The sequence below is a fragment of the Massilia sp. DD77 genome (genome assembly GCF_036961685.1).
Lineage (GTDB): Bacteria > Pseudomonadota > Gammaproteobacteria > Burkholderiales > Burkholderiaceae_D > Telluria.
In genome coordinates this window covers 1-55602 of the sequence record NZ_JBAMDH010000009.1, presented here as the reverse complement: position 1 = coordinate 55602, position 55602 = coordinate 1, and the positions used below count along the sequence as shown (strand labels likewise).

Sequence of the window (55602 nt, the reverse complement as noted above, 5' to 3'; positions counted from 1 at the left end):
CCGTCATCGACCGCCAGCCCGGTCCCGCCCTCGAGACCAGCTTCGCCAATGCCGGCCAGATCTCGCCCGGCTACGCCTCGCCCTGGGCCGCGCCCGGCATTCCGCTGAAGGCCGCCAAGTGGCTGTTCCAGCGCCATGCGCCGCTGGCGATCCGCCCGGACGGCAGCCTGTTCCAGCTCGCCTGGATGTGGCAGATGGTCAAGAACTGCTCGGCCGACCGGTATGCGGTCAACAAGGAGCGCATGGTGCGCCTCGCCGAGTACAGCCGCGATTGCATGCGCGCCCTGCGCCAGGAAACCGGCATCGCCTACGAAGGCCGCCAGCAGGGCACCCTGCAGCTGTTCCGCACCCAGGCCCAGTTCGACGCCGCCGGCAAGGACATCGAGGTGCTCAAGAACGCCGGCGTCGCCTACGAACTGCTGACCCGCGAGCAGCTGGCCCAGGCCGAGCCGGCCCTGGCCAATGTGCGCGAAAAGCTGGTCGGCGGCCTGCGCCTGCCGAACGACGAAACCGGCGACTGCCAGCTGTTCACCACCCGCCTGGCCGAGATGGCGCGCGCCCTGGGCGTGCGCTTCGAGTACGGCGTCGAGATCCGCAGCCTGGTCGAGACCGGCGGCCAGGTGAGCGGCGTCGTCACCGACAAGGGCAGCTTGAGCGCCGACCGCTACGTGCTGGCCCTGGGCAGTTACTCGCGCCTGCTGCTGCAGCGCTGGTTCCCGCTGCCGGTCTATCCGCTCAAGGGCTATTCGATCACCGTGCCGATCACGGACGCGTCCCGCGCGCCGGTGTCGACCATCCTCGACGAGACCTACAAGATCGCCGTCACCCGCTTCGACGACCGCATCCGCGTGGGCGGCATGGCGGAGATCGCCGGCTACAGCAAGGCCTTGAACCCGCGCCGCCGCGCCACCCTGGAACTGGTCGTGAACGATTTGTTCCCGGGCGCCGGCGACACCCGCCAGGCCAGCTTCTGGACCGGCCTGCGCCCGATGACCCCGGACAGCACCCCGGTGGTGGGTGCCACCCCGCTCGGCAACCTGTTCGTCAATACCGGCCACGGCACCCTGGGCTGGACCATGGCTTGCGGCTCGGCCAGCGTAATCGCCGACCTGGTGGACGGCAAGACGCCCGCCATCCGTGCCGACGACCTGGCCGTGTTCCGCTACGCCGGCACGCCGGGCGGCGCCCCGCAAGGCGGCCTGGTACAGGCGTGAGCCCCGTGCACGCCAGCGAGCTGGCGCGCGCCGGCGCCATCCTGACCGTCGACCTGGGGGCGATCCGCGCCAACTACCGGCTGCTCGCCGCCCAGGCGCCCTTCTCCACCTGCGCGGCCGTCATGAAGGCGGACGCCTATGGCCTGGGCATGGAGCAGGTGGCGCCCGCCCTGGCCGAGGAAGGCTGCCGGGTCTTCTTCACCGCCCACGTGGCCGAAGGCATGCGCCTGCGCCAGCTGGTGCCGGAAGACTGCGCCATCTACGTGCTGCACGGCCCGCCCGCCGGCACGGCGCCCGACTTCTACCAGTACGACCTGATCCCGGTGCTGAACGACCCGGGCCAGCTGCGGGAATGGCGCGCCAGCGCGCAGCGCCTGGGCCGCGTCTTGCCGGCCGCGATCCAGCTGGATACCGGCATGTCGCGCATGGGCTTCGCGCCCGCCGACCTGGCGGCGCTGTCCGGCGATGCCGGCTGGCTGTCGGGGCTGGACGTGAAGCTCGTGATGAGCCACCTGGCCTGCGCCGACGAGGCCGCGCATCCGCTCAACGAGCGCCAGCGCCGGCGTTTCGCGCAGCTGCGCGAAGCCTTCCCGGGCGTGCCGGCCAGCCTGGCCAACTCCTCGGGCGTGTTCCTGGGCCCGGCCTACCACTACGACCTGCTGCGTCCGGGCGCGGCGCTGTACGGCATCAACCCGCACCCGGGCCAGCCGAATCCGCTGCGCCAGGCGGTGAGCCTGGCGGCGCGCATCGTCCAGGTGCGCACGGTCGCGGACGGCGACATCGTCGGCTACGGCGCGCGCTATGTCGCCAGCGGCCCGCGCCGCATCGCGACCATCGGCATCGGCTACGCCGACGGCTGGCTGCGCGCCCTGAGCGGCCATTCCCAGGCCTATGTCGACGGCGTGGCGGTTCCCTTCGCCGGCACGGTATCGATGGATTCGATCACGCTCGACGTCACCGGCCTGCTCGACGCGCGCGTGGCGCCGGGCCGGACGGTCGACCTGCTCTGCCCGCGGCAGGACGTGGACGCGGTCGCGGCCCAGGCCGGCACCATCGGCTACGAGCTGCTGACCCGCCTGGGCCGGCGCTTCCACCGCCACTACGTTTCCTAGGCCGCGCGTACTCCCGCGGCGCTGGCGCGTGACGCTCAAGGAATTATTGATTAATCGATAATTTTGAGTGAGGTATGCCATCGGCGCTTGAATCGACACGTGTTGTTGCGCGAACTCGGCATGGGTCCTGGCGAGGCGCGGGCGATCTATATGGGTGTCCGAACGTCGAAGGCCGACGAGTCCTGGGACAAGAACACGCAGGCCCGGCTCGGCGGCGAAACCGGTTCTTCACTCGGCAGTATGTGGACTTTCTTCTCGACCAGGACGTCAAGCCGGGGCGCAGCCTGCAAGCGATACAGCGCGAAGCGGCAAACCGCGGCGGAGTCCTGATGCCCTTGCCGGCGAACGCCGACGTGAAGGCCGCCTGCCAGGCAAGCGTGCGCGAGTTCGAACGCCTGGGCGGCGCGTGATGTTCTTTACCAGGGCAGCGGAATCGCCGCGCCCGCGGCGTCGACCACCGGCACCGGCGACACCGACAGGATGCCGTAGAGGGTGAGCGCTTCCTCGCCGGTATTCACGATCTGGTGCAGCTCGTTCGGCTGGCACAGCAGCACCGTGCCGGCCGCGCATGGCGTTTCGGTTCCGGCGTGGCGCATCACCCCCCGGCCTCCGGTAAACACCACCACTTCCTCGCAATCGTGGCGGTGCAGCGGGGTCGCGCTGCCCGGCGCCAGCGCCTGCCGCCAGACCTCGAAGGACGCGATCCCGCCTGCGCGCGAGGCAAGGGTCTGGTGCCGGATGCCGGGCAACTCGAGCATCGGGATCGAATCGACGTGGCGGACTTGCATGGCTGGCTCCTTTCGCTGTTAGAGTGGAATGGAGCACATTATCCGCCCACGGCGGCCTACCGGGAACGGCACAACATGGCGAAACCAACTGGACACAAAGTCAAACTCGGCGCCCAGGACCTGATCAAGCAGCGCTGTTTCGTGCACACCGTGCGCACCGGCGGCATCACCAGCGCCGCGCGCCTGCTGGGCCTGACGCCCTCGGGGGTGAGCAAGAACATCGCGCGGCTGGAAGCGGAACTCGGGATGCAGCTGCTGGCACGCGACAAGCGCCATATGGTGGCGACCGGGCGCGGCCAGGCGGCCTTCGAGGCGTATTCGGCGCTATTGGCCCAGCTCGACCAGCTGCAGGAGGAGCTGGCCGCCCCCGCCGCGCTAGGCGGGGAGCTGGGCCTGTCGCTCCCGGGCGGCTGCCTGCCCTGGCTGGCGCCGCTGCTGGCGCGCTACCGCGCCGCCCATCCGATGGTGCGGCTGCGCCTCAACGTCAGCGACAGCCACAGCGACCTGGTGCGCGACCGCAACGACCTGGCGCTGCGCTTCGGCCGCCTCAAGGACAGCAGCGTGCGCGCCCTCGGCCTGGGGGCGACGCCGCTGGTGATCTGCGCCAGCCCGGCCTACCTGGCGCGCGCGGGCGTGCCGCGCCAGCCGGCCGAGCTCGTGGAGCATGAAGGGATGTTGTTCCGCCTGCCCGAGACCGGGCGCGCGCGGCCGGTGGAGCTGGCGCCGGAGCTGGAGCAAACGTCGAGCGCCTGGCGCGCCGTGGCCGTCATCGACGAGGGCCAGACGCTGGTGCATGCGGCGCTGGCCGGTTTCGGCCTGGTCCAGGCGCCGCTGCTGCTGGTACAGGCCGAACTCGCGGCCGGGCGGCTGGTGGAAGTGCTGGCGGCGCACCGGCCGCCGCCGCTGGAAGTCAACCTGCTGTTTTCACACCACGCCTGGCTGCCGGCGCAGACGCGCGCCTTCATCGACCTGGCGCGGGAACATGCCGGCATCGGCCGAACGGCTTGACGCGAAGACGGCGATTCCAGCCCCGCCCGGTGCGGGGCTTGTCATTTACGCAGCCGCTCAGCGCGCGGCGCGCTCGGCCAGGCGGCGCATCACTGCCGGCGATACCGAATCGGCGCCGCGGTTCATGCGGTACAGGGTCCAGACTTCATTCGATGCGCTGAACATTCCGCGCACCGCATCCAGGGCGGCGCGGGCGAAACCGGTGGAACGGGAGGCGGCTTGGTGGGTCAGGGTCGACATGATGGATTTCCGTTTGCGGTGGAGATGACTCCAGTATGCGCCCTGCAAGATAGAAATCAAATTGCGATCCATGATGATCGCCATTCACAATTCAACTATCTGACCTGTCCAGGTCCGTCCCTGGCCTAGTCAGGTTGCGCGGTAGCGATGTATTTGGGCAACAAGTCTGGTTATTCAGAAACATACGCACGAAATTCGATATACTCACCAATTATCACGGTGATGCGCCCCACCCCGCCGCACACCCACCCACCTGGCCTGGACTCCGCCGGACCCCGTTTGCATCCGCCCCCCGCGCCCAGGAGCCGTCGTCCCATCATGATCAAGTATTTTTCCTCTTTCAAGTCCAAGCTGTCCGTGCTCGTCACCGGCATGGTCTTGATCGCGGCCGTCGGGGTCGGCGGGATCTCGCTGCTGTTCGCCGACTTCCAGATCGAGCGCATGATCGCCAAGCAGGAACTGCTGGCCCTGGGCGGCGCGGCCGCCTATATCGACAACGACATCCGCCACAAGCAGCAGCTGCTGCGCGCCATCGCCGAGGAAGCGCAGACGCGCGCGCTCGGGCCGCAGGACATCCAGGACTTGCTCGAATCGCACGACAGCCTGCGTGATGAATTCGTCAACGTGACGTCCTACGATGCGCGCGGCGACCGCATCGCCAGCCTCAGGAACCGCAATGACAAGATCATCAACGTCAGCGAGCGGCCCTACTTCCAGCAAACCATGGCCACGCGCGACAGCGTGGTCTCGGCGCCCTTCAGCAGCGGCCTGTCGGGCCGCCCTGTGGTGTCGATCAGCCAGCCGGTGCTTGACCGGCGCGGCAACATCATCGCCATCCTGCTGGGCGGCATCGACCTGCTGCGTCCCTCCTTCGCGGACCAGATCGATGCCCTGCGCGCAGGCGAGGCGGGCTATTTGTTCATCGTCACCACCGACGGCACCGTCGTGCACCACCCGAACAAGACACTGCTGCTGACCCGGCCCAGCGCGGAGAACCAGCCGGTGCTGCACGCGGTGCGCGCCACGCCCGAGGGCTGGCGCACCGACATGGTGGACGGGGGTTCGCGCGCGCTCGTGGCCCACAAGCGCCTGTCCGGGGTCGACTGGACCATCGCGGTGTCCTATCCGCTGCGCAGCGCCTTCGCGCCCATGGTGTCGGTGCGCCTGAATTCCTTTGCCGCGGCCGGCCTGTTCACCGTGCTCGCGGGCCTGTTCGGCTGGGCGCTGGTGAAGATCCTGCTCGAGCCGCTCGACAAGCTGCAGCAGAATATCGAGGCGCACGACGCCGGCGCCGCCGGCATCGAGGTATTCGATACCCGCGAGCGCGACGAGTTCGGGACGCTGAGCCGCGCCGTGTACCGGCTGTCGCGCCACCGCCAGCAGCTGGCCCAGGACCTGGAGCGCAAGGCCAGTACCGATGTGCTGACCGGCGCCCACAACCGCCGCATGTTCGAGGAATTCCTGCCGGCCGCCCTGGCGCGCAGCAGCCGCTCGGGCGAAACCGTGGCCGTCGCCTTCCTCGACATCGACCATTTCAAGGACATCAACGACACCTGGGGCCACGCCGCCGGCGACGCCGTGCTGGTGGAATTCGCACGCCGTCTGCAAGGCGCGGTACGCCTCACCGACACCGTGGCGCGCCTGGCGGGCGACGAGTTCGTCATCGTGTTCGAGCAGCTGCAGGCGGCCGACGAAGCGCACCAGATCGGCCCCAAGATCCTGGCCGCGATGGCCCAGCCTTTCGACATCGGCGGCCGGCTGCTGCGCGTCACCGCCAGTGTCGGCCTCGCCGTCGCCACCCAGCATACCGGCATGGAGGCGCTCATGCACGCCGCCGACCAGGCCTTGTACGGCGTCAAGGCGGCCGGGCGCAACGGCTATGCGGTCAACCTGGTCGGCGCCGGCAAGCTGAACACGGTGCGCGCCAGGCCGCTCAGGCAGGCTTCCTAGGCGCCGGATCGGCCTGGCAAGGCGGCGCCGCCCGGCGCCGGTAGCGGCAGAACAGGCAGGGGGGACAAGGGATTGGGCGCGGCGGGCTTGCTGGCGCTGGCATGGCGGCCTCCTGAAAGCGAAAGCAACCATGCTGGACCTTCCGACAATGGCAAGGTCAAGCCGCTGTTTCCCAGTGTTGCGCGCGTCGGCGAAGGCTGCCGCCCCCCGAAAACACCGTGTTATACTCGCGGCACTTATGACCCGCGCATTCAAGACCTTCCTGGTGTGGCTCCTGATGGCCGTGCTCCCGCTGCATGCGGTGGCCGCGGGCATCGGCATGTCCTGCATGCCGCAGCACCAGTCCATGCGCCACACGGCCGCCGCTGCGGCCGCGCCGATCCTTGCTCCGGCGCCGGCTCCGCAGCAGGATGCCGGCGAGGCGCATGCGCACCACGGTCATCATGATGCCGGCGCGAGCGCGCCGGCTGCGGCCAGCATGGCCGACAGCGGCGATCCGGACCAGGACGGCGGGAAGACCCATTCGTCCTGCAGCGCCTGCTCGGCGTTCTGCATCGGCGCGGTGGCCCCGCCCTCCGATTACGCTCCGCTCCTTCCCTTCGGCGGCTCCGAAGCCGTCGTCATCGCGCCCGCCGCCTTCGCCGCCGGCTTCATTCCGGACGGCCCTCAGCGGCCTCCCCGGCGCCACTCCGCCTGATCGAAGCGGGACGGGCTTCGCCCTCCCGCGTGCACCCGCGTGCCCCGGCACGCGGCCGTTACCGATTTTGAGGATGCATCATGAAACTCACGCTTTGGGCCGCCATCGGCGCCCTGCTGGCTGCGCCGCTTGCCGCGCACGCCCAGCCGACCCAGCGCGCCCCCGACCCGGCCGATCCCAAGGCCGCCGTCGCGCCGCTGGTGTTCGAATCCGTCATCGCGATGCCGCCGGCGCAAGACGAGGCCGCACAGACACCCGACAAGCGCTGGCGCGCGGCCAACGATGCGCTCGGCAGCCGGCCTGGCCACGTCCATGACCACGGCGCGCCGGCGGCCCCGGCTCCGGCTCCGGCCCCGGCGCCCGTCGACCACGGCAAGCATCACCACACCGAGGGAAAACGATGAGCCTCAGTTTCCCGATCCCTGCGCCGCGCGCCGTCTGCGCGGCCGTGCTGGCGCTCGCCCTGGGCGGTTGCGCCGGTTTTTCGCAGGACGGCGGCATGGATGCCGTCTCGGCCATGACGGCCGAGCGCACCGGCCAGGACCTGCGCCTGCCGGCGGCTGGCGGCGGCGACAAGGCCGGCGAGGCGGTCCAGGCCGAGCTTGCGCGCCTCCTGAAGGAGCCGCTGGGCCCGGACCAGGCCGTGCGTGTGGCCCTGCTCAACAACCGCTCGCTGCGCGCCTCGCTGGCCGGACTGGGCGTGGCCGAGGCCGACCTGGTGCAGGCCGGCCGGCTCGCCAATCCGGGTTTCGGCTTCAGCCGCATGTCGGGCGGCGGCGAAACCGACATCGAGCGCAGCGTGATGTTCGACCTGGCCGGCCTGCTCACCATGCCGATCCGGCGCGATATCGAGGCGCGCCGCTTCGAGGGCGCCAAGCTGGTCGCCGCCACCGCCGCAGTGCAGCTGGCCGCCGACACGCGCAAGGCGTATTTCGACGCGGTCGCGGCCAGGCAGTCGGCCAGCTATGCGCAGCAAGTGCATGAAGCGGCCGAGGCCAGCGGCGAACTGGCCCGGCGCATGGCCCGGGTGGGCCACCTCAGCGCCCTCGACCAGGCGCGCGAACAGGCCTTCTCGCTGGAAGCGGCGGCCGGGCTGGCGCGCGCCCGCCACACTGCCCTGGCCGCGCGCGAACGGCTGGCCCGCCTGCTGGGCGTGTGGGGAGAACACACGGGCTTCATCCTGCCCGAGCGCCTGCCCGAGCTGCCGGCGGCGCCGCGCGAAGCCGGCAACATCGAGGCGCTCGCCATGCAGCAGCGCCTCGACCTGCGCCTGGCGCAGCTGGAAACCAGCGCCACCGCGCGCGCGCTGGGGCTGACCAGGGCCACCGGCTTCGTCAACGTGCTGGAAGCGGGCTACGCCAACACCAGCAAGACCGGTGCGCCGCGCGAGAACGGCTACGAGATCGAGCTGGCCCTGCCGCTGTTCGACTGGGGCGGCGCGCGCGTGGCCAAGGCCGAGGCGATCTACATGCAGGCGGTGCACCGCACGGCCGGCATCGCGGTCAACGCCCGTTCGCAGGTGCGCGAAACCTATTCCGCCTACCGCACCAGCTTCGACATCGCCAGGCAGCACCGCGACCAGCTGGTCCCGCTGCGCAAGAAGATCTCGGAAGAAGTCCTGCTGCGCTACAACGGCATGCTGGTGAGCGTGTTCGAGCTGCTGGCCGACGCGCGTGCGCAGATCGCAGGCGTGAATGCCGCGATCGAGGCCCAGCGCGACTTCTGGATCGCGGAAACCGACCTGCAGGCCGCCATCAGCGGCGCCGGCGGCGCGCCGGTGGCCCTCGGCAGCGCCGCGCCCGAGCAAACCGTCCCCCCAGCCGGACCCCAACATTGAACGAGGACACAGCATGACTTCCCGTCGCAATTTCTTTACCGGCGCGGCAGCGCTGGTGGGCGCGGGCCTGGTAAGCCGCGCCGGCGCGGCCACCCTGCCGGAGGCGCCGGTCATGAGCAGCGCCGCCACCCAGCCGCCCCCGCCGCCGCCCAACGGCCGCCCCTATCATCCAGTCGTCACCTTGAACGGCTGGTCCCTGCCCTGGCGCATGAACCATGGCATCAAGGAGTTCCACCTGATCGCCGAACCCGTGGTGCGCGAGATCGCGCCCGGCATGAAGGCCAACCTGTGGGGCTACAACGGCCAGAGCCCGGGCCCGACCATCGAGGTGGTCGAGGGCGACCGGGTGCGCATCTTCGTCACCAACCGGCTGCCGGAGAACACCAGCATCCACTGGCACGGCCAGCGCCTGCCGAACGGCATGGACGGCGTCACGGGACTGACCCAGCCGCCGATCGCGCCCGGCAAGACCTTCGTCTACGAATTCGTGGCGCGCCGCGCCGGCACCTTCATGTACCACCCGCATGCCGATGAAATGGTGCAGATGGCGATGGGCATGATGGGCTTCTGGGTCACGCATCCGAAGAACCCGGCCCTGCACGCGGTGGACCGCGACTTCGTGTTCCTGCTGGGCGCCTACGACATCGAGCCGGGGAGCTACACGCCGCGGGTCAACGAGATGCTGGACTTTAACCTCTGGACCTTCAACAGCCGCGTCTTCCCCGGCATCGACACGATGAACGTGCGCCAGGGCGACCGCGTGCGCATCCGCGCCGGCAACCTGACCATGACCAACCACCCGATCCACCTGCATGGCCACGAGTTCGAGGTCACGGGCACGGACGGCGGCTGGACCCGGCCGGAATCGCGCTGGCCCGAAGTCACGACCGACATCGCGGTGGGCCAGATGCGCGCCATCGAATTCATCGCCGACGCGCCGGGCGACTGGGCCTTCCACTGCCACAAGTCGCACCACACCATGAACGCCATGGGCCACGACGTGCCGAACCTGATCGGGGTCGACCACCGCGGCGTGGCGGAGAAGATCGCGAAACTGGTGCCGGACTACATGGTCATGGGCGACAAGGGCGGCTCGATGGGCGACATGGAAATGCCGCTGCCGGAGAACACCTTGCCGATGATGACCGGCCAGGGTCCCTTCGGCGGCATCGAGATGGGCGGCATGTTCACCATGCTCAAGGTTCGCAAGGACCAGAAGCGCGGCGACTACCGCGATCCGGGCTGGTACAAGCACCCGGCCGGGACCGTCGCCTACGAGTGGAAGGGCGAGCCGCCCGCCGCCATCCGCGCACGCGGCCAGGCCGTGCCGGCGGAGGACGACGGCGGGGCCGCGCTCAAGGTCCGCAAGCCATCCGGCCACCATACCGGACACTGAACACATTCCAACAACAAGCGAGACAAACGAAAGGATTCACCATGAACGCATTCACCCGCTTCGCCGCCGCCATCGCCCTTGGCGCCGCGTCCCTTGGCGCCGGCGCCCAGCACACCGGCCATGAGGGCCACGAGCACGCGCATGCACCCACTCCTGCTGCCGCCGCCGCGCTGGCGGAGGCCGAAGTCAAGAAAGTCGACAAGGAGGCCGGCAAGATCACCTTGCGCCACGGCGAGCTGAAGAACCTCGGCATGGCGCCGATGACGATGGTGTTCCGCGTCAAGGACGCGGCCATGCTCGACACGGTGAAGGCCGGCGACAAGGTCCGCTTCGCCGCCGAGCGCGCGAACGGGGCGCTGACCGTGGTCCAGCTGGAAGCGCAGCAGTAGGCTCCCGCCTGCAAGGCTTTCATCCGGGTATCGAACGTAGCGCAAGCCGGGCTTGCGCTACCATTTGCCGTCATCAACCGATCAAGGAGAAACCCATGGGCGGAACTGAAACGGCGAATATCCAGTCCTGCATCGAGGCCTGCGAGGACGCCCTGCGCGCCTGCCAGGCCTGCGTGGCCGGCGACCTGCGCGACGGCTCCATCGACTGCATTCCGATCAACCTCGATTGCGCCGACATCTGCACCGCCACACTGAACGTGCTGGCGCGCGGCTCCGGCCACCATGGGGACTTCTGCGCCCTGTGCGCCCACATCTGCCGTTCCTGCGCCGCCAAGTGCGCCCAGCACGCGGCCATGCACAAGCACTGCGCCGACTGCCAGGCCGCCTGCGAGCGCTGCGCGGCCGAATGCGACAAGCACGCGCGCGAACGTCATATCTGATCCGCCGAGCCGGCGGAACGAGCAGCGAGCCGGGCGTTCCCGTGGCGCCTTTGCTGTCGGAAAATCTTGCATATTGAAGTGAGTGCAGCACAAGTCAGCGCACAAGCCCTTGATTTCTCGCAAAGTTTAAAGCCGGGCATATCCCTTGCATCATTGAAGCAGGTCCAGGATGCAAGGGAGAAGCGCAATGCCGCCGTGCCAGCTCGCGACACTGACCGCAAGGGCGTGCGCCTTTGGCGCCCTCCTGCTCCTGTCCGCCTGCGCAACCGACATGCGGCGCGACACCCAACTGGCGCGGAACCAGAGCGTCGAATTCGGCGCGGACCGCCTGGCCAGCGATACCGCCGAGCAAACCCGCATCATCGAACAGCTCGCCACACGCGCCGGCATGCCCAAGGCGCCGCCGCCCAGTAGCACCGACTGGGACAAGATCGTCCTGGCCGGGATGGAATATGCCGATCTCAAGTGCGAAGCCTACATGGCCTCCCTGGTGCGCCTGAATCGCGACAAGCAGACGCTCACCGCCCAGATCACGACGCTCGGCACGGCCACGGCGGGCATCATGGCGGCCGCCAAGTCCGCTGCCAAGGAAGTGGCCCTGGCCGCGATCGCCTTCGGTTTCGCCGGCTCGACCATCGACATCCTGGGCAACAATGTCCTGTACGAACTCGAGCCGTCTTCGGTGCGCGCGCTGGTCACGGCCCTGCAGGCCAAGTATCGGGCGTCGGTGCCGACCGGCTATGCCTCGCGTCCGGCAGCCATGAACGCCATCCGTGGCTACGCCGTGCTGTGTACGCCTGCGTCGATCGAAGCCGAAGTCAACCATGCAGTGAAGAATGCGGAGCCCAAAGGCGAGGCTGGCAGCGCCGATGGCCGAAGAACGCCTGCCGCCACCAATGCCCAGGTGGTGCTGGATACGACCTACGGGCCCGATGACAATTCCGAGCTGATACGCAAATACGTCTGGACAGATGGCGTCGTCAACGAAGCGCATCGCAGAAATGTCGAAGAACTCATGCGCCTGAGCAAGGTCACTATCAGCATACGGGGATTCCTCAGCCGCCCCGAGTTCAAGGAAGAGCGTCGCCAGATCGTCGATTTACTTCAACTACGTTAGGGCAACATATGGCTACCCAGGAAATCACCAGGAATATTCCGGCCGACGAAGTACAGGAGATCATGGCGGAGTACCGCTCGCTCGGCGCCCAGGTATCGAGTTTCAAGCAATCCAACGGCCAATACACCGTCGTGGCGGTGTTCGAGGAGTCTCCCCACCTGGCGCCGCTGGCGATGGAATCGGCGGTGGAAGCCGAGCCGGATGCACGCCGCGAACAGGAAGAGCTCGCGCCGCCTTATCGTTCCAGCAGTTTCGCCGAACTCGCTCCCGAGTACCGGCGCAACTTCGACATCTGCACCGTGCGGCCGGCTCACCACAAGGAAATAGCGGCCCGCGTCGCGCGCCTGCGGGACAACGCGCTGCGCTACAAGCCGCTGACGGAGGATACCGGTATTCCCTGGCACTTCATCGCCATCATCCACATGATGGAATCGAACACGGATTTCGGTACCCACCTGCACAATGGCGACCCGCTGTCGGCCCGCACCGTGCGCGTGCCCGCAGGCCGGCCGGTCGCCGGGAATCCGCCCTTCAGCTGGGAAGAAAGCGCGCGCGACGCGCTGGAGTACGAAGGCTTTGTCGGGTTGGACGACTGGAACGTGGCGACAATGCTGTACCGCTGGGAAAGATTCAACGGCATGGGCTACCGCAAGCAGGGCATCCATTCGCCCTACCTGTGGAGCTATTCGAACCTCTACGAGAAAGGCCGCTTCGTCGAGGACCACAAGTTCAATCCCGACAGCGTCTCGAAACAATGCGGCGCCGCGGTGCTGCTGAAGGAGCTGGGCAGGCTGGCCTAGCATGCCCCGGGTAGCAGTTCCTTACAAATTGGCTTTTGATTTTCGCATCGGCACGGCGCTAGAATGGGCCATCGTCCCTATGGGGGGCTGCCATGAAAACGCAGATCCGAGGCGCCGCGAAACGCCTGGTCATTTCGCTCCTGCTGGCTGGCGGACTGGGCGGCTGCGCCGTCTACGGCCCGCCGTATGCCGCCTACGATGCCTCTTACCCGTATGGCAGCCCGGCCTATGTCTATCCTCCGGTCTCCGTGGACCTGGGTTTCAGCTACTATGATCGCGGTCCGCGCTACCACGGCGGACACGGCTGGCGCCACGGCGGCTGGCGCGGGCACCACGGCCGTGGCCATCACCGGGGCTGGGGGCGCGGCCGGCACTGAGCCGCCTCACCCCGCGGCGAAAGGCTGGTCCAGCATGGCGCCAAAGCGCGGCGCCGGCACCGCCTGGCTGTAGTAGAAGCCCTGGGCGTAGTGGCAGCCGTGCGCCAGCAGGAAGGCGACCTGTTCGCCGGTCTCCACCCCCTCGGCCATGACCCCCAGCTGCAATCCATCGGCCATCGCGATGATGGCCGTGATCAGCGCCCGGTGGTTGCCGTCGGTGCCGATGTCGCGCACGAAGGACTGGTCGATCTTGAGCGCATGCACCGGGAAGCGCTGCAGGTAGGACAGGCTCGAGTAGCCGGTGCCGAAATCGTCCACCGACAGCTGGATGCCCATGTCGCGCAAGCTGTTCAGGGTCGACAGGGTGGTGTCGCTGCGCTGCAGGAAGATGTTCTCGGTGATTTCCAGCTCCAGGGCGTCGCCCGGCAACCCGTCTTCCTCGAGGATCTGGCCCACCATGCTGCAGAAGCTGGCCGGTTCAAGCTGGCGCGGCGACAGGTTGACGGCCATCTTCAGTGCCGGATGCCCGGCGTCGCGCCACAGCCGCAGCTGGCGGCAGGCCTGGCGCAGGGTCCATTCGCCGATCGGCACGATCAGGCCCGACTCCTCCGCGCTGGCGATGAAGCTGCCGCAGGAGATCGGTTCCTGTCCGGCGCGCCGCCAGCGCAGCAGCGCTTCGGCAGCGACGATCCGCCCGCTATGCATGTCGACCTGCGGCTGGTAATGCAGGATGAACTCTTCCTGAACCAGGGCCTGGCGCAGGCGCTTGCCGGTTTCCATGCGCTGCTGGGCGGCGCGGTTCAGCGCCTCGGTGAAGAACTGGAAGTTGCCGCGGCCCTTTTCCTTCGCATGGTACATAGCCGTGTCGGCGGTGCGCATCAGGGCTTCGACATCGCGTGCGTCGTCCGGATAGAGACTGATGCCGATACTGCAGCTGGTGTGCAGTTCGTGGCCCTCGACCACGTAGGTTTGCGTCAGCGCGTCCAGCACCTTCCTGGCCACCGGAGCGGCGTCCCGCCCGTCGCCCAGCGCCGGCAGGCAGATCACGAATTCGTCGCCGCCCAGGCGCGCCACGCTGTCGCCTTCGCGCACGCAGCGCTGCAGGCGCTCGGCCGCCATGCGCAGCACCGCGTCGCCGAACTGGTGGCCGAGCGAGTCGTTGATGTACTTGAAGTAGTCCAGGTCGATGAACAGCAGCGCCACCCGGCAGCCCTGGCGGTGGGCATGCGAGATCGCCTGCTCGAGGCGGTCCTGCAGCAGCGTGCGGTTGGGCAGCCCGGTCAGGGCGTCGTGGTTCGCCATGTGATGCATCCGTTGTTCCGCGCGCTTGCGCTCGGTCAGGTCGAGCAGGACGCCGACGCCCTCCCACCCGCCCTTGATGCTTGCGCCGGCGGTCAGGACCGGCACCCGGCTGCCGTCCTTGCGGATGCATTCCTTCTCGAAGGGGAGGCAGCTGCCGCTGCGCTTGAGCTCCGCAATGGCGCGCTCGTCCACCACGCGCCATTCCGGCGGCGTCAGCTCGGGCCAGCGGATCCGGCCCGCTTCCAGGTCGTCGCGCTGGTAGCCGAGGATCGCCAGGGCGGCGTCGTTGGCGTCGGTGATGCGGCCGTCCAGGTCGTAGAACAGGATGCCGACGATGTTCGCGTCGAACAAGCTGCGCACCTTGTCTTCGCGCTCCTGGAGGCCGGCGACCAGGCGCGCATTCTCGATCGAGATGGCGGCCTGGGAGGCCAGCAGCTGCAGCAGCGGCATGCGTTCGGGCGCGAAGGCCCGGGCCACCAATTCGCTTTCGAGGTAGAGCAGGCCAACCAGCGCCTCCTGGCGCAGGATGGGCAGGCACAGGACCGACCTGGCGCGGGTACCGGCGAAATACGGGTCGCGCGAGAAAGCATGGGGGCGCGCCGCGTCCTGCAGCAGGACCTGGGTCCGGGTGTGCCGTGCATAGTTCAGCACCGACACCGGAAGCTGCGCGGGCGGCACCAAGCGGTCCAGGTGGACGCTCACCCGGATGACGCCGCGCTCGGCCCTGGCCTCGGCCGCCACCAGCAGCGCCTCGCCTTCCGCCAGTAGCAGGGAAGCACTCTGGGCGCCGGCACTCTCGAGCACGATGTGCATCAGGCTGTCGACCAGCTCGGCCAGCACCAGCTGGGCCGACAGCGCCTGCGCCGCCTTGGCGATCGACAGCAGGTCGAGCCGCTCCGTTCCCACCGCTGGCGCCGCGGCCTGCCCGTGCGGCGCGAGCTCGGGATGCGCGGCGTCGAGCCGGGCCAGTTTGCCATCGGCGCCCCAGGCGGCATAGGCGGCGCGCGCCTCGCGCAGGTAGGCGTCGGCGGCCAGCCCCAGGCCGCGGCCGTGGCAGAACGCGGCCGCCGCTTCGCATGCGATGGCAAGGTTCTGGATGAATCCCTGCTCGCGTGCTCCGGCGATCGCCTGCTCGTACAGGCGGGCGGCCTCGTGGTCGCGGCCCTCGATGCGGGCGATCTCGGCGTCGAGCAGGTCCAGCCGGTCCTGGAAGTTGCGTGGACAGGTTCCGGCCCACAGCCGGTGACGCTCGCGTTCCTCCGCCAGCAGCTCCGCGAACAGCCGCCGGCGCTCGGGCGGCGCCTGTGGATAGAGGGCGGCCACCGTCAGCGCCAGGTAGAAGTGATGCACCGCGTCGAACAGGATCAGGCTGCCCGCCTCGTGCAAGTGGCGCGCGACCTGTCCGGCCGCCCCGAGGGCCGCCTCGTACTCGCCTTCGACGTAGCGCGTTACCTGGTTGACCAGGTGGGAACTCTGCAGGCCGAAGCCGAAGCGGGCCCGCTCGAGCACCGCCAGGCAGGCGGCTTCGTCGAAGCCGCCGCCGTCCATGCCCGCCGGCCCCTTCAGCCTGGCCGCCAGCTGCCGCTCGAAGCACAGCGTGTGGTAGACCGTGTCGTTGTGGCTTGCGCGCGCGGCCGCGATCTCGCGGTCGATACGCTGCGCCAGCTGGTCCAGGGACGAGCCGTCGTGCAGCATGGCCCAGCAATAGGTCATGGTGACGTAGCTCCCGTACATCAGGTCGCCGACATCGAGGCTCGCGGCGTGGGCGCGTTCCAGCATGGGCCTGAGCTCGGGCGCGGGATGCTTGAAGGCCCCGAGGGCAATGGCGTAGGTCGCGATCACCTGTCCCTTGCGCCTGCGCCCGCCAAGCTTCTCGAGCAGGCGCCGGGCCATGGCGGAGAAAGCGAGCGCGGAGGGGATCTCGCCGCGCTGCGCCAGCAGGATGCCATAGGCGCCGTAGGCGTAGCAGGCGTCCTCGCTGTTGCCGTGCTGTAGGGACAGCCTGACCATGCGTGCGATGATGAGCGAAAAATAGTCGGGCTTGACCATGTAGGCGGCCGCGACGCCTTCCGCCAGCAGGGCGATCAGGGCGGCGATATCGGTGTCGGCGATCGGCGGCGCGTCCGCGACTTCCTCGATGGAGCGGCCCTGCAGGCTGGCGTCGATCGCGCGGATCTCGGCCTCGATCGCCGCGCCCACCTCGGCGTCATCGGCCGGGAATGACATGTCGAACAGCCGCGCGCCCCTGACCACGCTGGCCACCGCCTCGTCCAGCTGGCCCGACATCTGCCGGAGGGCGATCCGCAGCATGTAGACCCGCGCCGCCTCGCGGTAGCTCCGGGCATGGGCCAGGACCTGGTCCGCCAGCGCGTCGGCGCGGTCGGGATGGCCGGCCAGGCTCTCGCATTCGGACAGGGCGAGGTGCAGCTCGAGGGTGTCGCGGTAGCGCCGCTCCCAGGCGCCGGCCGGCAGCAGCGCCATCGCGCGCTCCAGGAAGCCGCGCGCGGCGTCCAAGGCGACCGCCGCCCTCGCCTTCAGCCCCGCCCACAGGTTCAGCTGCAGCAGATCGGCTTTTTCGTCGGGGTCCGTCAGGGCTGCGGCGCCCCGGTTGAAATGGTCGACGATGGCGAACAGGCATTCCGTGGGCGGTTCCCCAGCCTGGGCGGCGAGCAGCCGGCGGCCGATCCTGGCGTGCAAGGCGGCCCTGGCCGGGGCCGGCTGCGACAGGTAGGCGGCCTCCTGCACCCGGTCGTGCAGGAACCTGACCTTCCCGCCGCCGAGGAAGACCAGCCCGGCGCGCATGGCGGCGCCGAGCGCCGCCCGGCTCTCGACCTCGGGCAGCTCGGACAGCGCGAACAGGGTCTGTTCGTGAACCTCCGCGCCAAGACTGGCCAGCAGTCGCAGCAATTCGGCGGCGGCGGGAGGCAGCTGGGCCAGCTTGCCCACCAGTGCGGCGGCGGCGGTGTCGGTGGCATCCATGGCGCGGATACCATCCAGGTCCCAGCGCCAGGCGCGGGCGCCGGGGTCGAAGGCAAGCAGGCCGCGCTCGGCCACGGCCAGGATGAACTGGGCGGCAAAAAATGGGTTGCCGCCCGTCTTCTGGTGGACCAGCTCGGCAAGCGCGTGCGCGGCGTCGTACCCGCAGTGCAGCATGTCGTTCACCAGCTCGTTGAGAGACGCCGGGGGCAAGGGACCGAGCGTGAGCGGCATGACGGTCACGCCCTCGTCCCTGATCTGCCGCAGGACCAGGGCCAGGGGATGGGCGGGGCCGACATCCCCTTCGCGGACGGTGCCGATCACCTGCAGGTGCAGGGGAGCCGGCGCGCACAGGAGTTCCTTCAGCAGGCGCAGGCAGGCGTCGTCCGCCCATTGCAGGTCGTCGAGGAAGAGCGTCAGCGGGTGCTCGGCACGCGCGAACACGGCCGCCAGCCGCAGGAACACCATGCGGAACCGGTTCTGGGCCTCGGCCGGCGGCACCTCGGGCAGCGGGGGCTGGGCGCCGATGATCCATTCCAGTTCCGGCAGGACTTCGGTGATGACGCGGCCGTTGGCGCCAAGCGCTTCCTGGATCCGCTCGCGCCAGTGGGCGACGTCGGCGTCGCTCCCCGTGACGATCGCCTCCAGCAGGGTGCGGAAGGCCCGCGCGATCGTACCGTAGGGAATCTCACGCTGGTATTGATCGAATTTCCCGGCGATAAAGCAGCCGCCGCGCTCCAGCAGGGGCTGCTGCACCGCTTCGACCAGGCAGGTCTTGCCGACACCCGGGTCGCCCGTCACGAGCGCCAGGACGGGGCGGCCGGACGCCGTCATCGCGTCGCGGCTGGCCATCAGGAGCACCAGCTCTTCGGCGCGGCCATTCAGGGCCTGCGGGACCTGGAGCGCCTCGTTCACGTCCTGCGCTCCGATCGGGAAGGCCGCGAAGCCGTCCTGCTGCTCCGATTGCCGCAGGCAGCGCTCGAGGTCGCTGCGCAGCCCGTGCATGCTCTGGTAGCGGTCTTCCGGCATTTTCTGCAGCAGTTTCAGGACGATGGCCGACAGGGTGGCGGGAATGGCGGGATCCGCTTCCGAGGGCGGCACCGGCAGGTGGGCCAGATGGCAGTGCACCCATTCGAGCGCATCCTCGCCGCGGCACGGCAGCCCGCCGGTCAGCATCCGGTAGAGCATGACGCCGAGCGCGTAGTGATCGGCGCGCCCGTCCACCGGCAGGCTCAGCCGCCCGGTCTGCTCGGGCGCGATATAGGCCCAGTCGCCGATGCCCGTGCCGGCGGGCCGCGCCTCGGTGCTGGCCAGGCTCAGGTCCAGCAGCATCAGCTGGTCCCCGGGCAGGAGCATCAGGTTTGCCGGACGAAAGTCCTGGTGGATCACGTGGGCGTGGTGCAAGACCTCGAGCATGTGCGCGAGCTGCAGCGCCAGGCGCAGGCAGGCCGGCACGCCGAAACGCCGGCGCCCGAGGGCCTGTTCGAAAGGCTCGCCGTCGAGCGGTTCCAGCGCCATCAGCAGCAGCCCGGGCTCGTCGACCAGGGCGGCAGGCCTGGCCACGCAGCCGAGGTCGAGCGCGGCCATGGTCGCGTAGTCGCGCCGGAAGCGTGCGGCGCCGGCGGGGTCAAGAGCGATGGGGAGTTTCAGGAGGACATGCTTGCCATCCGCGGCGCGCCGTCCGCGATGCAGGTTCGAGCCGGCCGTGCTGCCGATCCGCTCGAGAACTTGATATTGCGCCGCCATCATGGCTTGCTTTCCGCCCCGCACAAGGGGAGCCGATGCTTCCTGGCGCGGACACGGCAGGCGCTTGCGTCGCTCTCATGCGCTTGTGCAAGGTCCAGCGCAACAGCGTCCTGATCCGGAGCCGGGTCACATCTTCATATTAGGAGGATATCCCTGCGCGGACAAGCGGACAAGCGCGCCGGCCCATTTCGTCGGTGTGACGCCCGGAAAGACGCAAGGCCCGTCGCAGGCCAGGCGTCTCTCAGGAGCCGGAGGCCGGGAGAAGATCAGGCCTGGCGCTTGATCTGCACCACCCGTGCGGGCGGATGGCGGTAGGCCGCCATCAGCTCGTTCCACTGCGCGTCCATCTTGTCCATGGCCGCTTCCTTGATGTGGCCGTAGCCGCGCACCGCGTCCGGCAGGGCCGCCAGCTTGAGGGCCGCGTCCTTGTTGGCCGCGTTCAGGCCGGTGGCCAGCTCGCGCACGAAGGCGAGATAACGCTCGCGCAGCGCGCGCTCGGCCTTGCGCTCGCGGGTATAGCCGAACACGTCGAAGGGCGTGCCGCGCAAGCCCTTGAAGCGGGCCAGCACGCCGAATACCGGCATCATCCAGGCGCCGAAGCGCATCTTGGCCGGCACGTTCGAGCCGGGCTTGCGGCGCGCCAGCAGCGGCGGCGCCAGGTGAAAGGCCAGTTTGTAGTCGCCGTCGAACTGGGCGGCGATCTGTGCGCGGAAGGCCGGGTCGGCGTGCAGGCGCGCCACTTCGTACTCGTCCTTGTAGGCCATGACCTTGAACAGGTTGCGCGCCACCAGCTTGCTGAGCTGCTTGCGCGCGCCTTTCCCTTCACCTTCGCCTTCGAGTTCGGCCTCGCGCCGCTCGACCGCAGCCACCGCTTCCTGGTAGACGCGGGCGTAGGCCGCGTCCTGGTAGGCGCTCAGCCAGTCGACGCGGAAGGCGACCGTATCGGCCAGCGACTTGGGCGCGCTGAACTGGATCACCTGCGGGGCTTGCCCCAGGCGATCCAGCGCAGAGGCGTCGGCCGCCGCCAGGCGGCCCAGGGTGAAGGCGCGCTTGTTCATGTCGACCGCCACGCCGTTCAGCTCGATCGCGCGCATCAGGGCCACCAGGCTCACCGGCACCAGGCCCCGCTGCCAGGCGTAGCCCATCAGCAGGATATTGGCGCCGATGGTGTCGCCCAGGAAGCGGGCGGCCGTGGCCTGGGCGTCCAGGCGCGACAGGTTCTCTTCGCCGGCGGCCGCGGCCAGCTTCTCGAGCAGGCCTTCCTTGTTGATCGAGAAGTCGCGCTCGCGCGTGAAGTCGGCGGTGGGGATCTCGTATTCGTTGGCCACCACCCGGGTGTGGCCCTTGCGCATCACGGCCAGGCCGTCGGGCATAGCCGCCACCACCAGGTCGCAGGCGAATACCGCGTCAGCCTGGCGCAGGTCGATCCGCACCTGGTGCAGGCGCGCGGGCGAGGACGCCACCCGCACGTGCGACAGCACGGCGCCGCCCTTCTGCGCGAAGCCCATGAAGTCCAGGGTCGAGGCGCCCTTGCCTTCCAGGTGGGCCGCCATGGTGATCAGGGCGCCCACGGTGACCACGCCTGTGCCGCCGACGCCGGCCACCAGCAGCTCGAAGGGCTTGTCCAAAGCATGCGGCGCGGGCGCCGGATAGGCCGCCAGGGTCTGCTCCAGGTCGGCCAGCGACAGCGCGACCGCTGCCGGCTTGCGCAGCGCGCCGCCCAGCACCGAGACGAAGCTGGGGCAGAAGCCTTCGACGCAGGAGTAATCCTTGTTGCAGGACGACTGCTCGATCTGGCGCTTGCGGCCCAGCTCCGTTTCCAGCGGCAGGATCGACAGGCAATTCGACTGCACGCCGCAGTCGCCGCAGCCTTCGCACACGGCCGGGTTGATCACCATGCGGCGCGCCGGGTCCGGGAACACGGTTTTCTCTAGGGTGTTCTTCTTGCGGCGGCGGCGCTTCTCGGCGGCGCAGGTCTGGTCGTAGACCAGCACCGTCACGCCCGGAATCTCGCGCAGCATGCGCTGGATCGCATCCAGCTCTTCGCGGTGATGCACCGTGACGCCGGCCGCCAGGCTGACGCCTTCGTAGCGGCTTGGCTCGTCGGTGACCACCACCACCTTCCTGGCGCCTTCGCTGCAGACCTGCTGCACGATCTGGGGCACCGACAGGCTGCCGTCGACCGGCTGGCCGCCGGTCATCGCGACCGCGTCGTTGTACAGGACCTTGTAGGTGATGTTGATGCCGGCCGCGATGGCCTGGCGGATCGCCAGCGAGCCGGAATGGTAGAAGGTGCCGTCGCCGAGGTTCTGGAAGATGTGCTGCTCGCCGACGAAAGGCGCCGAGCCGGCCCAGCTGATGCCCTCGCCGCCCATCTGCGACAGGTAATAGGTGTCGCGCTTCATCCAGGTCGCCATGAAGTGGCAGCCGATGCCGGCCAGGGCGCGGCTGCCTTCCGGCACGCGGGTCGAGGTGTTGTGGGGGCAGCCGGAGCAGAAATACGGCGTGCGGCGGATGCCGTCCGCCCCGTTCGAAGGCAGCTCGGCGGCGCAGAAGCCCGGCAGCATGCGCGCCAGTTCGAGCTGCGGGAAGTGCGGGGCCAGCCAGCGCACCAGCACCGGGGCGATGCGCGAAGGGCGCAGCTCGCCCAGGGCCGACAGCAGCGGCTGGCCATCGGGATCGGCCTTGCCGATCACGACCGGGCGCTTCGCGGCGGGCAGGTTGTAGAACAGGTTCTTGATCTGTTGTTCGATCACCGGGCCTTTTTCCTCGACCACCAGGATCTCGTCCAGGCCCTCGGCGAAGGCCGCCAGGCGGGTCTGTTCGAGCGGATAGCTCAGGCCCGGCTTGTACAGGCGCACGCCGAGTTCCTCGAGCCTGGCCAAGGACACGCCCATGCGCTCGAAGGCTTCGAGCAGGTCGAGGTAGGCCTTGCCCGCGCTGACGATGCCGATGCGGGCGCTTGGCGCAGCCACCATCAGGCGGTCGATCGAGTTGGCGCGCGCGAACGCCTGGACCGCCTCGAGCTTGGCCGCCACGCGCTGCTCCAGCGCCAGGCCCGGCAAATCGGGCCAGCGGTTGTGCAGGCCGTCCGGCGGCGCCACGTAGTCGCCTGGCGCCACGTAGCGCGGCATGGCCGGCAGCTCGACCACGGCGCCGCCTTCCACGGTCTCGGAGATCGCCTTGAAGCCGCACCAGGCGCCGGTAAAGCGCGACAGCGCCCAGCCGTACAGGCCGAACTCCAGGTATTCCTGGATGTTGGCGGGATTAATGACGGGCATGCCCCATGCCATCAGCGCCTGTTCGCTCTGGTGCGGCATCGAGGACGACACGCAGCCGTGGTCGTCACCCAGGATCACCAGCACGCCGCCGTGCGGCGAGGAGCCGTAGACATGGCCGTGCTTGAGGGCGTCGCCGGCGCGGTCCACGCCCGGGCCCTTGCCGTACCACATCGCGAACACGCCGTCGACCTTGCGGGTGGGGTTGGCCTCGACCTGCTGCGAGCCCATCACCGCGGTCGCGCCCAGTTCCTCGTTGATCGCGGGGAGGAATTCGACCCGGTGCTGCTCCAGCAGCTTGCGGGCGCGCCACAGCTCCTGGTCGACCGCTCCCAGCGGCGAGCCGCGGTAGCCGCTGACGAAGCCGGCGGTGTTCATGCCCTGGGCCTCGTCGCAGCGCTTCTGCATGCACAGCAGGCGCACCAGGGCCTGGGTGCCGGTCAGGAAGACCCGGCCCTGCTGGCGGGTGAGGTTGTCGCCCAGGGCGTAATCGGGGTCGGCCAGGGCCGTGTTGGCGGGCGCGGTGTCTGCCTGCCGGGTGCTCGCGGGGAGGGTGGTCGTCGTGTCCATGATTGTTATTATGTGAATCGAAAAGATGAGGAAGGATATTCCGGCAGGTGCGAAATATTTTTTCTATCTCTTCGGTTTTCGGCACTAGAATTGCAAGAACATTTCTAGAATCGCGCCAAAACATGAAAAACACGTCGATTGACGGAGCATCCCTGAAAATCCTGGGCGAACTGCAGAAAAACGGCAGGATTTCCTCGAACGAACTGGCGGAACGGATCGGCATGTCGGCCAGCCCCTGCTGGCGGCGCCAGAAGGAGCTGGAGGACAACGGCGTCATCCTGCGCTATACCGCCCTGCTCGACCGCCGCAAGCTGGGGCTGGCGGTGGTCTGCCTGCTGCACGTGTCGCTGCTGCGCCATGCGGAAGGAGTGGTCGAGCAGTTCGAGGAAGCGATGCGCCTGCGCCCCGAGGTGGTGGAGTGCTACGAGACCACGGGCAACTCGGATTACCTGGTCAAGGTGGTGGTGGCCGACATGGACGCTTATCACGACTTCCTGCACAACGTGATGGTCAAGCTGAACGGCGTCTCGCAGGTGAACACCAGCGTGGCGCTGCGCGAAGTGAAGTACGAGACGGCCCTGCCCTTGTAGCCGCCTGGCACTGGCGGAACTCCCGGCTTGCCGCGCCCCGGCTGGTCCGTATACTGGACGGCATCCCCCGCGGCATTAGCTAGCCATTTGATGAGAAACCTGCAATATCAAACGGGTAAATTTTGCGTAAACATCACGAAATCATCCCATTAGGATGAACTCTTAACAAACTACTTTAAGTGTGGTTTCGTGTCTGCTAGCATCTTTTCCTTTACCGGAGGACGCATGGCTGAACACAGCAGTAATGACGCCCGTATCGATCGGGCAACCGCTCAACAAGTGGACGCAGGGCTGCGGATCTGCAGCCAGCATGGCTTGGATCCCGCATTGCATTTCCTGGAACAGGCGGGCGTGCCGCGCCTCGTCGCGCTGCGCGTGCTGTGCTCGCCGGACCATTTCCGCAAGCGCGAGCGGCGCAGGTTCAGGCGGCCGGGCCGGCACATGGATGCGCCGGCCGGCGCGGAGATGGCGGACCTGCAGGAACCGGTGTGCTGAGCGCAGCCGGCGTGCGCCCTGCGGGGCGCTAGCGCTCGCGCACCAGCTTGAACTGGACCGCCTTGCGATTGTAGTCGATGATCGATTGGCGCACGTCGCCGGTGAGCGCGTCGCCGGTCAGCGAGAATGGAAACAGCCCGGCCTGGGCACGCAACCGGGCGAATCCAGGCTGCGACTGCATGTGGTCGAAAGCCGCGACCCAGCGCCGGTAGTCGGCGTCCGGCACGTCGGGGCCCATCCACACGCCGCGGATGATCGGCCATACCATGTCGTAGCCCTGCTCGCGCGCGGTCGGCACCCCGGCCAGGATGCCCGGCAGTCGCTGCTCGGACAGCACCGCCAGCACCCTCACCTTGCTGTTTCCTTTTCCATCGCCTGCATACAGCAGGGCTTCCGACGTGTCGCCGGAAATCGCCTGTACGTGGCCGGCCTGCATCGCCACGAACTGCTCGCCGCCGCCTTCCAGCGCGACGAAGCGCATCTTGCGCGGCTCGACCCCGGCGCGCGCTGTCGCGCCGCATCCTGGTCAACACCCTGCTGCGCCAGGCGCTGATGGTGCTGGCGGTGGCAACCCTGGTGTGGTTCGCCGTGCGCCTGGTGCTGCGCCCGCTGATGGACCTGAAGCGCGGGGTGGAGACCCGTCCGCTGTCCGACCTGTCGAACGTCGACCAGGCCCTGGTGCACAAGGAAGTGCGGCCGCTGGTAGGCGCGATGAACGCGGCCATGGCGCGCATGCAGGGCCTGGTGGCGAGCCAGCGCCGTTTCATCGCCGACGCCTCGCACCAGCTGCGCACCCCGCTCACGGTGCTCAAGACCCAGGCCCAGCTGGCCCTGCGCGAAGACGATCCGGCGGCGATGCGCGCGATCGTGCGCTCGATCGCCGGCACCACCGATTCCGCGATCCACCTGGCCAACCGCCTGCTGACCCTGGCGCGCATCGAACACGGCGGCGGCAGCCTGCAGGCAGTCCCGGTTCCGCTGGCGGCGATGGCGGCACAGGGCCAGTGCCCCATCGGGTTGGCCGGGACGCGCAGCCGGCTCTGCCGCCGACGCGTTCAAGCAACGTTCGCAGGGACGATCAGCCGGACAGGGTCGCATGGGTCGCCTGAACGCGTCGGCGGCGAAGCCGCCAACCCTACGACATTAACTCGCTATTCCCGCTCGCTCCAGCATCGCGTGCAGCAGCACGTTGCACCCTGCTTCCAGGTGGTCCGGCTGCGCATCCTCGATCTCGTTGTGACTGATGCCGTCCTTGCAGGGCACGAAGATCATGCCGGACGGCGCCACCCGGGCCGCGTAGATGGCGTCGTGACCCGCCCCGGACACCACGTCCATCGTCGAGTACCCCAGTTTTTCCGTTGCCGCGCGCACCGCGTTCACGCAGTCCGGGTGGAAGGGACAAGGCGGATAATAGGACACCCGCTCGACCTCGATCGCCAGCCCGCTGTCCGACCGCGTCCTGGCCACGAAGGCCAGCATTTCCTCGTGCATGGTGTTGAGCAGCGCGTCGCTGACATTGCGCAGGTCGATGCTGAACTTGACCTGGCCCGGGATCACGTTGCGGCTGTTCGGGAACACCTGCACCATGCCGACCGTGCCGCGTCCGTAGGGTGGGTAGCGGTTGGCGATGCGCACCACTTCCTGCATGATCACGGTGGCCACCTGCAGCGCGTCGCGCCGCAAGCCCATCGGCGTCGGGCCGGCGTGCGCTTCCATGCCGTTCACCGTGCAGTCGTACCAGGACAGCCCCATCACCGCGGGCACCACGCCGATCACCTTGCCCGCGTCTTCCAGCACCGGTCCCTGCTCGATGTGAGTCTCGAAATAGGCGCCGATCGGATGGCGGCCCGGCACTTCCTCGCCACGGTAGCCGATCCGCTCCAGTTCCTCGCCAACCGTCTTGCCCTCGGTATCGCGGGCGGCGTAGGCGGTCTCCAGGCTGAAGGCGCCGCAGAACACCCCCGACCCCATCATCACCGGCACGAAGCGCGAGCCTTCCTCGTTGGTCCAGAACGCCACCTCGAGCGGGGCCTCGGTCTGGATCCCGAGCGCGTTCAGAGTGCGCACCACTTCGAGCCCGGCCAGCACGCCGTAGTTGCCGTCGAACTTGCCGCCGGTGGGCTGGGTGTCGATGTGGCTGCCCGTGACGACCGGCGGCAGCGCGGGATTGCGTCCTTCGCGCCGCATGAAGACGTTGCCGATCTGGTCCACCGTCACCGCCAGGCCCGCCTCGCGGCCCCAGCCCACCACCAGGTCGCGTCCCTGGCGGTCGAGGTCGGTCAGCGCCAGGCGCTTGACGCCGCCCTTCTGCGTCGCCCCGATGCGGGCCAGTTCCATCAGCGACTCCCACAGGCGCTTGCCGTCGATACGCAGTTCGTTCATGCTTTTTCCCCTGTCGATGTGCTTGCGTGGTCCGTTCAGGCCGCGGTGGCGCCGACCTTGGCGGCGAAGGCGGGCCGGTCGATGTGGCGGCCGGCGCCCTCCTCGGCGCGCAATTCGCCGCGCTCGAACACCAGCTTGCCGGCGGCCACCGTGTGGGTCGGGATGCCGCGCACGGTGCGCCCCTCGAACACATTGAAGCCGCCCTTGGAATGCTGGGTCCGGGCCGAGATCGTCCGCGTGCCTTCCGGGTCCCAGACCACGATGTCGGCGTCGGCGCCCGCCGCGACCAGGCCCTTGCGCGGATAGATGTTGAAGATCTGGGCCGCGTTGGTCGAGGTCACGCGCACGAACTCCGACGGGGTCAGGCGCCCCGTGCCCACGCCCGCGTCCCAGACCACGGCCATGCGTTCCTCGACACCGCCGCAGCCGTTCGGGATCTTCGTGAAATCGTCCGCGCCGGCCGCCTTCTGGGCCGCGCAGAAAGTGCAGTGGTCGGTCGCCGTGGTGTGCAGGTTGCCGCCCTGCAGGCCCTGCCACAGCGCCTGCTGGTGGTGGCTGCTGCGGAACGGTGGGCTCATCACGTGGCCGCGCGCGAACCCGGGGTCCGGGTGGCGGTAGACGCTGTCGTCGATGACCAGGTGGCCGGCCAGGGCCTCGCCGTAGACGCGCTGGCCGCGGGCGCGGGCGCGCGTGATGGCGTCGAGCGACTCGGCGCAGGACACGTGGACGATGTAGACCGGCGTGCCCAGCACGTTGGCGATGGCGATCGCGCGGTTGGCCGCTTCGGCCTCGACTTCCGGTGGACGCGAGAGCGGATGGGCCTCGGCGCCGCGCATGCCCCTGGCCAGCAGTTCCTGCTGCAGCTGGTAGACCAGTTCGCCGTTCTCGGCATGCACGGTCGGGATCGCGCCGAGTTCCAGCGCGCGGCGGAAGCTCTTCACCAGGGTCTCGTCGTCCGCCATGATGGCGTTCTTGTAGGCCATGAAGTGCTTGAAGCTGTTGACGCCGTGCTCGCGCACCAGCACCCCCATCTCTTCATGCACCGAGGCGTCCCACCAGGTGACCGCCACGTGGAAGGTGTAGTCGCTGGCCGCCTTGCGCGCCCAGCCGCGCCAGGTGTGGTAGGCCTCCAGCAGCGACTGCCTGGGGTCGGGGATCACGAAATCCATGATGGTGGTGGTGCCGCCCGCCAGGCCGGCCGCGGTGCCGGTGTAGAAGTCGTCGGCGGTCACCGTGCCCATGAAGGGCAGCTGCATGTGGGTGTGGGTGTCGATCCCGCCCGGCATCACGTACTGGCCGCGGGCGTCGATCTCGGTCGCACCTGGCGGCGCTTCCAGGTTCTCCCCGACGGCGGCGATCTTGTCGCCCACACACAGGACGTCGGCGCGGAAGGCGCGGTCGGCGTTGACGACGGTACCGCCACGGATGATCACGGTCATGGAATCTCCCTCGATGTAAGAATGGTGGGCGCCAGCGCCGGGGCCGGGTTTCGGCGGGCCTTCATCATGGCGCCGTAGACCAGGGCCGCGATGGCGAGGCCGACGAACCAGGCGTAGGTGTAGATGGTCTTGAAGCTGTCGCCGACGTCCGGGAAGGCTGCCGGGAAGGCGGCGTTCAGGAAGCCCGGCAGGTTGGGCAGCACGCCAAGCACGAAGGCGGCGACGGCCGCCAGGTTCCAGCCGGGCATTGGGCCACTGAGGTAGGCGTAGATGCCGTCGTCGCGGTACAGCTGAGCCACGTCCAGCTCGGTCCTGCGCACCAGGTAATAGTCGACGATCAGGATGCCCGCGATCGGTCCCAGCAGGGCCGAGTAGCCGACCAGCCAGGTGAAGATGTAGTTCTGGGTCGATTCCAGGATCTTCCAGGGCATCATGGCCAGCGCCAGCCCCGCGGTGATATACCCGCCGGTGCGGTAGCTGATGCGCTTCGGCGCCAGGGCCGAGAAATCGTAGGCCGGCCCGACCAGGTTGGCCGCCAGGTTGACGCTGACCGTGTCCACCAGCAGCACGATGAGCGCGACCAGCACCGCGATGCCGGTCATGCGGCTGGCCAGGTCGACCGGGTCCCACAAGGCCTTGCCGTACAGGACCACGGTGGCCGAGGTGACGATGACGGCCAGCGCCGCCAGCAGCCCCATGGGCAGCGGCAGCCCGACCGTCTGGCCGATCACCTGGTCGCGCTGGCTGCGGGCGAAGCGGGTGAAGTCGGGGATATTCAGCGCCAGCGTGGCCCAGAAGCCGATCATGGCCGTCAGCGAAGGCCAGAACACGGTCCAGAACTGCCCCGCCTTCTTGCCGCCGGCCGCGAATTCCGACGGGCGGTCGAGCAGCGGGCCGAAGCCGCCCGCCTTGTCGTACACCCACCAGAGCAGCACGAAGCAGATCGCGATCTTGAGCGGCGCCGTATAGGTCTCGAGCTTGCGGATCGATTCGATGCCGTGCACGATGAAGTAGACCTGGATCGCCCAGAAGCCCAGGAAGCAGCCCAGCTGGGCCAGGTTGATTCCCAGGCCCGCGATCGGCTCGCCGCCGATGGGCGCGCCGTTCATCACGCCCAGCAGGGTATAGATCATGCTGCCGCCGAACCAGGTCTGGATGCCGTACCAGCCGCAGGCGACGATGGCGCGCATCAGGGCCGGCAGCCGGGCGCCGCGGGTGCCGAAGGAGGAGCGCGCCAGCACCGCATACGGGATGCCGTACTTGGTGCCGGCGTGGCCGATCAGGAGCATCGGCACCAGCACGATGGCGTTGGCGAGGAAGACCGTGAACACGGCCTGCCAGCCCGACATGCCGGACTCGATCAGGCTGGCCGCCAGCGTGTAGGCCGGGATGCACATCACCATGCCCACCCACAGCGCCGCGAAGTGGTACCAGTGCCAGGTGCGCTGGGCAGCAGTGGTGGGCGCCAGGTCGGCGTTCCAGAGTTCGGCGCTGGGTGCCGCGTTCACAGTCGAATCCATGGTGGCCTCTCTCGGTCCGGCTAGGCGGCGTCGACGACAACGGTGGGCGCTTCGGCCCGCGGATTGCGCGGGTCCTGGGTCCAGTTCATGTAGGGCTTGCCGGTTTCCTGCGGCACCATCGTGATGCAGGACTCGACCGGACAGGTGATCTCGCACAGGTTGCAGCCCACGCACTCCTGCTCGATGACCTCGTAGCGCCGCTGGTTGCCGTCGACGGCGCGCGCGATGGCCTGGTGCGAGGTATCCTCGCAGGCCAGGTAGCACTTGCCGCACTGGATGCACTTGTCCTGGTCGATATGGGCGATCACCTGGTAGTTCATGTCCAGGTATTTCCAGTCGGTGGTGTTCTGCACCGCCTTGCCCGAGAAAGCCGCCAGGTTGGCGTAACCCTTGCTGTCCATCCAGCGCGACAGGCCGTCCTGCATCTCCTCGACGATGCGGAAGCCGTGCAGCATGGCGGCCGTGCACACCTGCACGCAGCCGGCGCCCAGGGCGATGAATTCGGCCGCGTCGCGCCAGTTGCCGATGCCGCCGATGCCGGAGATCGGCAGGCCGCGCGTGGCCGGGTCGCGCGCGATCTCGGCCACCATGTTGAGGGCGATCGGCTTGACCGCCGGGCCGCAATAGCCGCCGTGGGTGCTGGCGCCGCCCACGACCGGATAGGCCACCATGCGGTCCAGGTCGAGGTGGGTGATCGAATTCACGGTATTGATCAAGGAGACCGCGTCGGCGCCGCCGGCCAGCGCCGCCCTGGCCGGGGCGCGCACGTCGGTGATGTTGGGGGTGAGCTTGACGATCACCGGCAGCCGGGTGTGCTTCTTGCACCAGGCGGTGACCATGCGCACGTAGTCGGGCACCTGGCCCACGGCCGCGCCCATGCCGCGCTCGGGCATGCCGTGCGGGCAGCCGAAGTTCAGCTCGATGCCATCGGCGCCGGTGGCATCGATCAGGGGCAGGATGGCGGCCCAGGGCGCTTCCTCGCAGGGCAGCATCAGGGACACGATCATGGCGCGGTCCGGCCAGTCCTTCTTGACCTGGGTGATCTCGCGCAGATTGATTTCCAGGCTGCGGTCGGTGATCAGCTCGATGTTGTTGAAGCCGATGACCTCGCGGTTCTTGCCGTAGTGGGCCGAGTAGCGCGACGACACGTTGACCGCGGGCGGATCCTCGCCCAGGGTCTTCCACACCACGCCGCCCCACCCCGCCTCGAAAGCACGGACGACGTTATAGGCCTTGTCGGTCGGCGGCGCCGAGGCCAGCCAGAAGGGGTTGGGCGACTTGATGCCGCAAAAGTCGATGCTCAGGTCGGCCATGCTGCCTCCGTCTTCGATTGGATGTCGTGGTGGATCGCCAGCGCGGCCAGCTTGCCGTGCTGGACGGCCTGCACGGTCAGGTCCTGGCCCGGAGCCACGCAGTCGCCGCCGGCGTAGATACCGGGCAGCGCGGTGCGGAAGCGCTCGTCGATCCAGATGCGCTCGCCTTCGCGGGACAGCTCGCTCGCGAGCGGCTCGCTGAAGCCCGTTTCGTCCATGCCCTGGCCGATGGCCTTGAATACGCAATCCGCGGCGATCTCCAGCAGGCCGCCGGTACGCACCAGGCGGCCATCCTCCATGCGGGTCTGCTCGAAACGCATGCCGGCCACTTTCCCGGTTTCGTCCAGCAGCACCTCCAGCGGCGCGGCCCAGGTGCGGATCTGCACCCCGTTGGCCTTGGCGATCTCGATCTCGTGGCCGGTGGCGCTCATGGCTTCCAGGCCGCGGCGGTAGACCAGGGTCACCTCCGCCGCGCCCAGGCGCTTGATCTGCACCGCCATGTCGATCGCGGTGTTGCCGGCGCCGATGACGACGGCGCGGCGCGGCACGGGAAGGCTGGCCAGGTCGCTGGCCTGGCGCAGGGCGGCGATGTAGTCGACCGCCGCCATCAGGCCAGGCGCATCCTCGCCCGTCAGGCCGAGGGCGCGGCTGGCGCCCAGGCCGATTCCGAGGAAGACCGCGTCGTAGCGCGCATGCAGTTCGGCCAGGCTGAGGTTCTCGCCCAGCTTGCGTCCATGGACGATCTCGATGCCGCCGATGGACAGCAGGAAGTCGACCTCGCGCTGGGCGAAGTCGCCGGTCAGCTTGTACTTGGCGATGCCGAATTCGTTCAGGCCGCCCGCCTTTTCGCGCGCCTCGTAGACCACCACGTCGTGGCCCAGCATGGCCAGGCGGTGGGCGCAGGACAGGCCCGCCGGCCCGGCGCCGACCACGGCCACCACCTTGCCGGTGGCCGGTGCGCGCTGGAAGGGATGGCTGGCGAGATTGGCGTTGTCGATGGCGTAGCGCTGCAGCAGCCCGATGCGCACCGGCTCGCGCTCGGCCGGATGGTTGCGCACGCAAGCGTCCTCGCACAGGATCTCGGTCGGGCAGACGCGGGCGCAGCTGCCGCCGAAGATGTTGGCCTCCAGGATGCCGTGGGCGGCGCCGTCGACGTTCTGGTCGTGGATGTTGCGGATGAAGCTGGCCACGTCGATGCCGGTCGGGCAGGCGCGCATGCAGGGCGCGTCGTAGCAATACAGGCAGCGCGCCGCTTCCACGGCGGCCTGGCGCGCGGTGAGCGGCGGCGCAAGGTCGGTGAACTGGGCGGCCAGTTCGCCGTTCGATCCCGCCGCGGGCGGCAGGTGGCGCAGCAATTCAATGGGTGATTCGATCATGGACGTCCCTCTTCTCGTGTGGCCTACTTCATTTGCGGGAAAGCGAATTCCGGACCGGCGCTGGCGCTGTCCGGCCAGCGCTGCATCACGGCCTTGTGGCGGGTGTAGAAGCGCACGCCCTCCGGGCCATAGGCGTGGTGGTCGCCGAACAGGCTGCGCTTCCAGCCGCCGAAGCTGTTGAAGGCCATCGGCACCGGCAGCGGCACGTTCACGCCCACCATGCCCACCTCGATCTTGCGCACGAACTCGCGCGCCACGCCGCCGTCGCGGGTGAAGATGGCGACGCCGTTGCCGTACTCGTTGGCGTTGATCAGCTCGACCGCGCTGCCCACGTCCGGCAGGCGCACCACGCACAGCACGGGGCCGAAGATCTCTTCCTGGTAGATGGTCATCGAAGGATGGACGTGGTCGAACAGGGTGCCGCCCACGAAAAAGCCGTTCTCGCAGCCGTCCACCGTGTGCCCGCGCCCATCCACCACCAGGGTCGCGCCCTCCTCCACGCCCTGGCCGATCAGGCGCTCGATGCGTTCCTTGGCGGCGCGCGTGATCACCGGCCCCATCTCGGCGCCTTCCATCATGCCGTCGCCGATCTTCAGGCGCGCCGTGCGTTCCGCCAGCGCGCCCACCAGGCGCTCGCCCGCTTCGCCCACGGCCACCGCCACCGAGATCGCCATGCAGCGCTCGCCCGCCGAGCCGTAGGCGGCGCCGACCAGGGCGTCGACCGCCATGTCCATGTCGGCGTCCGGCATCACCACCATGTGGTTCTTGGCGCCGCCCAGGGCCTGGACCCGCTTGCCGTTTGCCGAGCCGCGGGCGTAGATGGTTTCGGCGATCGGCGTCGAGCCGACGAAGCTGATGGCCTGGATGTCCGGGTGGTCGAGCAGCGCGTCGACCGCCACCTTGTCGCCCTGGACCACATTGAACACGCCGTCAGGCAGGCCCGCTTCCTTGAGCAGGCGCGCGTGCAGCAGCGAGGCCGAAGGATCGCGTTCCGATGGCTTGAGCACGAAGGTATTGCCGCAGGCGATGGCGATCGGGAACATCCACATCGGCACCATCACCGGGAAGTTGAAAGGCGTGATGCCGGCCACCACGCCGAGCGGCTGGCGCATGGCCCAGGCGTCGATGCCGCGCGCGATCTGGTCGGTGAATTCGCCCTTGAGCAGCTGGGGGATGCCGACCGCGAACTCGATCACCTCGATGCCGCGCGCGACCTCGCCTTGCGCGTCCTGGAAGGTCTTGCCGTGCTCGCGGGTGACCAGGGCCGCGAATTCGTCGGTGTGCTCGCGGCACAGTTGCAGGTAGGCGAACAGCACCCTCGCCCGCGCCAGCGGTGGCGTGGCCGCCCATGCAGGGAAGGCCGCCAGCGCGGCGCCCACGGCCGCGTCGACGTCGGCGGCATCGGCGAGGGCCACCCTGGCGCAGGCTTCGCCGCGCGCAGGGTTGAACACGTCGGCGCAGCGGGCGCCGGGACGTTCGGCCAGCTGGCCGTTGATGAAGTGCGAGATCAGGGTCATGGGTTATTCAATCCAGGTTCTTCAGGACGGTGGCCAGCTTGCCGAACAGCTCGTCGATATGCTGCTTGCGGAGGATGAGCGGCGGCGACAGCGCGATGATGTCGCCCGTGGTCCGGATCAGGACGCCGTCCGCGAAGGCCTTCTTCAGGGCGGAATAGGCGCGCGCACCCGGCTTGCCGGCGATGGGCTCCAGCTCGATGCCGGCCACGATGCCGATCGAACGCAGGTCGATCACGTGGGGCAGACCGCGCAGCGCGTGCAGGGCGTCCTCGAAATAGGGCTGCATCTCGCGGGCGTTGTCGAGGACGCGTTCTTCGCGGAAGGTCTCCAGGGTCGCCAGCGCCGCTGCGCAGGCCAGCGGGTGGCCCGAATAGGTATAGCCGTGGAACAGCTCGATACCGGCCGGGGCGTCCATGATGGCGTCGTGGATGTGGCGTTTGGAGAACACCGCGCCCATCGGCACCACGGCATTCGTGATGCCCTTCGCGACCGTCATCAGGTCGGGCTCGACGCCGAAGTAGTCGCCGGCGAAGGGCGTGGTCAGGCGGCCGAAGCCGGTGATGACTTCGTCGAAGATCAACAGGATGCCGTGCTTGTCGCAGATCTCGCGCAGGCGCTTCAAATAGCCCTTGGGCGGCACCAGCACCCCGGTCGATCCGGATACCGGCTCGACGATGACGGCGGCGATGGTCGAGGCGTCGTGCAGGGCGACCAGGCGCTCCAGCTCGTCGGCCAGCTCCACCCCGAAGTCGGGCTCACCGCGCGAGAACGCGTTCTTGAGCAGGTTGTGGGTATGCGGCAGGTGGTCGACGCCGGGCAGCAGGGGGCCGAACTGTTTGCGGTTGGGGCCGATGCCGCCGACCGACAGGCCGCCGAAACCCACGCCGTGGTAGCCGCGCTCGCGCCCGATCAGGCGGGTGCGCCCGCCCTCGCCGCGCGCCTTGTGGTAGGCCAGCGCCATCTTGAGGGCGGTGTCGACCGCTTCCGAACCGGAGTTCGTGTAGAACACGTGGCCGAACTTGTGGCCGGTGTAGTCCATCAGCTGCTCGGCGAGATCGAAGGCGGCCGGGTGACCCATCTGGAAAGTGGGCGCGAAATCGAGCTGGCCGGCCATCTGGCTGACGGCAGCGGTGATGCGCGGCTGCGCATGGCCGCAGGGCACGCACCACAGCCCGGCGGTGCCGTCGAGGATGGCATTGCCGTCGACGTCCTTGTAGTACATCCCTTCAGCCGACACCAGCAGCCGCGGGTTCGACTTGAAGTCGCGGTTATTCGTGAAAGGCATCCAAAACGACGACATCGACTGGGGCCTGGACTCGTTCATGGGGTCTCCTCGCCGTGAAGGCAAATTTTTTACCAATTGGCAAAATACTGGTGAATAATAGACAGCAAGGCAACACAGGCAACAGATACACCACCGGCAGAAGCGACCAACCGTATCGGTAGCGATACCTGTACAGTTTCCAACCCGTCCAAGGAGCGGCGATGATGGAAGAAGCGGTGTTGACAGAGGATGGCGCGTGCGCGCCCACAGCCGTGGCCGCGTGGCCCGTGCTGCGGATCGACCGCGGCCGGCGTGGCGGCCTGGTCGACCAGATCGTGGCGGCCATCTCGGCGATGGTAAGCGACGGCCAATTGGGCGCCGGCACCAAGATGCCCTCGGTTAGACAATTCGCAAAGTGCAACGCGGTCAGCACTTTCACGGTCGTCGAAGCCTACGAGCGGCTGCATCAGCTGGGTCTGTTGTCCGCGCGCCGCGGTTCGGGCTTCTTTGTCGCGCGCAGCCCGGCCCAGTCGCCAGCTTCGTCCTCCTCCACCCCGCCCCTGCCCGGCCCGGCTTCCGAGATCGACGTCCTGGCCCCGGACCTGTACACCGGCCAGGCCGAAGCGCTGCCGGTCGGCGCCGGCTGGCTGCCGCCCGAATGGTATGGCGAGACCACCATCCTCGACGCCGTGCGCCATGCGATGAAGATCCCGGCCGGCCGCTTGCGCGGCTACGGCCACCCGCTCGGCTTCCCCGCCCTGCGCCAGCACCTGGCGGCCAGCCTGTCGGCCGAGCTGTTTCCGGTCGACCCCGACCAGGTCCTGCTGACCCATGGCGCCACCCATGCCCTCGACCTGGTGCTGCGCACCCTGACCAAGCCGGGCGACGTGGTCTTCGTGGAGGATCCCGGCTACGGCAACCTGCTGGCCCTGGTGCGCCACCACGGCTGCGTCCCGGTCGGCATCGCGCGCGGCGCGCAAGGACTCGACATGGAGGAACTGGCGCGCCAGGCGGCGGCCCGGCATCCCAAGCTCATGTTCGTCAACACGGTGCTGCAGAACCCCCTCGGCACCTCGCTTAGCCAGCAGGACGCGCACCGCCTGCTCGGCCTCGCCGAGCGCTTCGACTTCTGGCTGGTGGAGGACGACATCTACCGCGAGCTGGCGCTGCCGGGCGAAGCTTCGCTGGCCGCGATGGACGGCCTGCGCCGCGTGATCCGGGTGGGCAGTTTTTCCAAGACCCTGTCGCCGGCGCTGCGGGTCGGCTCGCTGTGCGCGTCGCGCTCGCTGATGCCGGAGCTGCTGCGCGTGAAGATGGTGGGCGGCCTGACGACCTCCGAGATCAACGAGCGCGCCGTGCTGGACGCCATCGGCACGCGCGGCTACCGCCGCATGGTGGAGCGCCTGGCGCGCCAGCTCGACGATGCGCGCGAACGCGCCATCGCCAGCCTGCGCGGCGTCGGCATGGCGCCGCTGGCCCAGCCGCGCGGCGGCATGTTCGTCAGCGCCGGCTGGCCAGATGCGCCGCGCCCGGGGCGCGACGGCCGCGCCATCGCCGACGCCGCCCTCAAGGCCGGCATCCTGCTCGCCCCCGGCGACTTCTTCACCCAGCGCCAGCCCGCCAGCATCTGGTTCCGCTTCAACGCGGCCTATGCCAGCGAGCCCCGGCTGCTGGACTTCCTGCGCAGCCAGCCTTGAGGACAGCATGGACCATCCCGTGAACGAGCTTGCCCTCAAGCGCCGCGGCCGCGCCGAAGCCGCGATCCTGGCCGCCGCCACCCGCCTGTTCGCCGAGCGCGGCTTCGAAGGCGCCAGCATCGCGACCGTGGCCGAGCAGGCCGGCATCTCCAAGCAGAACCTGCTCTACTACTTCCCCACCAAACAGGACCTGTACCGCCGCGTGCTCGACGACGTGCTGGACGACTGGCTGGCGCGCATGGCGCACCTGGCCGAAGCGGAAGGAGCGCCCGGCGCGGTGCTGCGCGCCTACGTCGCGGCCAAGCTGCGCTTCTCGCGCGAGCAGCCCTACGCCTCGCGGGTGTATGCGATGGAAGTGATCGGCGGCGCCAAGTTCTACGGCGACCAGATCCGCGCGCGCGTGGTGCCGCTGCTGCGGCGCGACATCGAGGTGTTCGAACGCTGGATCCGCGAAGGCCGCATCGCGCCGGTGAACGCCACCCATTTGCTGTTCGCGCTGTGGGCCATGACCCAGTCCTATGCCGACTTCGCCGCCCAGATGGCCCTGGTGCTGGGCCGCGAGGAATTGCTGGCCGCCGATTTCGAGGATGCCGAGCGCACCATCGGCGAGCTGGTGACGCGGGCGGTGGCCGGCCTCACAGGCTGAGATTGTCCTTCAGCAGCGCGGCATTGCGGCGCGAGATCTCGAGCCGGGCGCCGTTGTCCAGGGTGACCAGGTAGCCCGCGCCCAGGGTTTCGCTGATCGAGACGATGGCGTCCAGGTTCACGATGTGCTGGCGGCTGACCCGCAGGAACATGCCGGCAGGGAGACGTTCCTCGACGCTGTTCAGCGATTTCTTGAGGTAGGCATGCTGGTTGTCGAACTGGACCTGGACATGGTTCTTGCAGCTCTCGAAGCAGCGGATCGAGGCCAGCGCCACCATGTGGCAGCGCTCGCCGTCCTTGATGAAAATGCGGCTCTTGGGGTCGAGCGGCGCGCGCGCCGCTTCAAGCGTCCTGGCGGCGGGCCGCGCTCCCAGCTTATGGATCGCCTGGGCCAGCCGTTCCTGGCTGATCGGCTTGAGCAGGTAGTCGACGGTGTCGAAGTCGAAGGAGCGCACCGCATACTCGGCGTGGGCGGTGGTGAACACGATGCGCGGATGCTCCTCGAGCCGCGCCAGCAGGTCGAAGGCGTCCGCCCCGGCCATCTGGATGTCGAGGAAAAGCACCTCCGGCTCGCTGGCCAGGATCAAGGGCAGCGCCGTATCCGGATGGTCGGCCTCGCCCACCACCTCGATCTCCGGGTGCGCGCCCAGCATCCGCACCAGGCCCGCACGCGCCAGTCGCGAATCGTCGACCACGAAGACCTTCATGCCAGGGTCTCCTCCGGCAGGGTCAGGCTGACGCGGAATCGCGCGCCGTCATCAAAGGCCGCATGTGCCGCGCGCGCGCCGTACAGCAGGGCCAGGCGCTGCGCGACATGGCCGGTGCCGATGCCCAGCCCGCCCGCGGCCGCGGAGGCCGGCTTGTCGTTTACCAGTTCGACGTGCAGGCGCCCGTCACGCGCGCTGGCGCCGAGCGCCAGCGCACCGCCCTCGCGCAGGGGCTCGAGGCCATGCTTGACGGCGTTCTCGACCAGCATCTGCAGCAGCAGCGGCGGCACCAGGCGGTCATGCAGCGCATCGGGAATCTCGATCGAAAAGCGCAAGCGCTCTTCCAGCTGCACGCCGACGATGGCCAGGTAGCGCCGGATGATCTCGACTTCCTCGCCAAGCCGCACCTTGCCGCCGTCGTGGGCGCGCAGCGAGTAACGCAAGATCTCCGACAGGCCCACCAGCATCGCATCGGCATGCCCGGCGTCCTCGTGGATCATGAAGCGGATATTGTTCAGCGAATTGAACAGGAAATGCGGATTGAGCTGGTTGGACAGGCTGCGCAGCTGGGCCTCGCGCAACGCGGCCTGGACCCGCGCATGGTCCAGCTCCCGGGCGCGCGCATCGCGGCGGCCGGTCACGCTGATGTAGATGAAGATCCAGGCGCAGATGAACACCTGGGCCTGCAGGCTGTTGCTGGCGACCGTGCGCAGCAGGTAGGCGCCGAGGTCGAGGCGCATGCCCTGCCCCGCATACCAGGCGGCCATCCCGTCGAGGAAGAACGGCAGGGTAAGCGCGCTCGCGCACAGCGCCACCAGCACCGCCGCCACGCTGCCATAGACGACGGCGAGCGCGATCAGCCGGCCCATCGGCAGGCGCTGCCAGTGGCGCGCCTTGTACAGCTGGCGGAACACCAGCACCGCCAGGGTAAAGGCCGGGAACCAGACCGCGATCGCCGCGCTGTCCTGGGCCGCCAGGGGACTCCACAGGACGATGGTCAGCAAGGTCACCGCGGCGCAGCACGCGCTAACGCCCAGGTGATAGAGCCAGAACTGCCGGCTGGACGGGAAGAATGCGCTCGCCATGTATTGTTGTAATCGAACCGCGGCCGGTGGCCAATCCCGCAGTATAGCTGGCTTACCAGGCATGTAGACGGTCCTTGGCGGGCAGGTACATGGCGTCGCCGGGCCGCGTGGCGAAGGCGCGGTGGAAGCCGTCCAGCTGCATCGCCGGAATGTTGGCGCGCAAGTGTGCGGGCGCATGCGGATCGGTCGCCAATAGCTGCAGGCTGCGCTCGTCGCGCCGCTTGACCGCCCACTGGCGCGCATAGGCCAGGAAGAAGCGCTGTTCGCCGCTCCGGCCGCCGACGCGCGGCGCGGGCCGCCCGCCCAGGGTGGCCTGGTAGGCGCGCCAGGCGAGCTGCAGGCCCATCAGGTCGGCAATATTCTCCGGCAGCGTGAGCTTGCCGTTGACGCGGGCGCCCGGCAGCGCCTCGGCGGCATCGAAGCGGGCCACCATGCGGGCGCAGAAGGCGTCGAAGGCCGTGTGGTCGGCCTTGCTCCACCAGTCGCGCTGCACGCCGCGGCTGTCGAACTGGGAACCGGTCGAATCGAAGGCATGGCTGATCTCGTGCGCGATCAGGGCGCCGATACCGCCGTAGTTGGCCGCATCGTCGGCCTGGGGGTCGAAGAACGGCGGCTGCAGGATCGCCGCCGGCAGGTTGATCTCGTTCAGGACCGGGTCGTAGAAGGCGTTGGGCTCCAGCGGACTCATGGCCCAGGCCCCCGCCTGGACCGGTTTGCCCGATTGCGCGGCGAGGCGCAGCCATTCGTGGCGCTGGGCGCGCTGGCGGTTCGCCAGTCCCTCATCCGGACGCACCTCCAGGCCGCGGTAGTCGCGCCAGCTGGCCGGATAGCCGACCTTGGCCTTGAGGCGCTCGATTTTTACGCGCGCGGCGATGCGGGTTGCGGGCTCCATCCAGGCCAGGGCGCCGACCGCCTCGGCGGCCGTCAGGCGGATCTGCTCCACCATGCCTGCGACCCTGGCCTTCTGGGCCGGCGGGAAGTGGCGCGCCGCGTAGGCCTGGACCAGGCCGTCGCCCAGGGCTTCGGTGAGGTAGTCCAGGGCGCGCTCATGCGTGTCGCGCGGCGCCGCCTGGCCGCGCACGGCCTTGCCGTGGAAATCGAAGTGGGCGCCGCGGAAGGCCGCCGGCAGCAGGGGGGCCGACGCGTCAAGCAGGCGCAGGCGGAAGTACAGCTTCCAGTCCGCCAGCGGCAGGTCGCGCATCAGGCCGGCGATCGCGCGCGCCGCCGCCGGTTGCACGACGTTGACGCCGCCGCCTCGCAGGCCGGCGCCGTCCAGCAGGCTCGCCCAGTCCATGCCGGGCGCGGCCTGCGCCAGCCGGGGCGCGTCCATGGTCCGCACCATGGCCGGATTCATCGCCTCGGCGGCCGGCAGCTGCGCCGTGGCCAGGCGGGTCTCGAGTGCCAGCACGCGCTGCGCCGCCTGTGCGGGTTCAGGAACTCCGCCAAGGCGGGAAAGCTGCGTGAGATAGGCGAGGTAGGCGGTGCGCAGCTGCATCGCGCGCCCTGCCTCGCCCAGGTAATCGTCGCGGCTGGGCATCCCCAGGCCGCCCTGCATCAGCAGCGCACGGTTGAGGCCGGGATCCTTGAAGTCCGCGAAGCCGCCCCAGAACCACAGGGGCGTCTTCAGGATGCCTTGCACCTGTCCCTGCCAGCGCGCCAGTTCCGCCGGGCTGCCTGCCGCATCGAGCGCGGCCAGCAGGGGCTGGAGCGGCGCCAGCCCGGCCTTCTCGATGCCGGCCATGTCGACCTGGCTGTCGTAGTAGTCGACCAGCTTGCGCCCGGTGCTGCCGGCCGGCTGCTGCTCCTTGCGCAATCCGTCGACGATGCCGCGCACGCGGGCGGCGGTGCTGGCCGGCAGGTCGGCGCCGTAGACCTCGGACTGGTTGTCGGGGATGCGGGCGGAGGCGAGCCAGGCGCCGTTCGCGGCCAGGTACAGGTCTTGCCGCGCCGCTCGTGCGGGGCCGGTGGCGGCGGGAGCGGCTGCAAGTGCGGCGAAGGGGACGAAGAGGGCGAACAGGACGGAAGCGGTACGGATGGTCATGGCGGCAGTCGGTCTGGTTGTCGATGCGCCCAGTATTCGCGAGACCGGATCACGAGGGTGAGAAAGGTGCCGAACGGCATGAAACGCGGATGAGCGGTCAAAATCGCCGGGCGAACGCCCGCTGCTCGGTTACGTTTTGGAACAATTTCCAAGCGTGCGTGCATACATCTCGGCTGTATGATTTTTGCATGAAGACGATTCCACCTACCCGCGTCCAGGTCCCGTCCATCGGTCGGGCCGGCGCCGGAGACTGACATGCGCATCGCCCTCACCCCCGACCAGATCCGGATGCTGGCCAGCCGCGCCGAGCGCCAGCTCGAGCAGGCGATGGCGGCCTCGATGCGCGAATCGCTCGACCACCCGACGATTCCGCGCGCCTGCCACGGCAGCGTGCACGATGCCGTCGTCAGCCTGGTCAAGCTGTACCGCGACCACGTGCCCGGCAAGGCCGACATCGCGACCCAGATCGCGCGCGAATATGCACGCGGCGCCAACCCGCTCGCGGGCGGACCGAGCGTGGCTTCGGTGCGCTCCATCCACGCGCTGTCCAAGCGTGTGCGCATCAGCGCCCTTGCCGAACCGGCGGGCGATGGCGAGCGGCTTGCCTAGCCTGGGCTTCGTGATTCGGAATTCGGCGCAGCTGCACCTTTCCTGTGTCATATCGCGCCGATCTGAGACGCGCGGCTTCGAGACCGTTTCGTGATACCGGCGCGAATCGGCTTGTGCCTGACGGACACCGCTCTAGACTGAAGGGAGCGCCACTGGCATGACCAGGGTGCATCCCATGCCCGACGGCGTGCCCCGCACCGGCTTCAACGCGCTACGCACCTCGAAGGCCCGTCCAGTGTCCTGAAGGAGCAAATCATGCGTACCCCCCATCTCATCCTACCCGTCGCCTTACCCCTTTCCCTGCTGCTGGTGGCCCATGCCGGCGCACAGACGACACCCTATCCCTCCGCATCCCCGAGCTCGACCGTGCAGGTGACGGCCCCGGCCCCCGGCTACGATATCTGGCCGCACGAGCAGGAGCGCGTCACCGGCGCCTATGCCTTGTCGAACGGCTGGCGCCTGGCGGTGGAACCCTACCGCGACGGCATCGAGGCGCGCATCGACAAGCGCCGTCCGATCCGCCTGGTGGCCGTGTCGCCGGACAAGTTCGTGTCAAGCGACGGCAAGGTGGAAATGGAGTTCAACCGCGGCACGCACGGCACCGACATGCTGATGAGCTACATCCCGGAATCGCGCGACCCGCGCCTGGCCCAGGTCATCGTCATCAAGGCCACCATGGCGCAGCGCTGAACGGCGGCTGAACCAGGTCCATACAGGATAGGCATGAAGCGCCCGGATGGCGGCGGTGGCCGCCGTCCGGGCGTGTGCCTGCCCGCGGCTTCGGTCCCCGCCGTGCGCGCCAGCTTCATGACGACGCCGGTCTTGCCGAGCAGGGCGCCGGTGCCGCTGGCCAGCACATAGCGTTCGCCGCGCTGGTCCTGGGCGATGCCGAACAGGCCACGCTCGTCGAACTTCGTCGGACCCGGTTCGAGCGGGACCAGCAGCTTGCTCACGTCGAGGAAGCGTGGCGGCTCGCGGCGCCCGTCGTCGCCGTCGCCGTCGCCAGGGTTCTCGTCCGCGCGGCTGGCGACACCAGGCCGGACACCACGGTTTCCAGGGCGACGCGCGCCTGGCTCTGCGGAATCCTGCCCGGTATCGGGCCGGCCAGCGGCGCGTGCGGCGCGACGTTCAGGCGACGGAATGCCCGCGCAGACTCCGCCCGCTGGCCTGCAGCCAGTTGCCGAACTCCGCCGCCGGGAAGGGCTCGGCCACGTAGTAGCCCTGCGCCTCGTCGCAGCCGTAGCCGCTCAGGGCGTCCCAGATCTCCTTGCTGGCCGTGCCCTCGGCCACCACCGTCATGCCCAGATTGTGGGCCAGCTCGATGGTGGACTTGACGATGGCCGCCGCCCTGCAGTCCTTCAGCATGCTCATGGTAAAACCATGGTCGACCTTGATGGTCTTGACGGGCATGCGCGTGAGATAGCTGAGCGAGGAATAGCCGGTGCCGAAATCGTCGATAAACAGGTGGAAGCCCATGCCGCTCAGCGTGGCAAGCTCGGCGATGGACGCATCGGGATCGGTGATCAGGCTGCTTTCCGTGATTTCCAGCCCCAGCCATTCCGGCGTACCGCCCCAGGTACGCAGCAGGGTTTCCAGGCTGGGTACCAGCTCCGGCGACAGCAGGTTGCGCGGCGACAGGTTGACGGCCAGCGGAATGCCGACGCCGTCGCGCCGCCAGTTGAAGCACTGGCGCACCGAGACCTGCAGCATGTGGCGGGTCAGGACATGGATCAGCTCGGTATCCTCCACCAGCGGCACGAACAGGGCGGGCGACACCATGCCCAGGCGCGGATGACGCCAGCGCACCAGCGATTCCGCGCCGATGACATCGCCGCTGCGCATCTCGACCTTCGGCTGGCAATACAGCTCGATCTGGCCGTCCTGGACGGCCTTGCGGAATTCGCCGAGCAGGGCCAGGCGCTCCGGCTTGTAGGGATCGTCCTCGGGCTGGTACACCAGCAGGTCGGTGCCGATCTGGCGCGCCCGGAACACCGCGACATTGGCCTTGCGGAACAGCGTCGCCGGATCGGACGCATGCCCGGGAAACAGCGCGATCCCGATATGCACGTTGATGTCGTAATGGATGCCGGCCACCAGGAACGGCGCCTCGAAGGCCTTCAGGATCGCGCGCGCGCAAGGCCTGGAATCGTAGGTGTCGGCGTCGGACAGCAGCACCGCGAACTGCGAACCGCCGGTGCGGGCGACGAAGACCCGCTCGCCGAAGGTCTGGCGGATGCGCACCGCCACGTCCTTGAGCAGCGCATCCGAATTCATGGTCCCGAGGGTCAGGCAGATGTCCTGGAAACGCGCGACGTCGATCACCATCAGCGCCAGCGGGACAAAGTCGGGCGCCTCGGCCGAGGTGGCGCGTTCCAGCCGGCGCGTCAGCGACACGCGGTTCGGCAGGCCGGTCACTTCATCCTGGTAGGCCAGGCGCTGGATTTCCTGTTCCGCCAGCTTGGCCTCGGTGATGTCGCGCAGGTAGCCCACCATGCGCACCGCGGCGCCGGCCGCGTCGGGCTGCACTTCGCCCTGGCTCTCGACGTAGCGCAGCTGGCCCGGCGCCGGGATGGTCCGGTACTGCACGTAATAGCCGGTGCCGGGATGAGCCAGGCAGACCCGGCGCGCGGTTTCGACGGCGGGCAGGTCGTCCGGATGGATGCGGCTGTTGAGGAAGGCGAGCGGCACTTCGGGGCTGTCGAGACCGAAGACCTTGCGCGTCTCCTCCGCCGTCATGATCGCCTTGCCGCGGGTGAAATCGACGGTCCAGGTGCCGACCCGCGCGATCCGCTGCGCGCGCGTCAGGTCGAGGCGCGTCTGGCGCAGGCTTTCCTCGGTGCGGCGGCGCTCGGTCAGGTCGACGCTGGCGCACACCAGGGCGCGCGGGCTGCCGTCGGGATCGTCCTCGCGGATGCCTTCGACGCGAAGGATACGCTCCTCGTCCCCGTCCTGCGGGCGCCGCACCCGCCATTCGGCATCGAAGGCCTGGCCGGTGTCGATGCAGCCGCGCAGAGCGGCTTCCGCGCGCTCGCGGTCGCCCGCGCTCACCTGGCCCAGCAGCAGCGCGACTCCGGCTTCCAGGGTGTCCGGCATGGCGCCGTGGTCGAGGCCGAAATTGCGGCAGTGTTGGGCTGAGCCGGCCTGGCGCCCCAGCTTGAGGTCGAAGACGCAGTGGCCCATGCCCGTAAGTTGCTGGGCCAGCGAAAAATCGTCGCGCATCAGGGAGAGTTCGGCAAGCGCGTCCCGCTGCGCGCTCACGTCCAGGGCGCTCAGCAGCGCACGGCCGCCGGCAGCAAGGGGAGCCAGCGAGGCGGCGGCCCAGAACTCGACGCCGTCGCGGCGCCGGTGCCGGACCACAGTGGCGTCCAAGCGGCCGGGCCGGGCGAGGCAGGCCGCGGCCTCGGACGCCGACGCGTACAGCGCCGCCAGCGGCAGTGTGCGCCACTCCGGCCCATGGTAGCCGTAGGCTTGTGCGGCTGCGGCGTTGGCCTCGAGGCACGAGCCGGTCTCGATGTCGACCAGAATCAGCGGCACCGCGGCGCAGTCGAACGCCGCCTTGTACAGCCCCGCCGCCGTGTGTGCGATCCGCTCATCCATGGGTCCTCCGCTTGCCCTGGCCTTGCGAGAATTTTAATACAGGCATATCCCCTGCGAATATTTATTCTCCCGAAAGCATCGAGTCGTGTGTAGTTACAGGCTATCGGAAACCGAATTCAAGCGCTAACGCTCTAATCGCATCCGATTCATGTTGTCTTTCTGGTGCAGTCAGCTGGAACCCTTCCCGTATTCCCCTTGGTACGCGGCGAATTGAACAGACCGCACAGGAATTTTTACCGACGTCACTTGACACGTTCGCGCAATTCTCCTATCCTCCGTCGATATTCAATCGGATCCGATTGATTTTCATCATTCGCCGAGCAGCCGTCCCGCACCATGCCCGACCCGGCGCCTTGGCCCGCACAAAGGAGTCGTCATGGACCGCCGTTTGATCGTCATGGCCGCTGGCATGTTTGCCATCGGCACCGACAGTTTCGTCATCGCAGGGATCCTGCCCCAGGTCGCCGCGTCGCTGGGGGTGTCCATCCCCGTGGCGGGCCAGATGGTGACCCTGTACGCCATCAGCTACGCCCTGCTCTCGCCCACCATCGCCGCCCTCGCGTCCCATTGGCCTCGCAAGCGCTTGCTGCTGGCGGGCCTGGCAGTGTTTGTAGCGGGCAACATGATGACGGCGCTCGCCACCGGCATCGGCTGGGTGCTGGCCAGCCGCGTGATCGCGGGCGTGGGTGCGGCCATGTACAGCCCGACCGCCACCGCCACCGCCGCCGCGCTGGTGGCGCCCGAACGCCGTGCGCGCGCCCTCGCCGTCGTGATCGCCGGCCTGTCGAGCGCCACCGCGCTGGGCGCGCCGCTGGGCACCCTGATCGCCGGCTTCGGCGACTGGCGCGCCACCATGTGGTTCGTCAGCGCGGTCGGCGCCGTGTCAGGGCTGGCGGTGTGGGCGACCCTGCCCGCGATACCGGCGCTGCCGGCCGCCACCCTGGGCCAGCGCCTGGCGCCGCTCAAGGACAGCCGCGTCGCCCTCACCCTGGCGACCACCCTGTTCGCCTACGCCGGCGCCTTCTCGGTCTACACCTATGTCGGCGTCGTGTTCGACCGCGCCACCGGCGCCAGCCCGCAGGTGCTGGCCGGCCTGCTGCTGGCCTGGGGCCTGGCCGCCACCTTCGGCAACCTGGTCGCCGGCAAGCTGACCGACCGCCTGGGCAGCCGCCGCATCATCCATGGAGCGCTGCTGCTGATGCTGGCGAATTTCGCGCTGACACCGTGGAGCTCGGCCCAGCTGTGGACCGCCGTGCCGGCGGTCGTGATCTGGGGCCTGTGCGGCTGGGGCCTGCTGGTGCCGCAGCAGCACCGCCTGATCGGGCTCGCGCCGGCGGCCGCCCCGCTGCTGATAGGCTTGAACTCCGCCGCGCTGTATGTCGGCGTCTCCACGGCGGGCGTGATCGGCGCCGCCGGCATCGCCCTGCTGGACCGGCACCAGGTCGGCTTCCTGGCGGCCGGCCTGGTCGCCGCGGCCGTGCTCATGGCCGCGCTGGCAGACATGGCGATCAACAAGGCCGCGCGCCGCCACGCGGCCGCCGGCGCCGGCGTGGCGGCCTGATGCGGGGCGACGCACGGGATATCCCACATGCTGAAAAGATCGCACTCGCTATATAATGCCGCACTGGCCCCATTGCCCTTCAAGGAGAACACCGATGAAATCCACGGCGCGCGTCCAGCCAGGCGATCCCGGCATCCGCAAGCTGGCGGATTATCTCTGCTTCGCGATCTACTCGGCCAACCTGGCGCTGGGCAAGGCCTACAAGCCCATCCTCGAGGAACTGGGACTCAGCTACACCCAGTACATCGTCGTCATCGCGCTGTGGGAAGAGGACCAGCAGACCGTCGGCGGACTTGGCGAGAAGCTGTTCCTGGAATCGAACACCCTCACCCCCATCCTCAAGAAGCTCGAAACCATGGGCTACCTGCGGCGCCAGCGCGACGCGAAGGACGAGCGCCAGGTGCGGGTCGGCCTGACCGAGGCGGGCCGCCGCCTGCGCCAGAGCGCGCTGGGCAAGAACGTGCTCGAGGCCACGGGGCTGGCGCCGGAACAGGTGCCGGAGGTCCAGCAGCTGATCGCCCAGATCCGCGACAAGCTGCTGGAGGCGGCGAAGAAGCACGGCGCCTGAGCACGCGGCGTCCGGCCCCCGCGGCGCGCGCCCGCCCGCGCCCCGGCTGACATGGACGCCCGCGACACCATCCTGGTCGTGGACGGCGACCACGCGCTGCGCGAATCCCTCTGCGCCTACCTCGTCCGGCAAGGCATGCGCGCCACCGGCGCCGCGGATGGGCGCGCGATGCGCGGCGCCCTGCTCGGCGCCACGGTCGACCTGGTGGTCCTCGACGCCACCGCGCCGGGCGAGGGGCTGGCCTTGTGCGCCGAGATCCGCGCCGGCCGCCGCCACGCGCTGCCGATCCTGATGGTAGCGGCGAACGACGACCGGACCGACCGCGTCCTCGGGCTCGAGATGGGCGCGGACGATTTTCTCTCCAAGCCGTTTTCGCCGCGCGAACTGGCCGCGCGCATCCGCGCGGTGCTGAGGCGCACCCGCATGCTGCCGCCCGCCCCTTCCGCCGCCGGCGCGCCGGCGGCGCTCGGCTTCGGCGACTGGCGGGTCGACACCGCGGCCCGCCGGCTGCTCGGCCACGGAGGCGAAGCCGTCGCCCTCGGCGGCGCCGAATACCGCCTGCTGCGCGCCTTCCTCGACCATCCCCAGCGCGTGCTGACGCGCGCGCAACTACTCCACCTGACCCACGGCGCGGACGCCGCTGCCTTCGACCGCTCCATCGACCTGCTGGTCAGCCGCCTCCGGCGCCGCCTCGACGACGGCCCGCGCGATCCACGCTACATCAAGACCCTGCGCAACAAGGGCTACGTCTTTTCGCGCCAGGTCGACATTCTCGCGGCCTAGTGCAGGCATGCCGGGGCCGCCGCCCCGCGCCCTCACTTCCTCTCCATGACACCCGCGGGCGCTCCGCCCGGGGATTCCCATGTCCAAGGTCTCGCGCCTTTTTGTATCTGTTTGTGTACGGCCCCCGCGCCGACACAAACCCGGCGCCGGCGGATACGCACCGGAGATAGTCGGGATACATCCGCCGGTTGTAATGCATGCATCGCGATCCGGCGATAACACCTGGAGAACACGATGTTCAACATGAAAAACACCATCCCCATGCTGGCCCTGGCCCTTGCCGCCGCCTCCACGGCCCAGGCCCGGCCCCTCCCGCCCGGCATCTACGGCGCCCCGGCAAGCGCCGGCGCCGCCGAGCGCGTGATCGACGTGACGCCGCAGACCCGCTATCTGAACGTGCACAACGGCGAGACCGTCACGATCCGCGTCGGCGGCGCCAGCTTCACCTGGCACGTGGACACCTTCCCCCACATTGGCGCCTTCCCGTTGTCGCTCATCGCGCCGGCGGGCATCGACGCCGGCGGCGCCACCGTCTACGTGTCGGCCAATCCCACCTACCAGAACGCATGAAGGAGCAACACCGATGAATACGACCCACGCTACCCTCGCCGCCGCATTGGCCCTCGGCCTGTGCGCGGGCGCCGCCCACGCCGCCGATGCCAAAAAGCCCATGGAGAAATGCTACGGCGTCTCGCTAGCGGGCCAGAACGACTGCGCTGCGGGCGAAGGCACCTCGTGCGCCGCCACCTCGAAGACCGACTACCAGGGCGACGCCTGGACCCTGGTCGCGAAAGGCAGCTGCACCAGCATCAAGACGCCCAAGGGCTACGGCTCGCTGACGCCGCTCGCCCCGGCCGCGCCCGCCAAATGAGGGCCCGCCTGAACAAGCGCGCGCTGGGCGGCGCCATCCTGGCTGCCCTCGTGCTGGGACCGGCCTGCGGCATCGCGGCCCCGGCCGCGCCCGCGGCCGGCCGCAACGTCGTCATCGTGCCCGGCGCCTTCATCGACGGCTCCAGCTGGCGCGTGGTGCACGACATCCTGTATCACAAGGGCTACCGGGTGAGCATCGTGCCGGTGTCGCATGCCACGCTCGAGGACGACGTCGCGGCGACCCGTCGCGTGCTGGCCCAGCAGACCGGCAAGGTGGTCCTGGTCGGCGGCGGCATCGGCGGCGCGGTGATCGGCCATGCCGGCCAGGGCGACAAGGTCAAGGCCCTGGTCTATGTGGCCGCGCTGGCGCCCGAGGTCGGCGAAAGCGCCGGCCAGCTGCTGCGCGCGATCCCGGCCGCGTCGACCGGCGCCCGCCCCGACTTCTCCGGCCTGTACTGGTTCGACCGCGACAAGTTCCACGAGGACCTCGTCGCCGACCTGAGTCCGAACCGGGCCTGGTTCCTGGCCGCCTCGCAGGTGCCGGTCAGCCAGCATTTCCTCGGCACGCAAAGCTATGCCGCGGTCTGGCGCAAGAAGCCCAGCTATGCGGTGGTCGCCACCCGCGACCGGGTCCTGCATCCGGACAGCCAGCGCATGATGTACAAGCGCGCCCGCGCCCGGATCACCGAGCTCGACACCAGCCATGCGGTGCAGCTCGCGCGTCCCGAGGACGTCGCCGCGGTCATCGAGCGCGCCGCCCTCGACACGTTTTGAACCCGGCGGCGCGCTGGCGCCGCCTCGCACCACCACTCCCACCAACCACAAGGAGCAATGCATGAACAAGCCATCCACCACCCGTGCCGGTCTCGCCGGCGCCGCCGCCCTGCTCGCCCTCGCCGCGCTGGGCATGTCGAATCCGTCCTTCGCCGCGGAGAAGGAGCAGCCGACCCGCTGCTACGGCATCAACAGCTGCAAGGGCGAGAGCCTGTGCGCCACCGCCAAGAACGATTGCAAGGGCCTTAACGAATGCAAGGGCCAGGGCGTGCTGGTGAAGACCCCGAGCGAATGCAAGGCGCTCGGCGGCACCTTGACCGAAAAAGAGTAAGCCACGCGGCCCGCCCCGGGGCGGGCCCGCCACCATTTCCGAACGAGGCGTTCCATGCAGGCTTTGCCTTCCCCTCCCCAGTTCTCCGGTTTCGGCCTCGGCCTGCGCCGCGAGCACTACCGCGACTTCCTCGACAGCGAGGTCAAGGTCGAGGTCGACTTCGTCGAGGTCATCTCCGAAAACTTCATGGTCGACGGCGGCCAGCCGCGCGACAACCTGCGCCGCGTGCGCGAGCGCCATCCGGTCGCCCTGCACGGCGTGTCGATGTCGATCGGCTCCAGCGACGGCCTGCGCCCGGACTACCTGCACCGCCTGAAACGCCTGGCCGACGAGATCGACCCGCTCTACGTGTCCGACCACCTGAGCTGGTCGCGCATCGGCGATTTCAACGCGCACGACCTGCTGCCCCTGCCCTATACCGAAGAGGCGCTGCACCTGGTCTGCGCCAACATCGGACGGGCCCAGGATGCCTTGGGACGCGCCATGCTGTTCGAGAATCCCTCCAGCTACCTGCACTTTTCCGGCACGATGAGCGAATGGGATTTCATGGCCGAGATGTGCCGCCGCACCGGTTGCGGGCTGCTGCTGGACGTGAACAACGTGGTTGTCAACGCCGTCAACCATGGCTTCGATCCGCTCGCCTTCCTCGACGGCATCCCGGCGGGCCAGGTGCGCCAGATCCACCTGGCGGGCCACAGCCAGGGCCGCGACCTGCTGATCGATACCCACGACAGCCCGGTGCCCGGCGCGGTCTGGGAACTCTACCGCGCCGCGCTGGCCCGTTGCGGACCGGTGGCCACCATGGTCGAGCGCGACGCCGCCATTCCGCCCCTGGCGGAACTGCTGGCCGAACTCGCCACGGCGCGCCGCCTGGCCGCGGAGGCGCGCCCATGAAGCTCGACGCACTGCAACGCGGCTTCCAGCGCTGGCTCACCGGCGCCGCACCCGAAGATGCCGCGCGGCTGCCCGGCGCCGGCTCCGCGGGCCTGGCGGTCTACCAGAACAACTACCGCGCGCAGCTGGTCGGCTGCCTGCAGGCTTCCTACCCGCGCGTACGCGGGCATATCGGCGATGACGCCTTCCTGCACGCGGCGGTGCGTCACATCGCTGCTCATCCCCCGCATGCCTGGACACTCGACGCCTACGCGGACAACTTCGGGGCGACCCTCGAGGCGCTGTTCCCGGACAACCCGGATGTGCATGAACTGGCCTGGATCGAGCATGCGCTCGGCGCCGCCTTCGTCGCCGCCGACGCCGGTCCCCTGGCGGCGGACGGCCTGGCGGCCATCGACTGGGACACGGCGCGCCTGGAACTGGCGCCGGCCCTGCGCCTGCGGTCCGCACGCACCAATGCGGCCGAGGTCTGGAGCGCGCTCGACGAGGGCGCCTCGCCCGTGGACAGCGCGATGCTGCCGGAGGCGGCCGGGCTGCTGGTATGGCGCAGCGGATTTACCGCCTGCATGCGCGCCACCGACGCCATCGAACTGGCGGCGCTCGACGCCCTGCGCACGCACGGCAGCTTCGCCGGCGTGTGCGACCTGCTGGTCGAGCGCCTCGGCGCGGCCGACGGCACCGCGCGCGCCGGGGTCCTGCTGGCGGGCTGGATCGGCGCCGGCCTGGTTGCCTCGGTCCGCCAGGCTTCTTCCGTCCATCCAGAGGAATAGCCCATGCCCCGCCCTTGTCTCCATCGCCGGCGGGCCTTCATGGGCGCCGCGGCGGGTTTGGCGGCCTTGGTGGCTGGTTCCGCCAGGCCGGCGGCGCGGCGGGATGCGCCATGGATTTCGGCCCGGGTGTCCACCGACCTGCTCGACGTCGCCTACTATGCCGCCGGTCCGGAAAACGGGCGCCCGGTGGTGCTGGTGCACGACTTCGGCTATGGCGTCGACAGCTTCGCCCGGCTGGCGCCGATCCTGGCGGCGGCCGGGCTGCGGGTGCTGGCACCCTATGCGCGCGGCCACGGCGGCACCCGCTTCCGCGACCCGGGCTCGCCACGCTCGGGACAACAGGCGGCGCTCGGCAAGGACCTGATCGATTTCATCGACGCCCTGCACTATCCCGAGGCCGTGTTCGCCGGCTTTGGCTGGGGCGCGCACGCGGCGCGAGCCGCCTCGGTGCTGCGCCCGACCCGCTGCGTTGGGCTGGTGCTGGCCGGGCTCGGACGCATCGACGAATCCGGCCTGTGGGAACGCTACCTGTTCCAGAGCCGGGCCGGTCACCGCGACCTGGAGCAGCATCCGCAAGCGATCGCGCGCGCAATGTGGAGCAGGCATGCGTCGGGGGCAGCCATCGATGCGGCCCTGTTCCGCCGCAGCGCACCGGCCTTCGCCAACCCGGACTTCGGCGCCATCCTGGCCCACGCCTGGGGCTCGCGCCATGCGGCCGCCGCCCCCGACCCGCGCTACGCCGCGCTGGAGCGGCGCTTCGCGCCGGGCGCGGCGGCCGCCGTCCCGGCCATTCTCCTCGACCCCGCCAGCCGCCACCTGCCCCACGACGAGCCGGTGCGCCTTGCGGACGCCATCCTCAACCTGGTACGCAAGGGCGCCTGGCGCACCTGAATCCACCTGTTATTACCGGAGCTTATTCATGCACATCCAACCCCACACCGGCGCGCGCTCGCTGTCCGCCTCCGCCGCCGTCCTGCTGCCCCCTTCCGTCCTGCTGCTGCTGGCCCGCGCCGCCGCCGGCGCGGTGTTCCTGCTCTCCGGACGGACCAAGGTCGATGGCCTGTTCACCATCAAGGACGCGACCTACCAGCTATTCGAGTACGAATACCAGTTGCCGCTGCTTCCCTCCGAGCTCGCCGCCCAGCTGGCGACCGCCACGGAGCACCTGTTCCCGCTGCTGCTGCTCGCCGGCCTGTGCACTCGCCTGTCGGCCCTGGCGTTGCTGGGCATGACGGCGGTGATCCAGGTCTTCGTCTATCCGGGCGCCTGGCCCACCCACCTGTGCTGGGCCGCTCTGCTGCTGCCGCTGGTGGCGCGCGGCGCCGGCAAGCTTTCGCTGGACCACGCGCTGTTCACGGAAGCCGGCACGTTGCGCGGAGGCGCGCGGTGAGGCGGCTGCCGCGCGCGGCGCTGCTGCTGGGGATACTGGCCGGTTCGGCCCAGGCGGCGCCGCCATCGCTGTCACCGCCAGCGGTCTGCGGCGTGGTGGGCTGCGGCGCCAGCGGCGTGGCCCCGGCCCTGCTGAAGGAGGCCGTGCGTCCGGCGCTGGCGCATGGCGCGCCGGAACGCGGCAGGCGCTCGGAGCGCCACATGGCGCCGGCGCCGGTTCGCAATCCGTGGGAGCGGCAGCTGGGCGGCCGCGGTGGCGAGGACTACAGCTGTATCCTCAGCGTCGGCATCGGCGGCACGACCGCACGCGATGGCTTCCTCGCCACGCGCCTGTTTGGCCGCACCCAGGTATGGCGAGCGGAGCCCCTCGCTCGGCCGCAGGAGTGAATGGGCGAAAAAAAAGGCGGCGATCCTGGATCGCCGCCGGGGTTTGCGCGCGGAGCGAAGCGCGCTTAGCCGAAGGTGAAGGCGTAGGCCCGTGCTCCTTCGTCGAGGAAGCGGACTTCGAAGCGGCGCTGCCGCACCGCGCCGGACTGGCGTATCAGCTGGTACAGCCGGGCGCCCGCGATGACGCCGTTGCCCTCGGCGTCGATGTCGGCGCCGTGGTCCGCGCCCGGAACCCGCCCGTCGAGCGTCACCTTGATCCTCACCGGCCGCCCCGCTTCGCCGCCGGCCACCAGATGCAGGTCGCGCGCGCCGAAGCGGTAGACGATGCCGGCGCCGGCCTGCGCCGCGCGGCCGAATTCGGCGCCCACCACCCAGCGGCCGGACAGGGCCCACTGGTTCAGCTGCAGGGCCGGGACCGAATAGCGCTGCGGCGCGTCGCGCAGCAAGGCTTCCGGGGAATGGAATTTCTCTGCCTTGCGGAAGCCGATATAGGTTTCGCCGGAGACTTCCGCGGTTGCCGACGGCGCCATCTGCTCGGCCTGCGTAGCCGGATCGACCAGGCCTCCGACGGTCGCGCCGCCGCGCGTCTCGGCCAGCAGCGACTGGATCGCCCGCTCCATGCTGGCGTAATCGCCCTCCCCGAACTGGCGGTAGCGGACCTGCCCTGCCGCGTCAACCAGGTAATACGCCGGCCAGTAGCGATTGCCCCAGGCGCGCCAGATCTGGCGGCTGCTGTCGACCGCCACCGGGAAATCGATGCGGAAGCGCCGCATCGCCGCGTTCACGTTGGCCAGGTCTTCCTCGAATTCGAACTCCGGCGTGTGCACGCCCACCACTTCCAGGCCATGGCTGCGATACTTCTCGGCCCAGGCGCGCACATACGGCAGGGTGCGGATGCAGTTGATGCACGAATAGGTCCAGAAATCAACCAGCACCACCTTGCCGCGCAGGCGCTCCCGGGTCAGCGGGGCCGAGTTGAGCCAGGTGCCGGCCCGCTCGAAACCGGGGCTGGGGCCCAGCACCGGCAGCGTTGCGGCAGGCGCCGCCGCGGCCACGCCCGACAACAGCGCCGCCCCGGCGAGCGCCGAAAACAGGGTCTTCATCGCCGCTCCTTATTTCCGCTTGTCGAGAACCACGATGGGTTTTCCTTTTTCGACCAGGTAGGTCGCCAGCTCCGCCGCCTTGCCCTGGCCGGGGTTCCTGGCGGAGTGCACCGCCCCCGCGGGGATGTACAGCGCTTCACCGGCCTTGAGCACCACCGGCTTGCCTTCCAGCTCATATTCGACCGTGCCTTCCAGCACGTAGGCGATCTCGACGCCGGGGTGGGAATGCTTGGGGAACGCGGCGCCCGGAGCGAAATCGACCCGCACCTGGATCGCTTCCCGTCCGCCGTCGAAATCGTGGCGCACGGCCTCGCTGCGCCCGATGCCGTTCGCGTCGAGTTTCTGCGCCAGCGCCGGCGCCGCCGCGCCCGCCGCCGCCAATGCCAGTCCCGCCAGTATGCGCGGGCCAAGGCCGCGCATCGTCTTCATGTCCAGTGCTTTCATTGCTGTTCCCCTTTGGTGTAGGCCGGCCCAGGCGGCGCCGGGCGGCGTCCGCGGCGTTGACCGGTCACCCATTGGAACGCCGCTTCGTATCCGGCGGATGTCGGGCTTGTGTCTGGAACAGGCCGCCATGTATCCGGCGCGGGGCTGGACACACTGGGATACAAAGGCGCTGTGCCCGTTATGTGTTGAAGACGCCGATCGCACAGCGCAGAAA

51 protein-coding genes and 1 pseudogene (1 of these 52 only partly in view) are annotated in these 55602 nt (G+C 69.1%); 33 read left to right on the top strand and 19 right to left on the bottom strand.

Going from position 1 to position 55602, the window contains the following annotated elements; genetic code table 11:
- From V7778_RS06865 to V7778_RS06855, 3 genes are all read left to right on the top strand, one after another.
- Positions 1-1214 carry the 3' portion of a D-amino acid dehydrogenase gene (locus V7778_RS06865; RefSeq protein WP_335553108.1) on the top strand. The gene continues 79 nt to the left of window position 1, outside the view, so only the last 1214 of its 1293 coding nucleotides appear in the window; the start codon falls outside the window, past its left edge; the stop codon is at positions 1212-1214.
- Complete coding sequence (gene alr, locus V7778_RS06860) at positions 1211-2326, top strand: alanine racemase (protein WP_335553106.1); 1116 nt, start codon at positions 1211-1213, stop codon at positions 2324-2326. Before V7778_RS06865 ends, alr begins: the two co-directional genes overlap by 4 nt.
- Before the next feature lie 242 nt (positions 2327-2568).
- Positions 2569-2736 carry a hypothetical protein gene (locus V7778_RS06855; protein ID WP_335553104.1) on the top strand — a complete coding sequence of 56 codons (168 nt, stop codon included), beginning with the start codon at positions 2569-2571 and terminating at the stop codon, positions 2734-2736.
- A 6-nt stretch (positions 2737-2742) separates the two neighbouring features.
- On the opposite strand, the gene V7778_RS06850 is transcribed toward V7778_RS06855, so the two are convergent.
- Positions 2743-3114 carry a cupin domain-containing protein gene (locus tag V7778_RS06850; RefSeq protein WP_335553102.1) on the bottom strand — a complete coding sequence of 124 codons (372 nt, stop codon included), beginning with the start codon at positions 3112-3114 and terminating at the stop codon, positions 2743-2745.
- 75 nt (positions 3115-3189) lie between these two features.
- Between V7778_RS06850 and V7778_RS06845 the strand changes: the two genes are divergently transcribed.
- Positions 3190-4122, top strand: coding sequence for a LysR family transcriptional regulator (locus tag V7778_RS06845; RefSeq protein ID WP_335553100.1), 933 nt, complete (start codon positions 3190-3192; stop codon positions 4120-4122).
- Between the two features lie 57 nt (positions 4123-4179).
- Here V7778_RS06845 and V7778_RS06840 read toward each other — a convergent pair whose 3' ends face one another.
- Positions 4180-4362 carry a hypothetical protein gene (locus V7778_RS06840; RefSeq protein WP_335553098.1) on the bottom strand — a complete coding sequence of 61 codons (183 nt, stop codon included), beginning with the start codon at positions 4360-4362 and terminating at the stop codon, positions 4180-4182.
- Between the two features lie 318 nt (positions 4363-4680).
- Between V7778_RS06840 and V7778_RS06835 the strand changes: the two genes are divergently transcribed.
- The 10 genes from V7778_RS06835 (at position 4681) to V7778_RS06790 (ending at position 13365) form a co-directional block, all read left to right on the top strand.
- Positions 4681-6312, top strand: a complete 1632-nt coding sequence (locus tag V7778_RS06835; RefSeq protein ID WP_335553096.1) for a sensor domain-containing diguanylate cyclase — start codon at positions 4681-4683, stop codon at positions 6310-6312.
- A 238-nt stretch (positions 6313-6550) separates the two neighbouring features.
- Positions 6551-7009, top strand: coding sequence for a hypothetical protein (locus V7778_RS06830; RefSeq protein ID WP_335553094.1), 459 nt, complete (start codon positions 6551-6553; stop codon positions 7007-7009).
- Positions 7010-7089: 80 nt separating this feature from the next.
- Positions 7090-7413 (top strand): hypothetical protein, encoded by a 324-nt coding sequence (locus tag V7778_RS06825; RefSeq protein ID WP_335553091.1) that lies wholly within the window; start codon positions 7090-7092, stop codon positions 7411-7413.
- Positions 7410-8846: a TolC family protein gene (locus V7778_RS06820; protein ID WP_335553089.1), complete on the top strand. Its 1437-nt coding sequence runs from the start codon at positions 7410-7412 to the stop codon at positions 8844-8846. Before V7778_RS06825 ends, V7778_RS06820 begins: the two co-directional genes overlap by 4 nt.
- Positions 8847-8859: 13 nt before the next feature.
- Positions 8860-10242: a multicopper oxidase family protein gene (locus V7778_RS06815; RefSeq protein WP_335553087.1), complete on the top strand. Its 1383-nt coding sequence runs from the start codon at positions 8860-8862 to the stop codon at positions 10240-10242.
- A 41-nt stretch (positions 10243-10283) separates the two neighbouring features.
- Complete coding sequence (locus V7778_RS06810) at positions 10284-10631, top strand: copper-binding protein (protein ID WP_335553086.1); 348 nt, start codon at positions 10284-10286, stop codon at positions 10629-10631.
- A 95-nt stretch (positions 10632-10726) separates the two neighbouring features.
- Positions 10727-11071: a four-helix bundle copper-binding protein gene (locus tag V7778_RS06805; RefSeq protein ID WP_335553084.1), complete on the top strand. Its 345-nt coding sequence runs from the start codon at positions 10727-10729 to the stop codon at positions 11069-11071.
- Between the two features lie 271 nt (positions 11072-11342).
- A complete protein-coding gene (locus V7778_RS06800) occupies positions 11343-12188 on the top strand; it encodes a hypothetical protein (RefSeq protein ID WP_335553082.1) in 846 nt (281 codons plus the stop codon).
- Positions 12189-12196: 8 nt separating this feature from the next.
- Positions 12197-12988, top strand: coding sequence for a hypothetical protein (locus V7778_RS06795; RefSeq protein WP_335553079.1), 792 nt, complete (start codon positions 12197-12199; stop codon positions 12986-12988).
- 92 nt (positions 12989-13080) lie between these two features.
- Positions 13081-13365 carry a hypothetical protein gene (locus V7778_RS06790; RefSeq protein ID WP_335553077.1) on the top strand — a complete coding sequence of 95 codons (285 nt, stop codon included), beginning with the start codon at positions 13081-13083 and terminating at the stop codon, positions 13363-13365.
- Positions 13366-13371: 6 nt separating this feature from the next.
- Here the strand turns inward: V7778_RS06790 and V7778_RS06785 are convergent, their stop codons facing one another.
- Both V7778_RS06785 and V7778_RS06780 read right to left on the bottom strand, forming a co-directional pair.
- Positions 13372-19392 carry an EAL domain-containing protein gene (locus V7778_RS06785; protein ID WP_335553074.1) on the bottom strand — a complete coding sequence of 2007 codons (6021 nt, stop codon included), beginning with the start codon at positions 19390-19392 and terminating at the stop codon, positions 13372-13374.
- Positions 19393-19655: 263 nt separating this feature from the next.
- Positions 19656-23237: an indolepyruvate ferredoxin oxidoreductase family protein gene (locus V7778_RS06780; RefSeq protein ID WP_335553073.1), complete on the bottom strand. Its 3582-nt coding sequence runs from the start codon at positions 23235-23237 to the stop codon at positions 19656-19658.
- 122 nt (positions 23238-23359) lie between these two features.
- Here V7778_RS06780 and V7778_RS06775 point away from each other — a divergent pair, with 122 nt between their 5' ends.
- Complete coding sequence (locus V7778_RS06775; protein WP_335553071.1) at positions 23360-23827, top strand: Lrp/AsnC family transcriptional regulator; 468 nt, start codon at positions 23360-23362, stop codon at positions 23825-23827.
- Between the two features lie 225 nt (positions 23828-24052).
- Entirely contained in the window at positions 24053-24322 is a 270-nt protein-coding gene (locus tag V7778_RS06770; RefSeq protein WP_335553068.1) for a hypothetical protein, read from the top strand.
- A 28-nt stretch (positions 24323-24350) separates the two neighbouring features.
- Here the strand turns inward: V7778_RS06770 and V7778_RS06765 are convergent, their stop codons facing one another.
- Positions 24351-24803: a hypothetical protein gene (locus V7778_RS06765; RefSeq protein WP_335553067.1), complete on the bottom strand. Its 453-nt coding sequence runs from the start codon at positions 24801-24803 to the stop codon at positions 24351-24353.
- 17 nt (positions 24804-24820) lie between these two features.
- On the opposite strand from V7778_RS06765, the pseudogene V7778_RS06760 reads away from it, so the two are divergent.
- A pseudogene (locus tag V7778_RS06760) lies at positions 24821-25321 on the top strand (histidine kinase dimerization/phospho-acceptor domain-containing protein); the annotation flags it as partial.
- Between the two features lie 144 nt (positions 25322-25465).
- Here V7778_RS06760 and V7778_RS06755 read toward each other — a convergent pair.
- Genes V7778_RS06755 through V7778_RS06725 form a run of 7 tightly spaced genes read right to left on the bottom strand, consistent with a single transcriptional unit; the run spans position 25466 to position 35193 of the window.
- Positions 25466-26704 carry a Zn-dependent hydrolase gene (locus V7778_RS06755; RefSeq protein ID WP_335553065.1) on the bottom strand — a complete coding sequence of 413 codons (1239 nt, stop codon included), beginning with the start codon at positions 26702-26704 and terminating at the stop codon, positions 25466-25468.
- A gap of 35 nt (positions 26705-26739) precedes the next feature.
- On the bottom strand, positions 26740-28143 hold the full coding sequence (hydA, locus tag V7778_RS06750) for a dihydropyrimidinase (protein WP_335553063.1): 1404 nt from the start codon (positions 28141-28143) through the stop codon (positions 26740-26742).
- On the bottom strand, positions 28140-29663 hold the full coding sequence (locus tag V7778_RS06745) for an NCS1 family nucleobase:cation symporter-1 (RefSeq protein ID WP_335553061.1): 1524 nt from the start codon (positions 29661-29663) through the stop codon (positions 28140-28142). Before V7778_RS06745 ends, hydA begins: the two co-directional genes overlap by 4 nt.
- Before the next feature lie 20 nt (positions 29664-29683).
- Positions 29684-30976, bottom strand: a complete 1293-nt coding sequence (preA, locus tag V7778_RS06740; protein ID WP_335553060.1) for an NAD-dependent dihydropyrimidine dehydrogenase subunit PreA — start codon at positions 30974-30976, stop codon at positions 29684-29686.
- The gene (locus V7778_RS06735; protein WP_335553057.1) at positions 30964-32352 is read right to left on the bottom strand and encodes an NAD(P)-dependent oxidoreductase; all 1389 of its coding nucleotides are present in this window, start codon (positions 32350-32352) and stop codon (positions 30964-30966) included. The genes preA and V7778_RS06735 overlap by 13 nt, the downstream gene beginning before the upstream one ends.
- Before the next feature lie 23 nt (positions 32353-32375).
- The gene (locus tag V7778_RS06730; protein ID WP_335553055.1) at positions 32376-33869 is read right to left on the bottom strand and encodes a CoA-acylating methylmalonate-semialdehyde dehydrogenase; all 1494 of its coding nucleotides are present in this window, start codon (positions 33867-33869) and stop codon (positions 32376-32378) included.
- 7 nt (positions 33870-33876) lie between these two features.
- Positions 33877-35193, bottom strand: a complete 1317-nt coding sequence (locus tag V7778_RS06725) for an aspartate aminotransferase family protein (protein ID WP_335553054.1) — start codon at positions 35191-35193, stop codon at positions 33877-33879.
- Between the two features lie 161 nt (positions 35194-35354).
- On the opposite strand from V7778_RS06725, the gene V7778_RS06720 reads away from it, so the two are divergent.
- Both V7778_RS06720 and V7778_RS06715 read left to right on the top strand, forming a co-directional pair.
- A complete protein-coding gene (locus V7778_RS06720) occupies positions 35355-36830 on the top strand; it encodes an aminotransferase-like domain-containing protein (protein ID WP_335553052.1) in 1476 nt (491 codons plus the stop codon).
- Positions 36831-36837: 7 nt separating this feature from the next.
- Positions 36838-37476: a TetR/AcrR family transcriptional regulator gene (locus V7778_RS06715; protein ID WP_335553050.1), complete on the top strand. Its 639-nt coding sequence runs from the start codon at positions 36838-36840 to the stop codon at positions 37474-37476.
- On the opposite strand, the gene V7778_RS06710 is transcribed toward V7778_RS06715, so the two are convergent.
- From V7778_RS06710 to V7778_RS06700, 3 genes are read right to left on the bottom strand one after another with little or no spacing between them, the layout of a single operon-like run.
- Positions 37466-38182 carry a LytR/AlgR family response regulator transcription factor gene (locus V7778_RS06710; protein ID WP_335553048.1) on the bottom strand — a complete coding sequence of 239 codons (717 nt, stop codon included), beginning with the start codon at positions 38180-38182 and terminating at the stop codon, positions 37466-37468. The two genes, V7778_RS06715 and V7778_RS06710, sit on opposite strands and share 11 nt — an antisense overlap.
- Complete coding sequence (locus V7778_RS06705) at positions 38179-39267, bottom strand: sensor histidine kinase (protein WP_335553045.1); 1089 nt, start codon at positions 39265-39267, stop codon at positions 38179-38181. Before V7778_RS06705 ends, V7778_RS06710 begins: the two co-directional genes overlap by 4 nt.
- A gap of 52 nt (positions 39268-39319) precedes the next feature.
- Positions 39320-41308: a M13 family metallopeptidase gene (locus V7778_RS06700; RefSeq protein ID WP_335553043.1), complete on the bottom strand. Its 1989-nt coding sequence runs from the start codon at positions 41306-41308 to the stop codon at positions 39320-39322.
- Between the two features lie 255 nt (positions 41309-41563).
- Between V7778_RS06700 and V7778_RS06695 the strand changes: the two genes are divergently transcribed.
- Both V7778_RS06695 and V7778_RS06690 read left to right on the top strand, forming a co-directional pair.
- Positions 41564-41917, top strand: coding sequence for a hypothetical protein (locus tag V7778_RS06695; RefSeq protein ID WP_335553041.1), 354 nt, complete (start codon positions 41564-41566; stop codon positions 41915-41917).
- 255 nt (positions 41918-42172) lie between these two features.
- Positions 42173-42607 carry a hypothetical protein gene (locus tag V7778_RS06690; protein ID WP_335553039.1) on the top strand — a complete coding sequence of 145 codons (435 nt, stop codon included), beginning with the start codon at positions 42173-42175 and terminating at the stop codon, positions 42605-42607.
- On the opposite strand, the gene V7778_RS06685 is transcribed toward V7778_RS06690, so the two are convergent.
- Both V7778_RS06685 and V7778_RS06680 read right to left on the bottom strand, forming a co-directional pair.
- Positions 42535-42870 (bottom strand): hypothetical protein, encoded by a 336-nt coding sequence (locus tag V7778_RS06685; RefSeq protein WP_335553037.1) that lies wholly within the window; start codon positions 42868-42870, stop codon positions 42535-42537. The two genes, V7778_RS06690 and V7778_RS06685, sit on opposite strands and share 73 nt — an antisense overlap.
- Before the next feature lie 175 nt (positions 42871-43045).
- Complete coding sequence (locus V7778_RS06680; protein ID WP_335553035.1) at positions 43046-45514, bottom strand: sensor domain-containing protein; 2469 nt, start codon at positions 45512-45514, stop codon at positions 43046-43048.
- A 376-nt stretch (positions 45515-45890) separates the two neighbouring features.
- Between V7778_RS06680 and V7778_RS06675 the strand changes: the two genes are divergently transcribed.
- The 12 genes from V7778_RS06675 to V7778_RS06620 all read left to right on the top strand — a co-directional run bounded on the left by V7778_RS06675 (position 45891) and on the right by V7778_RS06620 (position 53841).
- Positions 45891-47075 (top strand): MFS transporter, encoded by a 1185-nt coding sequence (locus V7778_RS06675; protein ID WP_335553032.1) that lies wholly within the window; start codon positions 45891-45893, stop codon positions 47073-47075.
- Positions 47076-47169: 94 nt separating this feature from the next.
- Positions 47170-47643, top strand: coding sequence for a MarR family winged helix-turn-helix transcriptional regulator (locus tag V7778_RS06670; protein WP_335553031.1), 474 nt, complete (start codon positions 47170-47172; stop codon positions 47641-47643).
- 51 nt (positions 47644-47694) lie between these two features.
- On the top strand, positions 47695-48426 hold the full coding sequence (locus V7778_RS06665) for a winged helix-turn-helix domain-containing protein (protein WP_335553028.1): 732 nt from the start codon (positions 47695-47697) through the stop codon (positions 48424-48426).
- 234 nt (positions 48427-48660) lie between these two features.
- Complete coding sequence (locus V7778_RS06660) at positions 48661-48996, top strand: CzcE family metal-binding protein (RefSeq protein WP_335553026.1); 336 nt, start codon at positions 48661-48663, stop codon at positions 48994-48996.
- A gap of 13 nt (positions 48997-49009) precedes the next feature.
- Complete coding sequence (locus tag V7778_RS06655; protein WP_335553024.1) at positions 49010-49297, top strand: BufA1 family periplasmic bufferin-type metallophore; 288 nt, start codon at positions 49010-49012, stop codon at positions 49295-49297.
- Positions 49294-50070, top strand: coding sequence for an alpha/beta hydrolase (locus V7778_RS06650; protein WP_335553022.1), 777 nt, complete (start codon positions 49294-49296; stop codon positions 50068-50070). Before V7778_RS06655 ends, V7778_RS06650 begins: the two co-directional genes overlap by 4 nt.
- A 61-nt stretch (positions 50071-50131) precedes the next feature.
- On the top strand, positions 50132-50401 hold the full coding sequence (gene bufA2 / locus V7778_RS06645; protein ID WP_335553020.1) for a BufA2 family periplasmic bufferin-type metallophore: 270 nt from the start codon (positions 50132-50134) through the stop codon (positions 50399-50401).
- 54 nt (positions 50402-50455) lie between these two features.
- Positions 50456-51295 (top strand): MNIO family bufferin maturase, encoded by an 840-nt coding sequence (bufB, locus tag V7778_RS06640; RefSeq protein ID WP_335553018.1) that lies wholly within the window; start codon positions 50456-50458, stop codon positions 51293-51295.
- Positions 51292-52065: a DNA-binding domain-containing protein gene (locus V7778_RS06635; protein ID WP_335553016.1), complete on the top strand. Its 774-nt coding sequence runs from the start codon at positions 51292-51294 to the stop codon at positions 52063-52065. Before bufB ends, V7778_RS06635 begins: the two co-directional genes overlap by 4 nt.
- 3 nt (positions 52066-52068) lie before the next feature.
- A complete protein-coding gene (locus V7778_RS06630) occupies positions 52069-52956 on the top strand; it encodes an alpha/beta fold hydrolase (RefSeq protein ID WP_335553014.1) in 888 nt (295 codons plus the stop codon).
- Positions 52957-52984: 28 nt separating this feature from the next.
- Positions 52985-53455: a DoxX family protein gene (locus V7778_RS06625; RefSeq protein ID WP_335553012.1), complete on the top strand. Its 471-nt coding sequence runs from the start codon at positions 52985-52987 to the stop codon at positions 53453-53455.
- Positions 53452-53841, top strand: coding sequence for a hypothetical protein (locus tag V7778_RS06620; protein WP_335553010.1), 390 nt, complete (start codon positions 53452-53454; stop codon positions 53839-53841). The genes V7778_RS06625 and V7778_RS06620 overlap by 4 nt, the downstream gene beginning before the upstream one ends.
- Before the next feature lie 65 nt (positions 53842-53906).
- Here V7778_RS06620 and V7778_RS06615 read toward each other — a convergent pair whose 3' ends face one another.
- Positions 53907-54944: a redoxin family protein gene (locus V7778_RS06615; RefSeq protein WP_335553008.1), complete on the bottom strand. Its 1038-nt coding sequence runs from the start codon at positions 54942-54944 to the stop codon at positions 53907-53909.
- 9 nt (positions 54945-54953) lie between these two features.
- Positions 54954-55388: a cupin domain-containing protein gene (locus V7778_RS06610; protein ID WP_335553006.1), complete on the bottom strand. Its 435-nt coding sequence runs from the start codon at positions 55386-55388 to the stop codon at positions 54954-54956.
- Positions 55389-55602: the final 214 nt, after the last annotated feature.

What these genes read in the sequence shown, in the direction of transcription:
- V7778_RS06850 (WP_335553102.1), bottom strand. Translation starts at nt 3,114, where the DNA reads ATGCAAGTCCGCCACGTCGATTCGATCCCGATGCTCGAGTTGCCCGGC.
- V7778_RS06845 (WP_335553100.1), top strand. Translation starts at nt 3,190, where the DNA reads ATGGCGAAACCAACTGGACACAAAGTCAAACTCGGCGCCCAGGACCTG.
- V7778_RS06840 (WP_335553098.1), bottom strand. Translation starts at nt 4,362, where the DNA reads ATGTCGACCCTGACCCACCAAGCCGCCTCCCGTTCCACCGGTTTCGCC.
- V7778_RS06835 (WP_335553096.1), top strand. Translation starts at nt 4,681, where the DNA reads ATGATCAAGTATTTTTCCTCTTTCAAGTCCAAGCTGTCCGTGCTCGTC.
- V7778_RS06830 (WP_335553094.1), top strand. Translation starts at nt 6,551, where the DNA reads ATGACCCGCGCATTCAAGACCTTCCTGGTGTGGCTCCTGATGGCCGTG.
- V7778_RS06825 (WP_335553091.1), top strand. Translation starts at nt 7,090, where the DNA reads ATGAAACTCACGCTTTGGGCCGCCATCGGCGCCCTGCTGGCTGCGCCG.
- V7778_RS06820 (WP_335553089.1), top strand. Translation starts at nt 7,410, where the DNA reads ATGAGCCTCAGTTTCCCGATCCCTGCGCCGCGCGCCGTCTGCGCGGCC.
- V7778_RS06815 (WP_335553087.1), top strand. Translation starts at nt 8,860, where the DNA reads ATGACTTCCCGTCGCAATTTCTTTACCGGCGCGGCAGCGCTGGTGGGC.
- V7778_RS06810 (WP_335553086.1), top strand. Translation starts at nt 10,284, where the DNA reads ATGAACGCATTCACCCGCTTCGCCGCCGCCATCGCCCTTGGCGCCGCG.
- V7778_RS06805 (WP_335553084.1), top strand. Translation starts at nt 10,727, where the DNA reads ATGGGCGGAACTGAAACGGCGAATATCCAGTCCTGCATCGAGGCCTGC.
- V7778_RS06800 (WP_335553082.1), top strand. Translation starts at nt 11,343, where the DNA reads ATGCGGCGCGACACCCAACTGGCGCGGAACCAGAGCGTCGAATTCGGC.
- V7778_RS06795 (WP_335553079.1), top strand. Translation starts at nt 12,197, where the DNA reads ATGGCTACCCAGGAAATCACCAGGAATATTCCGGCCGACGAAGTACAG.
- V7778_RS06790 (WP_335553077.1), top strand. Translation starts at nt 13,081, where the DNA reads ATGAAAACGCAGATCCGAGGCGCCGCGAAACGCCTGGTCATTTCGCTC.
- V7778_RS06785 (WP_335553074.1), bottom strand. Translation starts at nt 19,392, where the DNA reads ATGATGGCGGCGCAATATCAAGTTCTCGAGCGGATCGGCAGCACGGCC.
- V7778_RS06780 (WP_335553073.1), bottom strand. Translation starts at nt 23,237, where the DNA reads ATGGACACGACGACCACCCTCCCCGCGAGCACCCGGCAGGCAGACACC.
- V7778_RS06775 (WP_335553071.1), top strand. Translation starts at nt 23,360, where the DNA reads ATGAAAAACACGTCGATTGACGGAGCATCCCTGAAAATCCTGGGCGAA.
- V7778_RS06770 (WP_335553068.1), top strand. Translation starts at nt 24,053, where the DNA reads ATGGCTGAACACAGCAGTAATGACGCCCGTATCGATCGGGCAACCGCT.
- V7778_RS06765 (WP_335553067.1), bottom strand. Translation starts at nt 24,803, where the DNA reads ATGCGCTTCGTCGCGCTGGAAGGCGGCGGCGAGCAGTTCGTGGCGATG.
- V7778_RS06755 (WP_335553065.1), bottom strand. Translation starts at nt 26,704, where the DNA reads ATGAACGAACTGCGTATCGACGGCAAGCGCCTGTGGGAGTCGCTGATG.
- hydA (WP_335553063.1), bottom strand. Translation starts at nt 28,143, where the DNA reads ATGACCGTGATCATCCGTGGCGGTACCGTCGTCAACGCCGACCGCGCC.
- V7778_RS06745 (WP_335553061.1), bottom strand. Translation starts at nt 29,663, where the DNA reads ATGGATTCGACTGTGAACGCGGCACCCAGCGCCGAACTCTGGAACGCC.
- preA (WP_335553060.1), bottom strand. Translation starts at nt 30,976, where the DNA reads ATGGCCGACCTGAGCATCGACTTTTGCGGCATCAAGTCGCCCAACCCC.
- V7778_RS06735 (WP_335553057.1), bottom strand. Translation starts at nt 32,352, where the DNA reads ATGATCGAATCACCCATTGAATTGCTGCGCCACCTGCCGCCCGCGGCG.
- V7778_RS06730 (WP_335553055.1), bottom strand. Translation starts at nt 33,869, where the DNA reads ATGACCCTGATCTCGCACTTCATCAACGGCCAGCTGGCCGAACGTCCC.
- V7778_RS06725 (WP_335553054.1), bottom strand. Translation starts at nt 35,193, where the DNA reads ATGAACGAGTCCAGGCCCCAGTCGATGTCGTCGTTTTGGATGCCTTTC.
- V7778_RS06720 (WP_335553052.1), top strand. Translation starts at nt 35,355, where the DNA reads ATGATGGAAGAAGCGGTGTTGACAGAGGATGGCGCGTGCGCGCCCACA.
- V7778_RS06715 (WP_335553050.1), top strand. Translation starts at nt 36,838, where the DNA reads ATGGACCATCCCGTGAACGAGCTTGCCCTCAAGCGCCGCGGCCGCGCC.
- V7778_RS06710 (WP_335553048.1), bottom strand. Translation starts at nt 38,182, where the DNA reads ATGAAGGTCTTCGTGGTCGACGATTCGCGACTGGCGCGTGCGGGCCTG.
- V7778_RS06705 (WP_335553045.1), bottom strand. Translation starts at nt 39,267, where the DNA reads ATGGCGAGCGCATTCTTCCCGTCCAGCCGGCAGTTCTGGCTCTATCAC.
- V7778_RS06700 (WP_335553043.1), bottom strand. Translation starts at nt 41,308, where the DNA reads ATGACCATCCGTACCGCTTCCGTCCTGTTCGCCCTCTTCGTCCCCTTC.
- V7778_RS06695 (WP_335553041.1), top strand. Translation starts at nt 41,564, where the DNA reads ATGCGCATCGCCCTCACCCCCGACCAGATCCGGATGCTGGCCAGCCGC.
- V7778_RS06690 (WP_335553039.1), top strand. Translation starts at nt 42,173, where the DNA reads ATGCGTACCCCCCATCTCATCCTACCCGTCGCCTTACCCCTTTCCCTG.
- V7778_RS06680 (WP_335553035.1), bottom strand. Translation starts at nt 45,514, where the DNA reads ATGGATGAGCGGATCGCACACACGGCGGCGGGGCTGTACAAGGCGGCG.
- V7778_RS06675 (WP_335553032.1), top strand. Translation starts at nt 45,891, where the DNA reads ATGGACCGCCGTTTGATCGTCATGGCCGCTGGCATGTTTGCCATCGGC.
- V7778_RS06670 (WP_335553031.1), top strand. Translation starts at nt 47,170, where the DNA reads ATGAAATCCACGGCGCGCGTCCAGCCAGGCGATCCCGGCATCCGCAAG.
- V7778_RS06665 (WP_335553028.1), top strand. Translation starts at nt 47,695, where the DNA reads ATGGACGCCCGCGACACCATCCTGGTCGTGGACGGCGACCACGCGCTG.
- V7778_RS06660 (WP_335553026.1), top strand. Translation starts at nt 48,661, where the DNA reads ATGTTCAACATGAAAAACACCATCCCCATGCTGGCCCTGGCCCTTGCC.
- V7778_RS06655 (WP_335553024.1), top strand. Translation starts at nt 49,010, where the DNA reads ATGAATACGACCCACGCTACCCTCGCCGCCGCATTGGCCCTCGGCCTG.
- V7778_RS06650 (WP_335553022.1), top strand. Translation starts at nt 49,294, where the DNA reads ATGAGGGCCCGCCTGAACAAGCGCGCGCTGGGCGGCGCCATCCTGGCT.
- bufA2 (WP_335553020.1), top strand. Translation starts at nt 50,132, where the DNA reads ATGAACAAGCCATCCACCACCCGTGCCGGTCTCGCCGGCGCCGCCGCC.
- bufB (WP_335553018.1), top strand. Translation starts at nt 50,456, where the DNA reads ATGCAGGCTTTGCCTTCCCCTCCCCAGTTCTCCGGTTTCGGCCTCGGC.
- V7778_RS06635 (WP_335553016.1), top strand. Translation starts at nt 51,292, where the DNA reads ATGAAGCTCGACGCACTGCAACGCGGCTTCCAGCGCTGGCTCACCGGC.
- V7778_RS06630 (WP_335553014.1), top strand. Translation starts at nt 52,069, where the DNA reads ATGCCCCGCCCTTGTCTCCATCGCCGGCGGGCCTTCATGGGCGCCGCG.
- V7778_RS06625 (WP_335553012.1), top strand. Translation starts at nt 52,985, where the DNA reads ATGCACATCCAACCCCACACCGGCGCGCGCTCGCTGTCCGCCTCCGCC.
- V7778_RS06615 (WP_335553008.1), bottom strand. Translation starts at nt 54,944, where the DNA reads ATGAAGACCCTGTTTTCGGCGCTCGCCGGGGCGGCGCTGTTGTCGGGC.
- V7778_RS06610 (WP_335553006.1), bottom strand. Translation starts at nt 55,388, where the DNA reads ATGAAAGCACTGGACATGAAGACGATGCGCGGCCTTGGCCCGCGCATA.